Origin of the sequence: Prevotella bivia DSM 20514 (genome assembly GCF_000262545.1) — a bacterium.
Lineage (GTDB): Bacteria > Bacteroidota > Bacteroidia > Bacteroidales > Bacteroidaceae > Prevotella > Prevotella bivia.
The window spans coordinates 119,740-177,410 of sequence record NZ_JH660659.1 but is presented as its reverse complement, the minus strand read 5'-3'; the positions used below and the strand labels follow the sequence as shown (position 1 = coordinate 177,410).

Annotated in this window: 54 protein-coding genes and 1 pseudogene (2 of these 55 only partly in view); 24 read left to right on the top strand and 31 right to left on the bottom strand. The window is 35.5% G+C overall.

The annotated features are described in order from the left end of the window. From smpB to purD, 13 genes are all read left to right on the top strand, one after another. Nucleotides 1-67, top strand: the 3' portion of a protein-coding gene (gene smpB, locus PREBIDRAFT_RS01415) for an SsrA-binding protein SmpB (RefSeq protein WP_004337821.1). 413 nt of this gene lie to the left of the window's left edge; 67 of the gene's 480 nt are visible here — the last part of the coding sequence; the start codon falls outside the window, past its left edge; its stop codon occupies nt 65-67. Nucleotides 68-164: 97 nt separating this feature from the next. Then, a complete protein-coding gene (map, locus tag PREBIDRAFT_RS01410; protein WP_036861927.1) occupies nt 165-1,028 on the top strand; it encodes a type I methionyl aminopeptidase in 864 nt (287 codons plus the stop codon). 52 nt (nt 1,029-1,080) lie between these two features. Next, complete coding sequence (gene tsaD, locus PREBIDRAFT_RS01405) at nt 1,081-2,112, top strand: tRNA (adenosine(37)-N6)-threonylcarbamoyltransferase complex transferase subunit TsaD (RefSeq protein ID WP_004337825.1); 1,032 nt, start codon at nt 1,081-1,083, stop codon at nt 2,110-2,112. A gap of 24 nt (nt 2,113-2,136) precedes the next feature. Next, entirely contained in the window at nt 2,137-2,640 is a 504-nt protein-coding gene (locus tag PREBIDRAFT_RS01400) for a CinA family protein (RefSeq protein ID WP_004337827.1), read from the top strand. Nucleotides 2,641-2,766: 126 nt separating this feature from the next. After that, a complete protein-coding gene (rpmB, locus tag PREBIDRAFT_RS01395) occupies nt 2,767-3,030 on the top strand; it encodes a 50S ribosomal protein L28 (protein ID WP_004337829.1) in 264 nt (87 codons plus the stop codon). Between the two features lie 4 nt (nt 3,031-3,034). Continuing rightward, nucleotides 3,035-3,223 (top strand): 50S ribosomal protein L33, encoded by a 189-nt coding sequence (rpmG, locus tag PREBIDRAFT_RS01390; protein WP_004337830.1) that lies wholly within the window; start codon nt 3,035-3,037, stop codon nt 3,221-3,223. 44 nt (nt 3,224-3,267) lie between these two features. After that, nucleotides 3,268-3,426, top strand: a complete 159-nt coding sequence (locus tag PREBIDRAFT_RS10885; RefSeq protein ID WP_004337832.1) for a DUF4295 domain-containing protein — start codon at nt 3,268-3,270, stop codon at nt 3,424-3,426. 133 nt (nt 3,427-3,559) lie between these two features. Beyond that, the gene (locus tag PREBIDRAFT_RS01385) at nt 3,560-4,057 is read left to right on the top strand and encodes a low molecular weight protein-tyrosine-phosphatase (protein ID WP_004337834.1); all 498 of its coding nucleotides are present in this window, start codon (nt 3,560-3,562) and stop codon (nt 4,055-4,057) included. Nucleotides 4,058-4,062: 5 nt separating this feature from the next. Continuing rightward, nucleotides 4,063-4,347 carry a hypothetical protein gene (locus PREBIDRAFT_RS01380; RefSeq protein WP_004337837.1) on the top strand — a complete coding sequence of 95 codons (285 nt, stop codon included), beginning with the start codon at nt 4,063-4,065 and terminating at the stop codon, nt 4,345-4,347. Between the two features lie 97 nt (nt 4,348-4,444). Next, nucleotides 4,445-5,389 (top strand): serine O-acetyltransferase, encoded by a 945-nt coding sequence (locus PREBIDRAFT_RS01375; protein ID WP_004337839.1) that lies wholly within the window; start codon nt 4,445-4,447, stop codon nt 5,387-5,389. Further along, complete coding sequence (locus PREBIDRAFT_RS01370) at nt 5,373-6,887, top strand: THUMP domain-containing class I SAM-dependent RNA methyltransferase (RefSeq protein ID WP_004337840.1); 1,515 nt, start codon at nt 5,373-5,375, stop codon at nt 6,885-6,887. Before PREBIDRAFT_RS01375 ends, PREBIDRAFT_RS01370 begins: the two co-directional genes overlap by 17 nt. Then, nucleotides 6,877-9,117 carry a S9 family peptidase gene (locus tag PREBIDRAFT_RS01365; RefSeq protein WP_004338993.1) on the top strand — a complete coding sequence of 747 codons (2,241 nt, stop codon included), beginning with the start codon at nt 6,877-6,879 and terminating at the stop codon, nt 9,115-9,117. Before PREBIDRAFT_RS01370 ends, PREBIDRAFT_RS01365 begins: the two co-directional genes overlap by 11 nt. A gap of 42 nt (nt 9,118-9,159) precedes the next feature. After that, nucleotides 9,160-10,428, top strand: coding sequence for a phosphoribosylamine--glycine ligase (purD, locus tag PREBIDRAFT_RS01360; RefSeq protein WP_004338991.1), 1,269 nt, complete (start codon nt 9,160-9,162; stop codon nt 10,426-10,428). 168 nt (nt 10,429-10,596) lie between these two features. Here the strand turns inward: purD and PREBIDRAFT_RS01355 are convergent. Continuing rightward, nucleotides 10,597-11,897: pseudogene (locus PREBIDRAFT_RS01355) on the bottom strand (IS1380 family transposase). A 219-nt stretch (nt 11,898-12,116) separates the two neighbouring features. On the opposite strand from PREBIDRAFT_RS01355, the gene PREBIDRAFT_RS01350 reads away from it, so the two are divergent. Both PREBIDRAFT_RS01350 and PREBIDRAFT_RS01345 read left to right on the top strand, forming a co-directional pair. Beyond that, a complete protein-coding gene (locus PREBIDRAFT_RS01350) occupies nt 12,117-13,046 on the top strand; it encodes a hypothetical protein (protein WP_004336647.1) in 930 nt (309 codons plus the stop codon). Further along, nucleotides 13,034-13,489: a YqaA family protein gene (locus PREBIDRAFT_RS01345; protein WP_004336643.1), complete on the top strand. Its 456-nt coding sequence runs from the start codon at nt 13,034-13,036 to the stop codon at nt 13,487-13,489. Before PREBIDRAFT_RS01350 ends, PREBIDRAFT_RS01345 begins: the two co-directional genes overlap by 13 nt. A 93-nt stretch (nt 13,490-13,582) precedes the next feature. On the opposite strand, the gene PREBIDRAFT_RS01340 is transcribed toward PREBIDRAFT_RS01345, so the two are convergent. Beyond that, nucleotides 13,583-14,521, bottom strand: coding sequence for a ribose-phosphate pyrophosphokinase (locus PREBIDRAFT_RS01340; RefSeq protein ID WP_004336640.1), 939 nt, complete (start codon nt 14,519-14,521; stop codon nt 13,583-13,585). Nucleotides 14,522-14,984: 463 nt separating this feature from the next. On the opposite strand from PREBIDRAFT_RS01340, the gene nspC reads away from it, so the two are divergent. The 4 genes from nspC to PREBIDRAFT_RS01315 all read left to right on the top strand — a co-directional run bounded on the left by nspC (nt 14,985) and on the right by PREBIDRAFT_RS01315 (nt 18,402). Further along, nucleotides 14,985-16,151, top strand: coding sequence for a carboxynorspermidine decarboxylase (gene nspC, locus PREBIDRAFT_RS01330; protein ID WP_004336638.1), 1,167 nt, complete (start codon nt 14,985-14,987; stop codon nt 16,149-16,151). Between the two features lie 55 nt (nt 16,152-16,206). After that, complete coding sequence (locus PREBIDRAFT_RS01325) at nt 16,207-16,911, top strand: DnaJ domain-containing protein (RefSeq protein WP_004336636.1); 705 nt, start codon at nt 16,207-16,209, stop codon at nt 16,909-16,911. Between the two features lie 131 nt (nt 16,912-17,042). Next, nucleotides 17,043-17,714, top strand: coding sequence for a DUF4230 domain-containing protein (locus PREBIDRAFT_RS01320; protein ID WP_004336633.1), 672 nt, complete (start codon nt 17,043-17,045; stop codon nt 17,712-17,714). A 7-nt stretch (nt 17,715-17,721) separates the two neighbouring features. Continuing rightward, complete coding sequence (locus PREBIDRAFT_RS01315; RefSeq protein WP_004336630.1) at nt 17,722-18,402, top strand: DUF4230 domain-containing protein; 681 nt, start codon at nt 17,722-17,724, stop codon at nt 18,400-18,402. A 690-nt stretch (nt 18,403-19,092) separates the two neighbouring features. Here PREBIDRAFT_RS01315 and PREBIDRAFT_RS01310 read toward each other — a convergent pair. The 8 genes from PREBIDRAFT_RS01310 to PREBIDRAFT_RS01275 form a co-directional block, all read right to left on the bottom strand. Further along, complete coding sequence (locus tag PREBIDRAFT_RS01310) at nt 19,093-19,290, bottom strand: hypothetical protein (protein WP_004336627.1); 198 nt, start codon at nt 19,288-19,290, stop codon at nt 19,093-19,095. A gap of 13 nt (nt 19,291-19,303) precedes the next feature. Then, the gene (locus PREBIDRAFT_RS01305; RefSeq protein WP_004336625.1) at nt 19,304-20,068 is read right to left on the bottom strand and encodes a YaaA family protein; all 765 of its coding nucleotides are present in this window, start codon (nt 20,066-20,068) and stop codon (nt 19,304-19,306) included. Nucleotides 20,069-20,077: 9 nt separating this feature from the next. Continuing rightward, nucleotides 20,078-22,195 carry a prolyl oligopeptidase family serine peptidase gene (locus tag PREBIDRAFT_RS01300; protein WP_004336623.1) on the bottom strand — a complete coding sequence of 706 codons (2,118 nt, stop codon included), beginning with the start codon at nt 22,193-22,195 and terminating at the stop codon, nt 20,078-20,080. 124 nt (nt 22,196-22,319) lie between these two features. Next, nucleotides 22,320-23,531: a GDP-L-fucose synthase family protein gene (locus PREBIDRAFT_RS01295; protein WP_004336621.1), complete on the bottom strand. Its 1,212-nt coding sequence runs from the start codon at nt 23,529-23,531 to the stop codon at nt 22,320-22,322. 17 nt (nt 23,532-23,548) lie between these two features. Continuing rightward, nucleotides 23,549-24,640, bottom strand: a complete 1,092-nt coding sequence (gene gmd / locus PREBIDRAFT_RS01290) for a GDP-mannose 4,6-dehydratase (protein ID WP_004336618.1) — start codon at nt 24,638-24,640, stop codon at nt 23,549-23,551. Between the two features lie 222 nt (nt 24,641-24,862). Continuing rightward, nucleotides 24,863-25,486, bottom strand: a complete 624-nt coding sequence (locus PREBIDRAFT_RS01285) for an AbgT family transporter (RefSeq protein WP_004336615.1) — start codon at nt 25,484-25,486, stop codon at nt 24,863-24,865. Then, nucleotides 25,476-26,204, bottom strand: coding sequence for a DUF5932 domain-containing protein (locus PREBIDRAFT_RS01280; RefSeq protein WP_004336612.1), 729 nt, complete (start codon nt 26,202-26,204; stop codon nt 25,476-25,478). Before PREBIDRAFT_RS01280 ends, PREBIDRAFT_RS01285 begins: the two co-directional genes overlap by 11 nt. 23 nt (nt 26,205-26,227) lie before the next feature. Then, nucleotides 26,228-29,800, bottom strand: coding sequence for an ATP-binding protein (locus PREBIDRAFT_RS01275; RefSeq protein ID WP_004336609.1), 3,573 nt, complete (start codon nt 29,798-29,800; stop codon nt 26,228-26,230). 160 nt (nt 29,801-29,960) lie between these two features. Here PREBIDRAFT_RS01275 and PREBIDRAFT_RS01270 point away from each other — a divergent pair, with 160 nt between their 5' ends. From PREBIDRAFT_RS01270 to PREBIDRAFT_RS01255, 4 genes are all read left to right on the top strand, one after another. Then, complete coding sequence (locus PREBIDRAFT_RS01270) at nt 29,961-31,025, top strand: LacI family DNA-binding transcriptional regulator (RefSeq protein ID WP_004336606.1); 1,065 nt, start codon at nt 29,961-29,963, stop codon at nt 31,023-31,025. 57 nt (nt 31,026-31,082) lie between these two features. Continuing rightward, a complete protein-coding gene (locus tag PREBIDRAFT_RS01265) occupies nt 31,083-31,931 on the top strand; it encodes a hypothetical protein (RefSeq protein ID WP_004336603.1) in 849 nt (282 codons plus the stop codon). 108 nt (nt 31,932-32,039) lie between these two features. After that, nucleotides 32,040-32,747: a glycoside hydrolase family 25 protein gene (locus PREBIDRAFT_RS01260; RefSeq protein WP_004336600.1), complete on the top strand. Its 708-nt coding sequence runs from the start codon at nt 32,040-32,042 to the stop codon at nt 32,745-32,747. Between the two features lie 63 nt (nt 32,748-32,810). Continuing rightward, nucleotides 32,811-34,124 carry a zinc ribbon domain-containing protein gene (locus PREBIDRAFT_RS01255; protein ID WP_004338988.1) on the top strand — a complete coding sequence of 438 codons (1,314 nt, stop codon included), beginning with the start codon at nt 32,811-32,813 and terminating at the stop codon, nt 34,122-34,124. A gap of 261 nt (nt 34,125-34,385) precedes the next feature. Here the strand turns inward: PREBIDRAFT_RS01255 and PREBIDRAFT_RS01250 are convergent, their stop codons facing one another. The 21 genes from PREBIDRAFT_RS01250 to PREBIDRAFT_RS01150 form a co-directional block, all read right to left on the bottom strand. Beyond that, nucleotides 34,386-36,353, bottom strand: coding sequence for an NAD(+) synthase (locus tag PREBIDRAFT_RS01250; protein WP_004336595.1), 1,968 nt, complete (start codon nt 36,351-36,353; stop codon nt 34,386-34,388). Nucleotides 36,354-36,388: 35 nt separating this feature from the next. After that, nucleotides 36,389-37,615 (bottom strand): DUF2027 domain-containing protein, encoded by a 1,227-nt coding sequence (locus PREBIDRAFT_RS01245; RefSeq protein ID WP_004336592.1) that lies wholly within the window; start codon nt 37,613-37,615, stop codon nt 36,389-36,391. 33 nt (nt 37,616-37,648) lie between these two features. Beyond that, nucleotides 37,649-38,920: an S-adenosylmethionine:tRNA ribosyltransferase-isomerase gene (locus tag PREBIDRAFT_RS01240; RefSeq protein ID WP_004336589.1), complete on the bottom strand. Its 1,272-nt coding sequence runs from the start codon at nt 38,918-38,920 to the stop codon at nt 37,649-37,651. Between the two features lie 12 nt (nt 38,921-38,932). After that, a complete protein-coding gene (locus PREBIDRAFT_RS01235) occupies nt 38,933-39,628 on the bottom strand; it encodes a phosphatase PAP2 family protein (RefSeq protein WP_004336586.1) in 696 nt (231 codons plus the stop codon). A 31-nt stretch (nt 39,629-39,659) separates the two neighbouring features. Next, nucleotides 39,660-42,245, bottom strand: a complete 2,586-nt coding sequence (locus PREBIDRAFT_RS01230) for a BatD family protein (protein WP_004336584.1) — start codon at nt 42,243-42,245, stop codon at nt 39,660-39,662. 6 nt (nt 42,246-42,251) lie between these two features. After that, on the bottom strand, nt 42,252-42,935 hold the full coding sequence (locus PREBIDRAFT_RS01225; protein ID WP_004336581.1) for a tetratricopeptide repeat protein: 684 nt from the start codon (nt 42,933-42,935) through the stop codon (nt 42,252-42,254). Continuing rightward, on the bottom strand, nt 42,925-43,947 hold the full coding sequence (locus PREBIDRAFT_RS01220) for a VWA domain-containing protein (protein ID WP_004336579.1): 1,023 nt from the start codon (nt 43,945-43,947) through the stop codon (nt 42,925-42,927). Before PREBIDRAFT_RS01220 ends, PREBIDRAFT_RS01225 begins: the two co-directional genes overlap by 11 nt. 30 nt (nt 43,948-43,977) lie before the next feature. Then, a complete protein-coding gene (locus tag PREBIDRAFT_RS01215) occupies nt 43,978-44,934 on the bottom strand; it encodes a vWA domain-containing protein (protein ID WP_004336576.1) in 957 nt (318 codons plus the stop codon). Between the two features lie 13 nt (nt 44,935-44,947). After that, on the bottom strand, nt 44,948-46,012 hold the full coding sequence (locus PREBIDRAFT_RS01210) for a BatD family protein (RefSeq protein ID WP_004336574.1): 1,065 nt from the start codon (nt 46,010-46,012) through the stop codon (nt 44,948-44,950). Continuing rightward, on the bottom strand, nt 46,009-46,881 hold the full coding sequence (locus tag PREBIDRAFT_RS01205; RefSeq protein ID WP_004336572.1) for a DUF58 domain-containing protein: 873 nt from the start codon (nt 46,879-46,881) through the stop codon (nt 46,009-46,011). The genes PREBIDRAFT_RS01210 and PREBIDRAFT_RS01205 overlap by 4 nt, the downstream gene beginning before the upstream one ends. Nucleotides 46,882-46,907: 26 nt before the next feature. Beyond that, on the bottom strand, nt 46,908-47,903 hold the full coding sequence (locus PREBIDRAFT_RS01200; protein WP_004338987.1) for an AAA family ATPase: 996 nt from the start codon (nt 47,901-47,903) through the stop codon (nt 46,908-46,910). A 164-nt stretch (nt 47,904-48,067) separates the two neighbouring features. Next, nucleotides 48,068-49,399, bottom strand: coding sequence for an HU family DNA-binding protein (locus PREBIDRAFT_RS01195; RefSeq protein WP_004336568.1), 1,332 nt, complete (start codon nt 49,397-49,399; stop codon nt 48,068-48,070). After that, a complete protein-coding gene (locus tag PREBIDRAFT_RS01190) occupies nt 49,400-49,687 on the bottom strand; it encodes an HU family DNA-binding protein (protein ID WP_004336566.1) in 288 nt (95 codons plus the stop codon). A gap of 11 nt (nt 49,688-49,698) precedes the next feature. Beyond that, nucleotides 49,699-50,997 (bottom strand): 30S ribosomal protein S12 methylthiotransferase RimO, encoded by a 1,299-nt coding sequence (gene rimO, locus PREBIDRAFT_RS01185; protein WP_004338986.1) that lies wholly within the window; start codon nt 50,995-50,997, stop codon nt 49,699-49,701. A gap of 28 nt (nt 50,998-51,025) precedes the next feature. Next, nucleotides 51,026-51,979: a signal recognition particle-docking protein FtsY gene (gene ftsY / locus PREBIDRAFT_RS01180; RefSeq protein WP_004336562.1), complete on the bottom strand. Its 954-nt coding sequence runs from the start codon at nt 51,977-51,979 to the stop codon at nt 51,026-51,028. A gap of 233 nt (nt 51,980-52,212) precedes the next feature. Then, complete coding sequence (gene nrdG, locus PREBIDRAFT_RS01175; protein WP_004336560.1) at nt 52,213-52,677, bottom strand: anaerobic ribonucleoside-triphosphate reductase activating protein; 465 nt, start codon at nt 52,675-52,677, stop codon at nt 52,213-52,215. Nucleotides 52,678-52,688: 11 nt separating this feature from the next. Next, the gene (nrdD, locus tag PREBIDRAFT_RS01170) at nt 52,689-54,797 is read right to left on the bottom strand and encodes an anaerobic ribonucleoside-triphosphate reductase (RefSeq protein ID WP_004336558.1); all 2,109 of its coding nucleotides are present in this window, start codon (nt 54,795-54,797) and stop codon (nt 52,689-52,691) included. Between the two features lie 277 nt (nt 54,798-55,074). Continuing rightward, nucleotides 55,075-55,689 carry a tetratricopeptide repeat protein gene (locus PREBIDRAFT_RS01165; RefSeq protein ID WP_004336556.1) on the bottom strand — a complete coding sequence of 205 codons (615 nt, stop codon included), beginning with the start codon at nt 55,687-55,689 and terminating at the stop codon, nt 55,075-55,077. A 20-nt stretch (nt 55,690-55,709) separates the two neighbouring features. After that, nucleotides 55,710-56,270: a peptide deformylase gene (gene def / locus PREBIDRAFT_RS01160; RefSeq protein ID WP_004336554.1), complete on the bottom strand. Its 561-nt coding sequence runs from the start codon at nt 56,268-56,270 to the stop codon at nt 55,710-55,712. 63 nt (nt 56,271-56,333) lie between these two features. Then, on the bottom strand, nt 56,334-56,753 hold the full coding sequence (ruvX, locus tag PREBIDRAFT_RS01155) for a Holliday junction resolvase RuvX (RefSeq protein WP_004336552.1): 420 nt from the start codon (nt 56,751-56,753) through the stop codon (nt 56,334-56,336). Between the two features lie 3 nt (nt 56,754-56,756). Further along, entirely contained in the window at nt 56,757-57,251 is a 495-nt protein-coding gene (locus tag PREBIDRAFT_RS01150) for an SPOR domain-containing protein (protein ID WP_004336550.1), read from the bottom strand. Nucleotides 57,252-57,483: 232 nt separating this feature from the next. Between PREBIDRAFT_RS01150 and PREBIDRAFT_RS01145 the strand changes: the two genes are divergently transcribed. Continuing rightward, nucleotides 57,484-57,671, top strand: the 5' portion of a protein-coding gene (locus PREBIDRAFT_RS01145) for a YtxH domain-containing protein (protein WP_004336548.1). The gene runs 31 nt beyond the window's last position; the window shows 188 of its 219 coding nt (coding positions 1-188); it begins with the start codon at nt 57,484-57,486; the stop codon falls past the right edge of the window.

Sequence of the window (57,671 nt, the reverse complement as noted above, 5' to 3'; positions counted from 1 at the left end):
TAAGCGTCAGACACTAAAAGCGAAGGAAGATAAGAGAGAAATGGATAGAGTGCGAAAGCACTATTAGGCAAATTGGAAAAAGGGAGTTAAGAACAGAAAAACAACTTTCTGAAGGTCTTATGGACAAAAATATAATTCTTAATTCTCAATATAATATAAATATTATGCAATTTAAAAAGAAAAGATGGCATTGCCTACCAGGTCAAACGCCTACTGAAATGGACTTAAAAATAATGGAGTTAGAGAAGAAAGGTAAGTTAGTGCCTACTCGTAACTTAATCAGAACTCCTGAAGAAATAGAAGGTATTCGTCGTGCTGGTGTAATCAATACGGGGTGTTTAGATGCGTGTGAAGCTGCTATTAAACCAGGAATAACAACCCAAGATATTGACGATATCTGTGCTAAATACTGCAAAGATCACAATGCTATTTCGGCTACACTTGGCTATGAAGGCTTCCCTAAGAGCGTTTGTACGAGTATTAACGAGGTAGTTTGTCATGGTATTCCAAAAGATGATGAAGTCTTAGAAGAAGGCGATATTGTGAATGTTGATATGACAGTGATCGTAGATGGATATTATGCTGATGCAAGTCGTATGTTCATCGTAGGGGGTAAAACCACTCCTGAAAAAGAACAATTGGTGCGTGTTACCAAGGAATGCTTAGAGATTGGTGCTGCAGCTGCTAAGCCATACGGCTTTGTTGGTGATATTGGTGCTGCTATTCAGAAGCATGCAGAAAAATATGGATATGGTGTTGTACGCGATTTATGTGGGCATGGAGTAGGTTTGGAGTTCCATACAGAACCAGAAATAATGCACTTTGGATATCGTGGCACAGGTATGGTACTTGTTCCTGGTATGGTTTTCACCATTGAGCCTATGATCAATATGGGAACATGGAAAGTATATCTTGATGCTGATGATCCATACGGGTGGGAAATTATTACAGGTGATGAAAAGCCTTCAGCGCAATGGGAACATACTTTTGTGATGACCGAAACAGGTTTGGAAATCCTTACACATTAAAGGATATAGGGATTAATAGATGTCTAAAAGAAGAGAAAGGACTTCGACAAAAATGGATAACAAAGATATTTATATATTAGCGATAGAAAGTAGCTGCGATGATACGAGTGCAGCCGTACTGCGGAATGGAATTATTTGCAGTAACGTAACAGCTTCTCAGCAGGTACATAAAGATTATGGAGGTGTAGTGCCTGAATTGGCATCAAGAGCGCACCAACAGAATGTAGTGCCTGTTGTAGATCAAGCGATTAAGCGTGCTGGCATAGTTAAAGAGCAATTGTCGGCTATTGCTTTCACACGCGGCCCTGGTTTGATGGGTAGTTTATTAGTCGGTGTTAGCTTTGCAAAAGGCATGGCACGTGCTTTGGGTATCCCTTTGATAGATGTAAACCACTTACAAGGACATGTTATGGCTCACTTTATTAAAGAAGAGGAGAATGACAATCATCAACCTCCATTTCCTTTCATTTGCTTATTAGTGTCAGGTGGTAACTCACAGATAGTCAAGGTAAATGCTTACAATGATATGGAAGTAATGGGGCAGACCATTGATGATGCTGCTGGTGAGGCCATTGATAAGTGTTCAAAAGTAATGGGATTAGGTTACCCTGGCGGTCCTATTATTGATAAATTGGCTCGTCAAGGCAATCCATTGGCGTATAAGTTTGCAGAACCTAATGTGCCTGGATATGACTATTCTTTTTCTGGTTTAAAGACTTCGTTCTTATACAATATGCGCAAGTGGGTACAAGAAGATCCTGACTTTATAGAACATCACAAAGAGGATATTGCTGCAAGCTTAGAGCATGCTATTGTTGATATTTTAATGAAGAAACTTAGAAAGGCTGTCAAGGATACTGGCATTACACACGTGGCAGTTGCGGGTGGTGTATCGGCTAATAATGGCTTACGCAATGCTTTCGGAGAGCATGCAAAAAAGTATGGTTGGACAACCTATATCCCTAAATTTAGCTATACCACTGACAATGCGGCAATGATAGCAATGGTTGGTGTGTTTAAATATCGTGATAAGCAGTTTACCTCAATAGATATACCTGCATTCAGCAAGGTTACATTTGAATAAACTTTCACTTCTTAACTTATAAAAATGGAATTCGAAAGCAAAATTATTTCTCGCCAAATAGGCGATATTCTCTATTCTTCGGGCTTAACTTTAGGTACAGCAGAAAGTTGTACAGGTGGCAGAATTAGTGAAGCTATTATAGCAATACCTGGTGCTTCAGACTATTTTAAAGGATCAATTGTAGCTTATACCAATGAAGTTAAGGAACAACTTCTACATGTATCGCATAGCGTGCTAGAGAAGCAAACGGCTGTTTGTGAAGAGGTTGCTAAGCAAATGGCTTTGGGTATTATAGAAACTTTAGGTGTTAATTTCGCTATTGCATCAACAGGCATTGCAGGGCCTGGAGGTGGAACTCCTGCTATTCCTATAGGCACTATTTGGATAGCTTATGGTAGTAAGGATGATATTCGAACATTTAAACTCCAAGAAAACTTTGGGCGTGATATAAACCTTGCAATTGCAACTAATAAGTCAATGCGATTATTCTTAGATTTTCTGCAAGAAAAAGAGATTAAGAGCGAATAATTACACAAAAAGTCTTAATTAGCGCAATAAATTTGCTTATATTTTTGTGTATATCAATCTTTTTTGTAATTTTGCACCCTGTTTGGAATAGGTATCAATTAACGAATTACAAAACTAAAGATAGAAATGTCTAAGATTTGTCAAATTACAGGTAAGAAGGCACAGCTAGGTAATAATGTGTCTCACTCAAAGCACCGTACAAAGCGTAGCTTTGATGTCAACCTCTTCAGCAAGAAATTCTATTATGTAGAAGAAGAATGCTGGATTTCTTTGAAGATTAGTGCTGCTGGTCTTCGTTTAATTAACAAGGTAGGTCTTGATGCAGCCCTAAAGAAAGCAGTAGCTAAGGGTTTTGTTGACTGGAAAGACATTAAGGTTATAGGAGACTAATATTATGGCAAAGAAAGCTAAAGGAAATAGAGTCCAAGTAATCTTGGAATGTACAGAGATGAAGGAAAGCGGAATGGCTGGAACAAGTCGTTACGTTACTACAAAAAATCGTAAGAATACTCCAGAGCGTCTAGAGCTTAAAAAGTATAATCCTATCTTGAAGAAGATGACTCTTCACAAGGAGATTAAGTAAGCAGTTCTGCAAAGTATTAAGTTAATAGTTAAAAGAATAAGACTATGGCAAAGAAAGCGGTCGCTACCCTCCATGAAGGATCTACGGATGGTCGCGCATATACAAAAGTAATTAAGATGGTTAAAAGCCCTAAGACTGGTGCTTATATTTTTGATGAGCAGATGGTTCCTAATGAGGCTGTAAAAGATTTCTTTAAGAAGTAATTTCTTATTGTAAAAGATAAAAGAGTGTACTACATTTTAGTGGTACACTCTTTTTTATTCTATATACAACAAAATTCAAAAGCTTAAAAAGAATATTGTATCTTTGCAGCATAATATAAATATTAAAAGTATAATGGACATAAAGAGCAATAAGATAGCAAAGAAAAAACTTCTATTTATTTGTCTAGGAAATATTTGTCGCTCGCCAGCAGCTCATGCTGTAATGCAAAAATTAGTAGACGATAAAGGTTTGACTTCGTTCTTTGAAATTGATTCTGCTGGTATTGGAAATTGGCATATAGGGGAGTTGCCCGATAAACGTATGCGAATTCAAGGAGCTAAACGCAATTATAACATAGATCATCATGCTAGGCAGTTTGATGCAAAAAACGATTTTGCATATTTTGATGCTATTATTGTTATGGATGATGAAAACTATAAAAACATAATTGCTCAAACCATCACTAATAGTGATAAGATGAAAGTAATGCGGATGGCTGATTATTTTATAAAATATAAAGGAACGTCATCTGTTCCTGATCCGTATTATGGAGGAGTTACCGATTTCGATTATGCACTTGACTTAATTGAAGATGGTTGTGAAGGGCTTTTACAACAACTTAACAAATAAAATATATGTCAGATACAGATGCTATTGATAGAGCTTTAGAATTTTTAGATAAGCTAGAAAGGCTAGGGGAACAACTAAAAAAAGCAGAAAAACAAGAAAAGATTTTTCTTGCCAAAATGCTTGAAATGAAAGACGAAAATAAAACTGATACTAAAGAATATGCTAGGTTACAGCAGCAAAGTATTGATTTACAAAATATGATAGACAAGTGGCGTCCTATATATCAAGAACGTTTAGAGATGGTGAAAGAAGTAAAGAAAGCTAAAGAAAATTGCCATAAAAGCCAATAAAGAAGAAAGATAAAAGCAGGCTGGTAGTATAATAATGTCGATATTTATGCTTATCTTTGCAGTGTAATTATATTTTGGTATACCAATCACTCTATTAATGGATAATATTGATTTTACAAAACAACTCAAGCAAACAGTAGATGAGTTGTCTTCAGAAAAGTCATTGAAAGGTCTTTTTCACGAACATAGAGACGGCGATCCTTTGCCTTCAGCTCGAGATCTTGAAGAGATCGTACAACTTATAAGATCGATTTTATTCCCTGGATTTTTCGGAAATTCTATAGTTCATTTACATACTGTACAATATCAGATAGGCGTGGATATTGAGCGACTGCACAAACTACTTAGCAGACAAGTTTTAGCAGGATTATGCTTTATAGCCGACTGTAAATGTGAAAATGCAGATTATATGCGTCTGTGTATGCAAGAGGAAGCTGAAATGATATCTGCCCGTATAATAGAGAAGTTACCAATGCTTCGCAAGATCCTTTCTACAGACATTCAAGCAGCTTATAATGGAGATCCTGCAGCTATGAGTTGGGGAGAGATTATTTCATGTTACCCTGTTATTAAAGCATTGAGCAATTATCGCTTTGCTCATGAGTTACAATTAGAAAATGTACCGCTCATACCTCGCTTGATCACAGAAATGGCACATTCAGAAACAGGTATTGATATTCATCCTGCAGCTACAATAGGCACGCACTTTACAATTGATCATGGCACAGGTGTTGTTATAGGATCAACATGTATCATTGGTAATCACGTAAAACTCTATCAAGGTGTTACTCTTGGAGCCAAGAGCTTTCCTTTAGATAAGGAGGGTAATCCTATAAAAGGCATTCCCCGCCACCCAATCTTGAAAGATAGAGTAATAGTATACGCTAATGCAACTATATTAGGACGTATTACTATTGGACACGATAGCATTATAGGTGCTAACGTTTGGGTTACTCGTGATATGAGACCTCGTTCAAAGAAGTATAAACAAAACAAAACAGATATTTTAGACATCGATTTCTATAATGGAGAAGGAATTTGAGTTAATCGCCAAGACTTTTATGGGTCTTGAACAAGTACTTGCGCAAGAACTTACACAATTAGGTGCTAATAATGTGCAGATAGGTCGTCGAGTGGTAACTTTCACTGGTAACAAGGAGATAATGTATAGAGCAAACTTTCAGTTACATACAGCCATTCGTATCCTTAAACCTATTGCTCACTTTAAGGCAAAAAGTGCCGATGATATGTATAATGAAGTAAGCAAGATAGATTGGAGCCTATATATAGAGAAAGGAAAAACTTTTTCTGTAGATTCAGTGGTTTATTCTGATGAATTTACAAACTCTCGCTTTGTTACATATAAAGTAAAAGATGCTATTGTAGATCAGTTCCGTGAACGTACAGGAACACGCCCAAATATATCTGTTACCAATCCAGACATTCGTCTGAATATCCATGTGGCAGAGTTTGATGCTACATTATCTCTTGATTCAAGTGGAGAATCGCTACATCGCCGTGGTTATCGACAAGAGAGTGTAGAAGCTCCTTTGAATGAAGTTTTGGCAGCTGGTATGATTTTAATGACAGGCTGGAAAGGTGAAACTGACTTTATTGATCCTATGTGTGGATCAGGAACATTACCTATAGAGGCTGCTTTAATAGCGCGCAACATCTCCCCTGGAGTATTCCGCAAAGAGTTTGCGTTTGAGAAATGGCCCGACTTTGATAAAGATCTTTTTGACGAGATTTACAATGATGAATCACAGGAGCGCGAGTTTGAACATCACATCTATGGATATGATGTAGATATGAAGTGTGTCAATACTGCTAAACTAAATGTTACAGCAGCAGGCTTATCGAAAGATATTACCATTGCACACCAAGACTTTAAGGATTTTAAGCAACCAGAGGAAAAGAGTATAATTATTATGAACCCTCCTTATGGTGAACGCATTTCTACCCCGAATCTTCTCGGAACATATAAAATGATAGGTGAACGCCTAAAGCATAACTTTATGGATAATGAGGCTTGGATACTATCTTACCGTGAGGAATGTTTCCGCCAAATAGGTTTGAAACCAAGTATTAAAATTCCTCTTTATAATGGTTCTTTGGAATGTGAATACCGTCGCTACCAAATGTTTGATGGCAAGATGAAATCTTTCCGTGAAGAAGGTGGTATCATAAAGACAGAAGAAGAGAAACGCGAAATGGCGCAAAAGCATCGTTTTAAGAAAGAGCGTGAATTTAAGAAACGTCTTGATGAAAATGAAGTAAATGCTGAAGGCGATATTCGGTCATTTACTTTTCACAGTTTAGAAGCTAGATATGACGACCGTAAACGCAACTATAAAGGTTCCCGAGGTGCCAATGAGAGAAGAGCTAAGTTTGGCGATGAAGACGAATACGGAAAACGTTTCTCACGCAGTGGAGATAAAAAAACTTTTGAGAGCGATCGTAAATTCTCTAGTAAACGATTTGATAAAAATAAGAAACATAGTTTTCGAAGTAAAAATTCTTACAATGATGAAGATTAAAACATTTGTTAGTCTCGTTGGGGTTATGGCTCTAACGGGGCTTTTTTGTCCTAAAACAGCTATGGCACAGAAGTCTTTTACATTAGAAGACCTAAATTTTGGTGGTAAAAACTATTATAAAATGACCCCAGAAAGGCGTTATCTTACATTTTGGGGTGATAAAGTTGTACGCCAAGAACAAAATGTATGTAAAATAATAGATTTGAACACAGGCGCAGAGATTTCTCTTTTTACGCTTGATAATATAAATACATGGGCAGGATTACCTATTCATGATCAGCCTAAGGTTAGGAGTTTGTATTATGCTTCTTTCCCTTTTGCAAACAAATCTATTGTAGCTGTATCAAATGGTAAGAGTGTTTATATGGTCGACTTTAAGGCACACAAAGTTGTTGATACGATTGAATTGCAACTAGATGTTCAAGCTAGAGATTATCAATACCAAACCCATGCAACAGCTTATGTGCAAGATAACCAACTATACGTTGTCGACCCTTTAGGCGCAGAGCATAAACTAACAGAAGATGGCTCTGCTGATATTGTTTATGGTCAAAGTGTACATCGAGACGAGTTTGGTATTAATGGAGGGTTATTCTGGAGTCCTAAAGGTAATCACTTAGCTTTCTATCGTATGGATCAGAGTATGGTGGCAGACTATCCCCTAGTAGATATTCCTGAACTTAACTTTACTCCAGAAGAATACGAAACAAAGGCAGCCATTGCAGCTCCTATCAAGTACCCAATGGCTGGTGAAGCATCACATAAGGTAACAGTAGGAGTTTATGATTTGAATGAAAGAAAGACTATTTATTTACAAACTGGTGATCCTACCGATCGTTACTTCACAAATATAACATGGAGTCCAGATGAGAATGTCATCTATATGTTTGAGCTTAATCGTGATCAAAACGATTGTTACCTCACAGCATACAATGCACATACGGGAAAAAAAATAGGTAATATTTATCATGAGACAGATACAAAATTTGTAGAGCCTACCCATCCTATAACTTTCCTACCTTGGAACACTAATCAGTTTGTTATGTATAGTCAAAAAGATGGATACAATCATCTATACCTTTTTGAAAAAGATGGCAAGCAACTGAAACAACTCACTAAGGGAGAATGGGTTGTAATGGATATTCTAGGATTTAATAAAACTTTTAAAGGAATTATTTACACCTCCAACGAATGTAGTCCTATTCAGGTTAATACATGGATGGTAAATGTAGAAACAGGAAAACGCACGCTACTTGATAATGGAAAAGGATACCATAATGCACGCCTAAGTGAAGATGGAAATACGCTCGTAGATGCTTTTAGCGAACCTACCTTACCTTTGGAATACACCATTACTAAAATTGCAGCTCACCCCAAAGTAATAAAATATTTCACATCGCCTAATCCTTGGCAAGGTTATAATGTGCCAGAATATTCTTGTGGCACAGTGAAAGCTGCTGATGGCAAGACCAATCTATATTACAGAATGGTGAAACCCATAGGTTTTGATCCTACTAAAAAATACCCAACTGTAGTTTATGTCTATGGTGGACCACATGCACATAATGTAGATGCGCGTTGGAATTATGGATCACGTGGCTGGGAAACTTATATGGCACAAAAGGGATACTTACTATTTATCCTTGACAATCGTGGTAGTGAGCATAGAGGCAAGGCTTTTGAACAAGCTACTTTCCGCCATCTTGGTCAAGAGGAGATGAAAGATCAGATGGAAGGCGTTAAGTTTCTCTTATCATTGCCATACGTTGATAAAGATCGTATTGGAGTACATGGTTGGTCGTTTGGTGGCTTTATGACAACCTCCTTAATGACCAATTATCCAGATGTATTCAAAGTGGGGGTCGCAGGAGGTCCTGTAATCGATTGGAAGTGGTATGAAGTAATGTATGGTGAACGCTACATGGATACTCCACAATCTAACCCAGAAGGCTATGCCCAAACATCATTATTGCAAAAAGCTAAAGACTTAAAAGGCAAATTACAAATTATCATAGGATTAAACGATCCTGTTGTAGTACCTCAGCACGCATACTCTTTCTTAAAAGCATGTATTGCTACAGGAACTCAACCAGACTTTTATGTTTATCCTGGCGAACCTCATAATATGCGCGGACATCAAAGTGTTCACCTTCATGAACGTATTACACAATACTTTGAGGACTATCTCAAACCCTTGAAGAGTAATAATGAAAAGTCTACTCAAGAATAAAATAAAATCTATTCAATAATAATTGAAAATCTATTAAGGAATATGAGAATTCTATTATTAGGTAACGGTGGCAGAGAACATGCTTTAGCATGGAAGATAGCACAAAGCATTAAGTGCGATAAACTATTTATCGCTCCAGGTAATGCTGGTACCCAAGAAGTTGGCGAGAATATAGCTATCGGGGTAAATGAGTTTGACCGATTAAAAGATTTTGTGGTAGATCAGCAAGTAAATATGGTAGTTGTTGGTCCAGAAGATCCGCTTGTTAATGGTATCTACGATAACTTTAAAGAAGATCCCCGTACTACTCATATTCCTATAATAGGTCCCTCAAAGGCTGGTGCAGTACTCGAAGGTTCTAAGGATTTTGCCAAAGCTTTTATGCAACGTTACAATATTCCAACAGCAGCTTATGCCACTTTCGATAGCACTACTATTCAAGAAGGTATGCGCTTCCTTGAAACATTGAAAGCTCCTTATGTCCTTAAAGCAGATGGATTAGCTGCTGGTAAAGGCGTTTTAATTCTAGACACATTGGAAGAAGCAAAAAGAGAACTAAAGGAAATGTTAGGGGGGATGTTTGGCAATGCCTCTGCCAAGGTTGTTATTGAAGAGTTTCTCAGTGGTATAGAGTGTTCAGTCTTTGTTTTGACCGATGGTGAACACTATCAAATTTTGCCAGAAGCTAAAGATTATAAGCGGATAGGTGAGGGGAATACTGGTTTGAATACTGGTGGAATGGGTAGTGTTTCTCCAGTACCTTTTGCCACAAATGAGTGGGTGAAGAAGGTAGAAAATCGTATTATTCGTCCTACTGTAGAAGGATTGAAAGCTGAGCATATAGATTATAAAGGCTTCATCTTCTTTGGCTTAATTGATGTAGATGGAGAACCTATGGTGATAGAATATAATTGTCGTATGGGAGATCCAGAAACAGAGAGTGTAATGCTACGTTTAAAAAGTGATATAGTTGAGCTTTTTGAAAGTGTTGTTAATGGCGATCTCGATAAGCAAACTGTAGAATTCGATGATAGAGCAGCAGTATGTGTTATGCTTGTTAGTGGCGGTTACCCTGAAGCATACACAAAGGGATACCCTATAGCTGGACTCAACACCATCGATGGCTCTGTAGTTTTCCATAGCGGAACAACTGTTAAAGATGGCTCAATCGTAACTAATGGAGGACGTGTTATCGCAGTATCTTCGTATGGAAAAACTAAAGAAGAAGCACTTGCTAAATGCTTTGCCGAAGCAAGTAAAATAGAATTTAAGGATAAATATTTCAGAAGAGATATTGGGTTTGATTTATAACCTTAATTCCGCAGTATTTTTTCTTGTGAGAAAATTTTATATGTTGAGGTGTCTTTTTGGGACTCTATATGTTGATATGAGGTGCTTCGGTGTTTCTTGTTTTTTTTCTAAGCATAAAATCCCCCACCCAAACCAATGGGGAATATTAAAACCACAAAGAAATACTGTTTATTCAAGGAAGACTTCTGAGTAGTAGGTTTTATTTGTATACAGGTTCAGAACGTTCTGCCTTCCCGTTCTCACCCATTTTGCTGGCACGCTGACAAAATGGAGGATAAAGGCTTTCAGCCTGCTTGTCTTTTTCAATGGCTTGACCTTTTCGCTGATATGACGGACGAGATAGAGATAGAAGTTCTTCAGCATGGCGGTAACCATCATGAAACCATGTTCTCAGCCATAAAGGAAAATGGAAGATGTGACCAGCCGAAGTCATTGTTCTGTATGTCGAAGTTCTTTTCACCCGCTCCACGTTCATTATAAAACGTAATGATGTCCTTCTCGGTAGACACCCAGTCGTTGGTGAGGATACAGCGGTATGTGTATATTACTCCGAACATATCCGTCTGCTCACTGCCATCCTTGCCTTTCAAAGGACTACGCTGTACGACGAGCCTGTATGACTTTCCTTCTATCAAGCTGTCTATGCTGATGGATGTGACATCGCATTTCTCATAGCCAACCTCAACGTCTTTCCATTCCTTCAACTGTTGGAAATTCTCGTAGCGACTGCCGCAGTTGGCAGCACGAATGTAGAACGTGTTGCAGCGCTGCTCTACGGTTTGGATGATTTCCTTTGAGAACGACCCGCAGTCAGCACGGAAACGCTCTATTACCACACCAAGTTCTGAGGTTACACGGTCCATAATGCGACGGAGCGTGTCCTCCTGATGGAATTTCACATTGGTGTTTCCGTCACGGTTCTCACCTCCGACTATGATTCCCCCAATGGAAGCCCAACCAGGAAAATAGCCAAGGTCCTGCTTATAAGAATACTTAGCATCGAACTTGTGGGCTGGAACGAACTGGTGGTCAAAGTCCAGGTCAACATGGCTGCCCACCTTTATAAGCCCCATTCTCCGTATCATCCGTAATAGTAAGGTGTTCAGCTTCTCTGCCGTGTTGAAACTGTAAGACTTGCCGGAGATTTCGCTCTTGTAAATAATGTTCTCTTCAGCAAGCTCCTTCAGTCCGCGCCCAACTGTGTCGGCACCGGGTAACAGCGTATCAGGTCTCTGCTTGAACTGCCCTATAAGTGCATTGATGTCCTCAAGGCATTCTCCACCACAAAGGTAGCTGAAGAAGAGAGAGCCGAAAATACTTCCATGGCTGAATGCCTTGCCGCTACTTCCACGTTTGCCCAATACGGATTCGGTAAGTTTTTCAAAGCCCAACTTTGAGAAAACGTCCATAATGTGATAAATTCCACCGAAAGAAGTGATATTCTCGTTTTTAATTGCTACCTTTGTCATGTCAGATATTTGCTTACTTGTTATGTTTACAGCACCAAGATAGGTGAAATTTCTGACATATCCAAGTGTTTTGAGAACTTTGTTTCTCAGGCACTTGGAGTTCTTACAAGAATTTATGCTGCGGAATTAAGGTATAAATAAAATATCTTTATAAGAGTAGATAAAAGAAGCTAAAGCTGGAAGAAGTATGCTATGTTCTTTTAACTCTTGAAAATTGAAATGCAGAAGAAACGTATTCAGAATAAAATATCAGAAAGTAGATGGACCACATCGTTTGTGTTGCCCATCTCATTTCTCGTGTGGACACTAGCTGCGTATCGTAACATAACTGTAATTTTACCAACAGTATGTATGCTACTATCTACCTTTTTAATGATGCGTTTGAATCATAATAATGGGCTTATTCGTATTTATAGTCGTATGGTGTCATGCTCGTTCCTTGTACTTGCAACGCTTGATGCCACACGCTTTACCTCTCTTTCACAAGCCATTGTGATGCTAGGTGGAGTAGGTTTCTTCACCTCTGCTTTTATGGCTTATCAAAAATCGGTATCTCCAGGTTATATCTTCTATGCCTTTCTTTGTGTTGGTATTTCTAGCATAATATGGACACAAGTTATTTTTTTCTTACCCATTTTATGGATAATAATGTCTGCAAACCTCTTAGCAATGAGTGGACGTAACTTCGTGGCTTCAATCCTCGGGTTGCTTGCTCCTTATTGGTTCTTATTGATATATTTAGGGATAACAAATAATCTAAAGTGGTTTGTAGCTCATTTTAACAAATTACTTGAATTCACTCAGCCTTTCAACTTTTCTGCTATCCCTATACATCAAGCCCTATCTCTTGGTTTCATCATCCTTTGCAGCATTATAGGCATTGTGCATTATCTTCGCCAACGTCGCAATGACAGCATCCGAACACGTCTTTTCTGTCAAGCCTTTATAAATGGAGATATTGCTGCTATTGTCTTTCTATTGCTACAGCCACAGCACGCCAACTATATTCAAAGCATCCTTATTGTATGTACAGCTCCACTCCTAGGACATTTCTGTGCGCTCACTAAAACACGTTTTACAAATTGGATTTTCTGTACACTTGGGATTAGTTGTATCATTATTACCTTATACAATATATGGATTTTCTAATACCTATTCTCCTCCAATATGGTTATTGGGGGATGCTTATCTCTGCTTTTCTCGCCGCTAGTATTTTCCCTTTCAGTAGCGAAATTGTTATGTTAGGATTATTTGCAGCTGGTCTCGATCCTATTGTTTTAATCATTTATGGTAGCATTGGCAATGTTGGTGGAAGTATGTTTAACTATGGCATAGGTCGGCTAGGAAAACTAGAATGGATAGAGAAATACCTTCATGTAAAACCAGAAAACATTCAGAAAACAGAAAAATTTATGGAAGGTAAAGGTGCTTGGATAGGAGGTCTGCTTTCTTGTGTTCCTATTATTGGCGATGGTTTTACGATTGTGCTAGGCTATACTCGTGCTAATCTTCTTGTATCTTTTGTGAGCATCACTATCAGTAAAGTTGTGCGATACGCAATATTAGTATATAGTGCGGGAATGTTTAAATAAAAAAAACAACTGCTTAAATCTATCATTAAGCAGCCGTTTTTTTATTTTTTATGCTAAGCACAACGCTTATAAAAATACCTTACAGTTTCCTATTTACACAAGGTATTGATTAGAAATACTCTCATTATTAACCACGCGTCTGATAGTCTCAGCAAACATATCAGCAACAGATATCTGCTTTACTTTCGAACTACGGTTGGTATATGGAATAGAATCGGTAAATACCATTTCTTCTAGGGAAGAAGCTTCTACACGCTCGGTAGCAGGGCCAGACATTACACAGTGTGATGCAATAGCACGAACACTCTTAGCACCAGCTTCTTTCATAATATCAGCAGCTTTGGTAATTGTGCCAGCTGTATCTACCATATCATCAACGATAATTACATGCTTATCCTTTACATCACCAATGATCTGCATAGTAGCAATAACATTCGCACGAGCACGAGTCTTATTACATAATACCAATGGACAACCTAAATACTTAGCGTATGTATTAGCACGCTTTGAACCACCTACATCAGGACTAGCTATAACTAACTCGTCAAGCTTTAATCCTTGAACATAAGGAAGCAAAACACCACTAGCATAAAGGTGATCAACAGGAACATTAAAGAAGCCTTGGATCTGATCGGCATGAAGATCCATAGTGATCAAACGGTCGATACCAGCTACACTTAACAAGTCGGCTACCAGCTTTGCACCAATGCTTACACGTGGTTTGTCCTTTCTGTCTTGACGAGCCCAACCAAAATAAGGCACAACTGCAATAATATGACGAGCTGAAGCACGCTTAGCTGCATCAATCATTAGCAAAAGTTCCATTAAGTTATCAGAATTAGGGAAAGTACTCTGCACCAAAAACACATCCTTACCACGAATACTTTGCTCGTATGAAACTACAAACTCACCATCTGAGAAGCGAGTCATTACCAAATTACCCAATGGGCAACCTAAGCTAGCACAAATTTTCTCTGCAAGGTATCTCGTTTTTGTACCAGAGAATACCAAAAAAGAGTTGTTCTCACTCATTTTTTATCTGTATTAATAATATGTAAAAAGATTTGTTTCTGAATTATTTTCTCACCATAACACAAGCTGAAAACAAATTCATTCTCATTGCACAAACGTGGGAGAGAAAAGACTTTTATCCCAGCTTTGACAAGATTTCGATAATAAGATTCTGCTATAATATATTGGTAAGAAAGCTTAGACAATATTGTGTTTAAAAACTCATATAAAGAGGGAAGAAGAGCCAGCTTTGAGAAAAGGATATGTTTGCGACCTTTCTCAAAGAAAAACCTAATGATCCGATCTTCTTCCACATTGCTTGTGGGTTTAGTCTTTACGACTAGCTTCATGCTTAAATGATTTATTTTGCAAAAACACAAATCAAGGCAATATTTTTTACTTTAATATTGCCAGGTATCGTCTTTCTTTATGCAAAGGTAGCTATATTTTCCTAAATCTACAAATAAATGATTATTTTTGCAGTATGAAGACAGATCCAAAAAACTATAAGGAACTTACACAACCCGTGTACGTACTTGAAGAAGACAGATTGCGTAAGAATTTATCACTAATTGCTAATGTTGCTAAAAAAGCCAATGTTGAAATAATATTAGCCTTTAAAGCTTACGCACTGTGGAAGACCTTTCCTATTTTTAAAGAATATATCAGCGCAACTACAGCCTCATCATTGAGTGAAGCACATTTAGGATACGAAGAGTTTGGTACACCGTGTCATACTTTTTCTCCAGCTTATACAGATTATGAATTTGAAGAGATTGCAAAATATTCTTCGCATCTTACCTTTAATTCTCTAACACAATACGATCGTTATCACTTAAAGGCTAGACAATATAATAAAGCACTTAGTTTGGGGCTTCGTGTCAATCCTGAATATTCTGAAGTTGGCACATTATTATATAATCCATGTTCGCCAGGTACACGTTTCGGCATCTTAGCAGAAAAACTACCAGAAATATTACCTGAAGATGTTGATGGATTTCACGTTCATTGCCATTGCGAGAGTGGTAGTGATGTATTTGAGCGCACTTTAGTTCATATTGAAGAGAAATTTGCAAAATGGTTTCCACAGCTAAAATGGATTAACTTTGGCGGTGGGCATCTTATGACACGTGCCGATTATGACATCGACAAGCTAATCCAAATACTACAGCATTTCCACAGTCGCTATCCTTGGCTTAAAGTTATCCTAGAACCAGGTAGTGCTTTTGGTTGGCAGACAGGGTCTCTTGTTTCACAAGTAGTAGATATTGTAGAATACAGAGGTTATCGCACAGCAATCTTAAATGTTAGCTTTACGGCACACATGCCCGATTGTTTAGAAATGCCATACCACCCAACAGTGCGTGGTGCAGAAACATTAGAAAATGGTGGTGAAACAACCGAACCCACCACCTACCGTTTAGGCGGAAATAGCTGTCTTAGTGGTGACTGGATGGGGAATTGGAGGTTTGACCATAAACTTCAAATAGGGGAGAATATCATTTTTGAAGATATGCTCCATTATACTACGGTTAAAACCAATACTTTTAATGGTATTTCACATCCTGCCATAGCATTACTTCATAGCAATAACGAGTTAGAAATGCTTCGCGAATATAGTTATGAAGATTATCGAGTAAGAATGGACTAAATGGCACATCTTTTGCTAACTCCTCTTATAGGTTAAGACTTATAAGAAGATTATTATGGCATTTATAGACTATTATAAAATACTAGGTGTAGATAAAAATATACCGCAAAAAGATGTTAGAGCTGCTTATCGCAAACGTGCTAAGCAGTTCCACCCAGACCTTCATCCTAACGATGCTAAGGCAAAGGCTAAATTTCAGGCATTGAATGAGGCTTACGAAGTTATCAGTGATCCTCAAAAACGTGCACAATACGACCAGTATGGACAACAGTGGAAAGAAGCAGGAGGATTTGCTAATGGTGCAGGGGAGAATAGTGGTTTCAATGGTGCAGGGGGATTTGGTAATCCTTTCGCTAATTTTGATTTTAGCTCATTTGGTAGTGGCAATGGTGGCTTTAGTAGCTTCTTCCAAGATCTTTTTGGACGAGGCGGAGGCAGACAATGCTATAACGCATCTAGCTTTAATGGTTCAAATGGGAATACAGATAATGGCAATGTAGAACAGCAAGTAAACATAGATATGTTTACAGCTCTCTTAGGCGGTGAAGTTATTATCCGTCTTCCTAACGGAAAGAAGGCTAAACTCAAGATAAAAGAATCCACACAAAACGGTACTAAGGTACGACTACGTGGAAAAGGTAGAGATATGGGTAATGGTGTTCTAGGTGATTTTATTATCACTTATCATGTAAAACTACCCGAAAACCTCACTGCCCATCAAAAGGATTTGATATTAAGGGTAAAAACAGAAAAAGTATAATAAAATTATAATGAAGAGTATGGTTACCTAATTAAAGGAAAGCATACTCTTTTTTATTTATCTTATCTAAAAGAATAAAGCATTATCTTAGTTTTCTTTGTATCTTTGCTTCACAAATAAAATATTGATATATGCAAAAAGTTATATTATACATTTTTCTGATTGCGTTTGCATTTTCCGCTTGTACTAATAACAAAGATACTGTTCCTAAAGCGGCACTAGAAAAAATAGATACTATCCCTATGCTAATAACCCAAGTGCAGCAATGTTCCAAGCTCTATACTTCAGAATATCATATTCATAAGATCGTAACCCACGATGATAAAATGAAGCTTACAGGTTCGTTTTTAAAGCAAGATATTGATATAAATCTCCCTCTAGGTGAGCGGAGAATAGCTATTCCGCTTGATGCAATCATAAAGGTATATGTTGATATGAGTGAGTTTAGCCAAAAGAACATCAGAAAAGAAGGCGATAAAATAACTATCATCTTGCCTGATCCCAAAATCGTATTATCATCAACAAAGATCAACCATTCAGAGATAAAAGAATATGTAGCCTTTACGCGTCGAAATTTTAGTGATGCCGAACTTACAAATTACGAAGTACAAGGCAGAAAACAAGTGCTAGATGCTATTCCGCAAATGAATATTATTCCCAATGCCCAGCGCAGTACGGCACGGCAACTTGTCCCTATGCTTACAGCTCTAGGTTATAAGGAAGAGAATATTACGATAACTTTCCGAAAACCTTTTACTCTGCACGACTTTCCACATTTGATTGAAAAAATAGCTAAAGGATAAACATATAATGGAAGAAATACATAGCAACAGCACAAAGCCCATAGGGAAAAATAAGCAAACAGACAGCTACACACAAAGGCTAAAGACTAGTGGCTGCCTAAAAAGCATTATAGTGATAGTCATAGTTTTTGTACTGATATATTTTGGTAGTGCCTACCTTATATCAACAGTTCTTGGCGACCGTAAAATGGTAATAAGTGTTGATAATCGTATTGATATTACTCCTGCTCAAATACAAAAGATACAAGACATAGGGCAATGGGAATTTCTATCTATAAACGATGAAGAAATAGTAGACACGGTGAGTAAAGGTTTTTTCTCTGATAGCGAATTAGTGAGAATATACTATGGTACGCTTCGCCTTGGCATTGACCTTCATAAAGCTGTTCCTAGATGGCTTCATGTGGAAGATGATACTGTAGTTGTAGCAACGTTACCTGCTATCCAACTTCTTGATAAAAACTTTATCGACGAGGCACGCTCACGCTCATTCTTTGAGTCGGGTACATGGAAGGCAGCCGATAGAGATCACCTATATAATAAGGCATATAAAAAGATGCTGAAACGATGTTATACCCTAGAGAACATAAAGATAGCTGAAGAAAATGCTAAACAACAGTTTGGACAGTTTATCAGATCGATGGGCTATAAACATGTTAGAATAGAATTTCAATCGAAGCCGAAATAAAAGTGTTTTAGTGTTTTTGGAAATTAAGTAAAGTAAACTATTTTTACCTACATAAATATGGTATATCAGTAAAAGTATATATAGGATATACCGCTGATTAACAACGACTTAAAGACACAAACCTAAAAGGTTATCTTTTACATCATAAAAGGTCATCTTTTACATGGCAACAGATGACCTTTTTCTCCTCAATACATCACCTTTTACAATTAAAAAGATGATGTATAGGGGTGTTGTTAAATATTTTCTAGGAACCAACAAAATATTATTAATCTTGGAAACGAGTTTTTTAGTTATTGCACCCTAATCTAATCTACACTCTATATACTTATTATGTGATAATTCAAAGATAACGAAAAGGGCTAATATCTCGTGAGAAGTATCAGCCCTAATTTTATATAACAAGCAAACGGATTTGATATAAATCAATTTGAATAATTTGATTATTTTAACACAAAATAATTGGAATGAAAATTTAAGTTGTATATCTTTGCAATGTGTTTTTCATGGTATTAGATTATTAAGGTTAGGAATTTTACTTGTCGGGAGACAAGAAATTCCAGGCTCCAATCGATGGATTGGAGCTTTTATTTTTATAACACGTTATAATGAAATTTTAAATTATACTGACTACTGTACTAAGCTCAACAATTTATACAAATGTATTCATTATTTTGAGTCGTTCACTACTTATAATTTACCTATTTCTATAAGAAGCTCTGCTACATCTTCAGGCTCGTTAAACATCATTCCTTCTTCAAGTTCTTCATCAGATAACTCAGCTAAAAGCTCTTTTGCTTCTAGCTCTGTCATAAATGTTTCGCCTTTTGCATTCTTTCTTTTTAAAAGAATTGCTATAATCTGTTGTCTATAATCTTGTAAAGTCATATTAATCTTTCTATTACTGATTTAAAATAAAATGTGGATGATCGGCATCACCATAACGATCTTTATATTCAAAGCCATCATACCTAAATGATAATAGCTCGGAGGGATTAGTTATCTTATTCTTTATGATATAACTAGTCATTGCTCCTCGGCAACTCTTAGCATACATACTCACAGCCTTTAGTTTAGTACCTTGATCCACCATAAATAAAGGTTGAATAACATGAACTTCTTTTAGTATTCGCTTCCAATCGAAAAGATGCTGAAATTCTGCTGTTGCTAGATGCACCAAAATACCATCGTCGTTCTTAACTGCATGTATCAAAATATCTGTAAGAAAAGGCTTCCAATAGGCAAATATATTTTGCTCATTGGTTGCATTCAAAACTATTTTACCTTCTAAACGATAAGGGTGAATATCGTCTAATGGGCGCAGTAGCCCATAAAGGAAACTTGAGATGAAGAGATGATCGTTTGCATACCGAAAATCCTCATCTGTAAAATTCTGTGCTTTCAAACATTTGTAAGCCTGACCATAATATGCTAAGATAGCAGGGAGATAAGCATTTGTATTTAGAAAATCTTGATAACGAAGTTTATTCTCAAGTGCTATTTTAGTACTACAACCTAACTTCTGAGCCAATTCTTCTACAGAATAATTGCTAAGTTCAAGTGCAAAGGATTGAGCTTGGTCAAAGAATTTAGGATGGGTATGCGTAGGAACAGCGAGACTTGTCTCGCTGTTCATAATTTTAGCAGACGCTAAGAGTATTTGCATTTTTATATTTTAATACTTTAATCCCATGTTATAAAGGATGAAACTATAAATATCAGCTTGTTCTTCTAGTTGCTTTGACAATGGTTTTCCGCCTCCATGTCCAGCTTTAGTATCAATACGAATGAGAGTAGGAGATTTGCCTGCATTGTATGCTTGCAAAGTAGCAGCAAACTTAAATGAATGAGCAGGAACAACACGGTCGTCATGATCGGCAGTAGTTACCAACGTAGCTGGATATTGGATACCTTTCTTCAAGTTATGAAGCGGTGAATAACTCTTTAGATAGGAGAACATATCCTTAGAGTCGGCACTTGTACCATAGTCAGAAGCCCAGTTCCAACCTATAGTAAACTTATGGTATCTTAGCATATCCATTACACCAACTTGTGGGATACATACTTTGTAAAGATCAGGACGCTGGGTCATACAAGCTCCGATGAGCAAACCACCATTCGATCCTCCTTGAATAGCAAGGAAATCTTTACTAGTATATTTTTCTTTTATAAGATATTCAGCGGCAGAAATGAAATCATCAAAAACATTCTGCTTGTTCATTTTCGTACCTGCTAAGTGCCAAGCTTCACCAAACTCATTGCCACCACGTAAACATGCCATAGCATAAATACCCCCATTCTCAATAAATGGTAAACGAACAGAAGAGAAAGAAGGGGTAAGAGATATACCGAAACCACCATAAGCATAAAGCAAAAGAGGATTTTTACCATTACGCTTCAACCCTTTCTTATAGGTTAAAAATACAGGAACTTTTGTGCCATCTTTACTTGTAATATATACTTGCTCGCTTACAAATTTATTCTTGTCAAACTTTACTTTTGGAGAAGTATATGTTGTACTAGTATTCGTGTTTACATTATATTGATAAACGCTTGTTGGCTCTGTGAAAGAGGTAAACGAATAAAATACTTCTGGACGTTCGTAATTACCTGTAAAGCTAGCACTACCAACAGTAGGGAGCTTAATTTCCTTCAGTTGCTTTCCATCAATTGAATATAGATAAGAATGACTATAGGCATCTTGCATATAGGTTAGGATTAGCTTTCCATCAACAAAAGCTACGTCCTCGAGTACATTACTATTTGCAGGAATAACTGTTTTCCAATCAGCTTTGCTTGGGTGATGAATATCAGTAACAACGAGCTTGTTAGTTGGTGCTTTTTCGTTTGTCAAGATATAAATTTTATCACCAATGGTTTTTATAGGATTACACTGCGCTTCCAAGTTAGCATTCAGCTGAATAAATTGGCTACCTTCTTGCTTTAAATCTCTAACATAGAGTCCATTACCTTGCCCAGCTCCACTCTCTATCAAAAACATCATTGTTTCGTCTTCATTCACACCTAATGTATAAAAACGCATTGGCTGTTCTGGGTTTTGATAGAAAAGAATATCTTCCGACTGTGGTGTTCCTATCTTGTGATAGTATATCTTCTGAACAGAATTTACGTTGCTTAGCTCGTTGCCTGGTGAAGGAGCATCGTAAGCAGAATAATAAAAACCATCTCCTAACCATGCTGCATTAGAAAACTTAGCCCACTTAATATGATCGTTAAGGAGCTTACCAGAGTTTGTGTCAATTACATAAAATTCTTGCCAATCACTTCCACTTCGAGAGATAGCATAAGCAGCATATTTTCCATTGTTAGAGAAACTTATACTCTTCAGCGCGACAGTACCATCAGTAGACAATTTGTTGGGATCAAGGAATATTTGTGCTTTCTTTTCGTCGCCTAACCTATTCATAACATAGAGTACACTTTGATTTTGCAAGCCATTGTTACGATAGAAATACCACTTTTGTGTATGCTTGTTATACCATGGTGCTGAATACTTCTCATAGTTAGCTAACTCCTTCATACGATTAAGTAGCTTAGCACGAAAAGGTATTTTAGAAAGATAATCAGTGGTGATTTTGTTCTCTGCTTTCACCCATGCAAGAGTAGCTTGAGCAGTATCGCTTTCTAATGGTCGATAAGGATCACTGACTTCTATGCCAAAGTACTTGTCTACCGTATTATCAGAGGGTGGGGTAGGATAAATAATGTTCTGTGCCATAGTGATAGTTGGAGAAGCTAATAGCATCATACCAATAAGAGTTTTCTTTTTCATAATCTAATGTTTTACAATTGTGCAGTAAAAATAAAAAAAATATGCTTAACATCAAAATATCATGGGAGATATTTGTAGTGTTAAGCATAAGTTTTTATGAAGTTATTTAGTATATTTTCTATTTTTACTGAAGACTTTTTTGATACCATTTAAAAAGTCGTTGCACACCTTGTTCTATTTCTACTTGATGAGTCCAGCCTAAACTATGAAGTTTCTCAACGTCAATCAGTTTTCGTAGTGTTCCATTAGGTTTCTCTGCGTCCCAAATAATCTCACCTTCAAAACCAACTGTTTGTTTAACAAGATCTGCTAATTCTCTTATTGTAAGTTCTTTGCCTGTACCAATATTAATGTGACAGTTTCTTATTTCGCCAAGTGAAGGGATAGCACCACCACGCCCATCGCTATTATTTCTATCAACAGCACCATCTGTCTTTGTTCCTAAAAATGCGCTAGAATAGTTTTCTATGCCAATTATATCTTTAAAATCAACATTCAACAGAATATGTACACTAGCATCTGCCATATCTTCACTCCATAGAAATTCACGCAACGGACTGCCGTCTCCCCAAAGTGTAACCTTATTATTCTCAATTCCATAAAAAGCCAAAGCTTTTTCTATTCGTTCTTGAGAGTTATTGCCATCTACATTCCCTTCGCCAATAATAGATTGAAGTTTAGCAATAGGATTGATAGGGCGCTTTTTCATATCTACACGGATAGCATTCCAATTGTTATCGTGGAGCAGTTTTGCTAAATATACCTTACGCATTATTGCTGGCATCACGTGTGAGTTTTCTAAATGAAAATTGTCGTTAGGTCCATATAGGTTGGTAGGCATTACTGATATATAGTTAGTGCCATACTGCAAGTTATAGCTTTCGCACATTTTCAGTCCTGCTATTTTGGCGATAGCATATTCTTCATTTGTATATTCGAGCGGGGAAGTTAGCAAAGTATCTTCTTTCATCGGTTGTGGCGCATTCTTTGGATATATACAAGTGCTACCTAGAAAGAGTAATTTCTTTACCTTATTTATATAAGCATTTTCAATGACATTACATTGTATTTTCATGTTCTGCATAATGAAATCAGCACGATACAATGAATTTGCCATAATACCACCAACAAAAGCAGCTGCAAGGACTACAGCATCAGGCTTTTCGTCTTTAAAGAATTGTGCAACATCTGCTTGATTAGTTAAATCAAGTTCTTTATGTGTGCGACCTATTAGGTTATTGTAACCACGCGCTTTAAGATTATTCCATATAGCAGAACCTACTAATCCTTTGTGTCCTGCAATATAAATCTTAGAGCCTTTATCTAGTTTTGCCATTTTTCTCTTTTATCTCCTTACTTTACAATACCTTTTTCAAGATATTCTTCGAGGTTTGTACGAACCTTTTCAGCAGCTCCTTCTGAAGCAACTTTTGCCATATCGCTATCAACCATAAGATTGACAAGTTCTTCAAATGAAGTACTACTTGGATCCCAACCTAATTTTGCTTTAGCCTTTGTTGGGTCTCCCCAAAGGTTTACAACATCAGTTGGACGATAAAAATCAGGGCTGACTTCTATTAGTACCTTACCTGTAGCCTTATCAATACCTTTTTCTTCTAACCCTTCGCCTTTAAATTCAAGCTCAATACCAACATGTTTAAAAGCATAATAACAGAAATCGCGTACACTATGCTGAACACCTGTTGCTATAACAAAGTCTTCTGGATGATCTTGCTGTAAGATTAACCACATACATTCTACATAGTCTTTCGCATATCCCCAATCACGGAGAGAGCTAAGGTTACCTAAATATAGCTTGTCTTGTTTACCTTGTTTAATACGAGCTGCTGCGAGAGTAATCTTTCTAGTAACAAAAGTTTCACCTCGACGTTCACTCTCATGATTAAACAAGATACCTGAACAACAATACATGTTATAAGCTTCACGGTATTCTTTCACTATCCAAAAACCATAAAGCTTTGCAACAGCATAAGGGCTATAAGGATGGAAGGGGGTATTTTCATTTTGAGGAACTTCTTCTACTTTTCCATAAAGCTCAGAAGTTGATGCTTGATAAATCTTGCATTGCTGAGTAAGTCCTAATTGACGAACAGCTTCTAATATTCGTAAAACCCCAACGGCATCAACATCTGCTGTAAACTCAGGAGAATCGAAACTTACTTGTACATGGCTTTGAGCTGCTAGATTATATATTTCAGTAGGTTTAACTTTACCTATAACCCCTAGAATACTCATTGAGTCGCTAAGATCAGCATAATGTAAATGAAAATTAGGTTTGCCTTCTAAATGAGCTATTCGTTCACGGAAATCTACTGATGATCTACGAATTGTGCCATGAACATCATAACCTTTGGACAATAACAACTCTGCTAGATAAGATCCATCTTGTCCAGTTATACCTGTTATGAGTGCCACTTTCTCCATAATATTCTCTTCTTATAAGTTTTAAAATTATTTCTTTCTATTATGCAAAAATACAAAAGCTCTATGAATTATACAAATAACAAGCTTGAATATATAGCCTTTGGACAATAACAACATAACAGATAGGAGTATAGTTTATTGAGTATTTATTCTTATCTATTTATCATAACTGTCATTAGGTTTGTATTTTATACATAGTAATAATAAACATTTTTCCTAGTTTTATTTAAAAATAAATATGATAGATGCAATCAGCTGATTTACCATAAAGCAAAGAGGAAAAAAGTAAGCAAGTACTTTAATACCACTAACTAGAAACTCATACATAGTCTCAAAAGAACGAATACTTTGTGTAATATATCCGTATGAAATAGATGCTATTATAATAAAGAATGAAATAGACGGAATTATACTTAACGCAAAACTACTTGGAAACAGTTCACCTATAACACTTAAAAGTATTGCATGAGGGATTAGCGACAAAGAAGCCATAATAATAAAAAAGGCAATCATCTCTGCCATTACAACTATTAAGCCTACTTTTTGCTGATAATGAAAATTTAGTATTTCTCTCGTAAATACTACTCGTAATAATTGTTTCAATGCAGCATATAATCCAGACTTATATAAAATGCCTAATGCCATAGCTATAAGAATATTCCAAATAAGCACATTAGCATATTGATTACGAGCAAATGAGCCAAAGAACCATCTAATACCTTCACTACTTAATAATGAGTGCATAGATAGTTCTGGCATAGCTGCAGTAATAATCCAAGAAAAGAATATTATAAGTAGCTGAACTAAAAATAAAACAACAGTTATTATTCCTAGTTTATTCTTCATCTGGTCGTAAGTTATCTATATCTATAATATGGAGTTCTAAAGCACGAACAGCAAGACGTGTTGCATTTACACTCATACCGTTATTACCATCAGGGAAAAGCTTTTGCACTAATTCGTTTTGGCGTTTCTCTAAGCTTTTTACACCAAACGGCATACCACGAAGTTGAGTGATTTGGTCCTTAGTATAACCTAGAGCAAGATGCCTAAGAAAACGTTCATCATATTCATCGATTTCATAATTTACTAAAGCTTCTTGGTGCATCAATATACCATTAATTGTTTGCTTAAAGCGTGCTACAATTTTCTCAAGAATAGGTTGATTAAAAACCATTCTTTTTCCTGAAATAACACTAGCAACATCACCTCGTGTCAATAGCTCTCCGCTCTTTAAGCAGATACCATCTGCACCTGCATCAAGCACATCAACCCAAAGTTTTTCATTAAGAATTTCACCTGTAAATATCAAAACCTTAACATTACTAGCATATAATTCTTTTGTTTGACGACATATCTCAACCCCTACTGTAGTCGATCCTCCTAAGCCAAGATCCAACAAAACTAGATCAGGCTTATTTTCTTTTATCAACTTCCAATATGAAGCTTCATTTTCAGCAGTACCAATAATCTCGGCTTCAGGAATTTCATTCTTGAAGATGCCTTCTGTTCCTTTAAGTTCTAAAGCAACATCCTCTACAATTATTACTTTAAATTTATCCATATTATATTTTTTCTTTTTACGAACTACGCAATACTTTTTCTTGTCTCTTGTCTTGAAAGCGTGATATGTATCACTACCCTATCATTTTCACTCGTTGCACTAATTCCACATCCACGTTTATTATTTACTTCTCCATTTTCTCTTACAATCTGGCGACAAATAAAATAATCTAACCCTTTGGTATTTGGGGAAAACAATTCTTTACATTCATCCTTGCTTAAAGAGAGCTGATCCATTATAACGTGCATGATTATATATTGTTTGGAGTTTTGATCTATCTTTATAGTTAAAACTGATGAGTTATTCTTCTTGTATAAGATTTCAAACATTAGCTTTAAAAGATCTAAATCCCCCATTACGTTTGGCTGATTATTCGTATCTATAAGTTTACCAAATCTTCCTACTATTTCTTTTACATTAAGAGTATTTGCTTTCATCTTAACATCATTTACTTGCACCATAGCTTGAACACTTAAAATAGAGTATAACTCCTTATAATACTGTGCCAATTCACTAACTGTCTGAAGTTCTGGTTTATCTTCAGATACAAGTTGTTGAATGCGAGAGGGGTAATACATAGTTTCATGCTTTAATGTTGATAAGCAATTATCCAAGATACTATTACTAATGTGAAGTTTTTCGCTTTCTAACTCTTCACAACGAACATCATCTTTCAATATTTCTAGATCTATATTTCTTTTATTTGTCTTACTTATAGAATTTTCTAAAGCTCCTTTAATTTGTCCAACAATTGCTTTAAGCTGGTATGGAAATTTATCGGTTCGTATCTCACATATCTTTTGTAACTTACTTTCTGAACTATCTAGGCTTAATAAAATTTCATTGATACTATTCACCTTATCTATACAATAGCGATAAAATAACCTATGTCGATAATACAAGAAGTAGTAAGCTGGAAATATTAATAATAAACCCAAAATCAATAATATAACAGCTACATTTTTATTCGACTCACTTTTTAGCATCATCTTACAATAAGTGCTTAAAGTACTATCGGCATATTTTTCTTTAAATAATCTCGTATAAATAGCGTTATTATACCTATATAACCCCCATTGGTGCAAAGCTAATGCAGCCACAGCACTTTCATTTCTAATATCTAAAATAACATTATAGCTTGTGGGTACTTTATGCTGAAACCATATTATTTCTGCAACCTCTGTAGAAGAAGTACTATTCCGCTGCATAAACAATCTACCATTAGGATATAATTTCTTATAGTGTTTATTTAAATAATACCTACAAGTATCTGCAAATAATAGAGTTTTATTATATAACCCATTTACATTACAATAGTAAGCCGAATCAGCATACACAATGGCTAAAGCTATATAATCTTTCTTCTGCAAAGCAATTGTTTTATCTGGTGTTGCATCACGTTGAGCATGTGTTGGAAGAGAATAAAATAGCGTTCCTATCAATATACATAGAGGTAATAATATTCTCGAAATGCCTTTAGGTAAGCGGAAATAGAAAATACTACCCTTTCCTACTTCGCTTTCGACTCCTAAATCACAAACAGAAAAGATCTGACTAACTTTTTTGTATTTATTTATTATACCCTTACAATTCATCAATCCAAACCCATGCGATTCCTTTATCTTTTTATTGGCTTGGAGGTTTCTATCAAAGATATGAGCTTGCTCTTCTTTAGGTATGCCTACTCCTGTGTCGGAAACCGATATTTCAACAAAATTTTCAAATTCTTTTGCAGCTATAGTAATCTTACCTCCCACTTCCGTAAACTTTCTCGCATTATCAGCTAAAGTATTAATCATAAATAAGGTAAGTACACGATCAGCTTTAACCACACTAGTAGTAGGATTAACCAATAGTTCAAGCCCTTTAATTTTGAAACCAGTTTTACCTTTGCGTACAATATCAAACACAGTGGCAAGAGGAAAACTTTCTATATGTAAAGAGAGCTTGCCCTGTCTTAGTTGGATCCACTCTGTTAACACATTATTATATTCGTTGATTTTTTCAGTCAACTCATTAATATATGTAAAGCGCTCTTGCTGAATGACTCTATCCTCATTTTTATTTTTTAGTACATCTATCTCATGTAACATTCTATCAATAAACGGAGTTATGCTATTTACAAGAGAAATCTTTGTACGTTGTTCTAGATTTTTACGCTTATTATCTGCAACATGCAGTTTATTTATATTTAACTGTTCAATAGCTTCCTCATAATCTTCTTCCAATTGTTCCATTTTACGCAAATCTTGCTCTTGCCACTTTTTTAGAGGCAATAATAAAGCATCAAGTGAACTGTATTTATCATTACTCCTTTTTAATTTATGAAAGAATATAATCAAAGACAGTATCACTATGATTAGCAATACAATAGATATTATTAAGATGTTAAGTTCATGAGACGTTTTTTCTAACTGTCCCGCTCTTGCTTCATAATATCTATCTTGACGTGTTTGCTCTTGCAAATCAAGATAAATATTTCTATTAAAATCACTTAATTGTTTCGCATTTACAGCAGAGTATGATACGCTTAATTGCTCACGAATAGATGCGATCAAGTCTGGTGCTTGATAAATAGCCTTATTGGTTTTCAGCGCATTTTGTAAGCAATTGATAGCTGCATTATAATCATGTATCTGCCAATAACACGTTGCTAAAGTTCGGTATGAGCCAGCTATCTGATAGACATCTCCAAACTTGGTAAATAATTCTAGTGATCGTTGTGCCAAATTTCCTGCTAACAAGCTATCGGGCATATTCTCTGAATTAATGTATTTTATAGCAGGAAGATTTTGCTTCATTAAATAGATTCGAATACTTTTCTGTTGAAGATGATTACTTAAACCTTGCAAAGCATTGGCTTGCCAATAAGGAACCCCTATCTTCGTAGCTATCATATAACACTGTATTAGATTATCAAACTCTGCTTCATTTATCTCTTCCTTTGAGCCATTTGTATAGAAACCACCTGCACCTATATTATATAAATAAGCTAAATACTGCCCTTTGTCCGACTGAATATCGCCTTCAGGATCAATATTTTTCATTGCTTTGATAGAAGGCTTATCAAGTCCTATATAGAAATAATATGTTGAAGTAATAAGATAAAACTCAGTCTCTGCGTAAATAAGTCGTTTCTTTAATCGTGTGGAAAGCGTGTTCTTTTCTTCTTGAATACGCTTTAACCTTCCTTGTGCTTGATATTGAAAATCATAGAAATCTTTATTCTTAGATTGTCTTTGGCATAAACGCATCATTTGAACATCAGCAACAAGAAGTTCCAACTGATTATCTGTTAAGGTATAAACGGTATCAAGTGTATTGTATGCCTTTTCATACTCCATCTTCATCAACTCTACAAAAGCTCTATTATTATATGATTCAGCTTTCCCTGCAGAATAGTTTGCAGCAGCAGATAAAGCTTTTTGGGAGTAGTATAAAGTAGAGTCAATATCCTTATAATGAAAAGTATAAGAAAGATCGTTATAGTGATCCACGAGTTCTGAATTTGCCTTCTTGCATGAAAACAAACACAAAACCAATAGTCCACAAAATAGGGATAAAAGTTTTCTTATGTTATTACTCTGTTTATACATATAGAGAAGTTAGATCGATACAAATATACAAATAAATTACCAATCATACCCAAGCTGTCAAAGTTTATCAACGCTTTTATCTATTTATTATCAGTGTGTGTTCGCACAGTTCTATTTTTTTTTTTACTTTTGCAGATATAATTAAAGGAGGAAAAACATTATGACTGAGAAAATTAGAATAAAAGATATTGCAGAAAGAGCAGGAGTAAGTGTAGGTACTGTTGATAGGGTTATTCACAAGCGTCCTAATGTATCTGTTGATGCACTTCAAAAGGTTGAAAAAGCATTGAAAGAAATGAATTATCAGCCTAATGTTTATGCTAGTGCGTTAGCATACAATAAGAGTTATACTTTTTATATTCTTTTGCCAAAACATGCTAGCGAAGCTTATTGGGATGAGATAGAAGAAGGAGCTTTAAAAGCAGTGGAACAACGAAGAGACTTTAATATTAGCCTAAAAATTATGTATTATAGCCGCCTTAATTCCGAATCTTTTGTTGAGACTTTCCAAAAATGTCTTTCCAAAGAACCTGATGGAGTTATCGTAGTTCCCTATACATTAGCGCTAACTCGACAGTTTACCGATGTCCTTCACGAGAAGAAAATACCTTTCGTGTTACTTGATTCCTATATACCCGATCTCAAACCATTATCTTTCTATGGTCAAGATTCTTTCCAAAGTGGCTCCTTTGCAGCTCACATGCTTATGCTTTTTACACAGTCTGAGACATCTATAGCTATTGTAAAGCAGACGATAGATGGCAAAATGGCATCGCGTCAGCAAGAGTATCGTGAGAAGGGGTTGCGTGCTTATATGGAAAGTAATTATCCTGATATTAATATTTACGAAGTAAATCTTCCCCTTGATGAAGAAAGAAAGCAATACGAATATATTTTAGACGATTTCTTCACCAATCATCCTGAAATCCATCATTGCATTGCATTGAATTCAAAAGCCCATCTTGTAGGAGAATATTTGCTAAAGAAAAATAAGAAAGACATCCAAATAGTGGGCTATGACGTGGTTTTAAAGAACGTAGAATGTTTAAAGAAAGGAAGTGTATCTTTCTTGATAGCACAGCACGCCTATCAACAAGGCTTCGCAAGCATCGAAACTCTCTTTAGACACATAGTGCTTAAAAAGGAAGTTAAACCTGTAAATTATATGCCAATAGAATTTCTCACAAAAGAAAATATCGATTTTTATCATAGAACACAGATATAAAATATTACCGTATAAGATTTTATCTAAGTATATTTCTTCTCAAATCAATTCAAAATTATGAAAGCGGTAGATTTTAAAGACATGGCAATCATTGAACGCAATTTTTTTAAAATATTGCAATATGGTGCCTTTGACACTCATTTTCCTATAGAGCCGATGTCCTCTTTTAAATGGAAACGGCTCATTCAGATGGTTGAGGCACAAGGTGTGGTATCTACCTTTATTGATGGTATCAATAAATATGCTAGTGGAGATAATTTACAATTACCAGAAGATATTGTAGCACTTATAAAAGAAAAGGCAAAACACATACCTGCTTCACCTTTTGATAAGCTACCCAAAGAAATAAAGTTGAGTAATAGTATTCTTAATCACCGCTTGCAGAATATTATCAAAAACGAAATACACGCTATAGATACTTCGGTTGAAACGATTGATCTCCTTAAAATCATCATTATCAACTCAAAAGCAATGCTCAATCATGGCATGAGCCTAGAAGGCATTATTAGTTTAGGAAAGTATCTTAGAGCTTCAGGTAAAGGCGACCGAATTGATGTTTTAAAATTAGAAAAGTGGATTTCCTATCTTTTTTTTCAATCCATTGCACAGCTACAAGGTAATATTCTTATTTCTGTTTTTGGATTCGACCAAGATGAAATTCCTTTTGTGGAGGAATATGAAAACAGAGCTTATAAGTTAACCATGAAAAGTATCTCTGACCTTGCAAAAGATACAGCGCAAGAATGGCATTTTAGACAAAACTCTCTAGGTTTTGTGCGGAATAATAATGCTGTATTACGCAGAAACTTACGACGTAGTTTTAGATATATCAATTATTTCCCAATAGAAACAGTTAGCAATTTCATTAACAATTTCACTAAAAGTTTGAAAGAAATAGAAGAATAGGATTTTACTATTTCCTTTAAAATTTCTAAAGATTAATGCCCCTAAAAACTTCTTAATATATAGCCTTTTATCCAAATTTTATCGGCAGAATATTGTATCTTTGCAATTATGAAATTTAAATTATTCTTCTTAACTATCATATCAATATGCGCTTTCAGTCATTTGAAAGCACAATCATATATACAATGCGAAGATACTTGTCGGCATATTCATGGCATTGATATGAGTCATTATCAGGGAAGTGTATGGTGGGAAACCATTTCTCAAAACAGTAACCATAAACTCAATTACGTGTATCTTAAGGCTTCAGAAGGAGCTTCCCATATTGACAAAACTTATTTAGAGAATATAGAATCGGCACAACGCTATGGAATGAATGTAGGATCCTACCATTTTTATCGCCCTAAAGTTCCACAAGAAGTGCAACTTCAAAACTTCCTTACCCAATGTCGTCCACAAGATCAAGACTTAATTCCGATGGTTGATGTAGAAACTACTGGTGGGCTGTCTGCTTATGCACTACAAGACAGCTTACAAAAGTTTCTTGTGCTGATGACTAAGGCTTACGGAGTACGTCCTTTAGTTTATACATATACTAATTTTTATAATCGCTACCTTTCTGGATCTATTGATGAATATAAGCTTTTCATTGCTCAATACAATGGACGTGAGCCTGTGCTAAAAGATGGTAGAGATATTTTTGCTTGGCAATATACAGGAAAAGGGCATATTAATGGGGTTAACGGATATATAGATAAAAGCAGACTTCTTGGTAGGCATAGCATACGTGAAATTCGGTTTCCACGTCGACGGTAGTTTTACGGTCATTAACATACACTCATTAATCCTTTCTATAAACAAATCAGACATTAAAACCTCATGATAATTAAATGTCCTGAATGCGGTCATCAAGTTAGCGATAAGGCACCTATATGCCCAAGTTGCGGTGTTGAGATTGCTGGTCACATTATTAAATGTTCTAATTGTGGAGAGCTTTACCTTAAAGAAGATGGTATGTGTCCTAACTGCCATTATGTAGCACCACAAACGATCTCCCACCCTAACATAACCATAAGTAAGGAAGAGGTTATAAGCGAAGCTAATATAACAATAGACACAAAAGATAATCAAGATGTCATAATAAGGGATACAGAGAATAGTATCAATGAAAGACAAGCCACATCGGAAGTCATCGCAACAACTCTTTTAAACATCTCTGAAGCAGAAGGACAAGAAGAACGATTAGCCCTTTCCACAGCCCCTACCCCTGCACAAACAATAGAGAGCGACTACTCTAAAGTAGAAGATTCTTTTTCTACTGAAGATGTAAAAGGTATTCCAAATAGACGCAGCCACAAGTCCCTAATTATAGCTATAGCAATAGCAATTCTTGCTGGTATTATTTTTCTTTTCATTTATAAAAAGACAAAACCAAACACTGAAGCTCAAGAATATGAACTAGCCCTAAAGAGTAATGACCTTACGCTTTTAAATCAGTATCTTGAAAACTTTCCTGAAGCACCTATCAATCATAGAAAAATGATTTCTACCCTATTGAGCAAGAATAGTTCTTCTATTGACACAGATAATTGGAATAATATTATCAAGATAAATACACGCGAAACCTATCAGCAATATTTAGCTGCACACCCAAACACTCCTCATAAGAAAGAGATAATGGTAAAGCTTGATGAACTAGATTGGCAAAAAACAATAGTTTCAAATACAGAAAAAGCCTATTTAGATTATCTTACCAATCATCCAAATGGTATCCACAAACATGAAGCCGAAGAGAAACTAAAAACGATACTTGTAAAACCTGCATCAAAAGACGAACAAGCAAAAGCTATTGCATGTGTACGACAATTACTTGTAGGCATGAATACGCGTAGCAAGGACAAAATTACAGGAGCAGTAGCTAGCCAACTTAATTTCCTTGGGGCATCGGGAGCTACCGCTCAAGATATTATAAGGTATATGAACGATAAGCTTTATCAAGCAGATGTAAAAACTATCAATTGGCATTTGGGAAGTTCAGACGAAATAGTTTCCACTGTAGGTACTGATAGTACTATACAGATAAAAATGCCTGCTAAACTTATTATTAACCGCAAAGGTGGTAAAGTGGCAAAAAACTATATAGTAAAGGCAACTATTAAATTAGGTAGGATAAATAAAGTAACTTGGAACTAAACAAAAAAAGAGCAGCATTTAAGGACTAAAACACTGTCTTTTTGCTGTTAAAGCTTATATTTGTTCTAACAAAAGCTCATTATTCAAAAACATTTTTAATTTATTTTTGTTTTAAAAATAAATTAAATGCACTAGAAAAATAAATTATTTTTCACTGCAAAAGAATACCTTTTCATAGATAAAAGCTTACCTTTTTACTGTAAGGAGGTAAGCTTTTATCGTTTAATAGTTAATACCTAGATTTACTCAAAGATAGTTTTATTAGCATTGTATATCTTCAAGATCTTTTATCCAATCAGTTGTCATCGCATCAGAAGGCATACGCCAATCTCCACGAGGCGAGAGACTTACACTACCAACCTTTGGACCATCAGGCAAACAAGAGCGTTTAAACTGCTGTGAGAAGAAACGCTTATAGAAGATGCGAAGCCAATGTAAAATAATACCATCGGCATATTCTTCCTTAAAGGCTTGCTGTGCAAGCCAGAATATTTTCTTTGGACGGAAACCAAAGCGTAGTACATAATAAAGAAAGAAATCATGCAATTCGTAAGGACCTACAAGGTCTTCTGTCTTTTGGACAATCTCTCCGTTTTCATCAGCAGGCGTAAGCTCTGGTGAAATAGGAGTATTAACAATATCTTCAAGTGTAAGTTTTATAGAATCCTCTACTCCATTTTCAGCTACATAAGAAACTAAGTGTTTTATTAAAGTCTTTGGAATACCCACATTAACAGCATACATACTCATGTGATCACCATTATAAGTACACCAGCCAAGAGCTAGCTCGCTCAAATCGCCTGTACCAATAACAATACCACCAACTTGATTACTTATATCCATCAATATCTGCGTACGCTCACGGGCTTGTGAATTTTCATAAGTTATATCATGCACGTCTATATTATGTTCTATATCTGTAAAGTGTTGCTTTACTGAGGCTGCAATGCTAATTTCACGTATAGTGATACCTAGGTTTTGCATTAATGTAATCGCATTATTATAAGTACGGTCAGTAGTACCAAAGCCTGGCATTGTAATGCCAATAATTCCTCTACGATCGTATCCTAACTTGTCGAATGTTTGTGTTGCAACGAGAAGTGCTAAAGTAGAATCTAGCCCACCACTCACACCTATAACAACTGTTTTGCAATTGATGTGTGATAAACGCTTTGCTAAACCACAAACCTGAATGTTCAATATTTCTTCGCAATGTTCACGCAGTTTGTCTCCCTTTGGAATAAAAGGATATTTATCCACCAGTCGTGTAAGCACAAAATCACGTTGGATAGATGCAGGTATGCACGCTGTAATATTTTGTAGAGGCAACTGATTATTGGCTCTAAGTCGTTGCATAACCGATGGACGTTGCGCATTGACGAAAGTAGTATTTGAACGACGTTCTGTACGCAGTTTCTCTATATCAACTTCAGATATAATTAATTGACTTTCTATTTCAAAACGTTTAGCCTCTGCTAGCAATTGACCATTCTCATAGATAAATCCATTGCCTCCATAAACGACATCTTGAGTACTTTCACCAAATCCGCACCCACTATAAATATATCCAGAAATGGTTCTAGCACTCTGCTGTGCTACCAACGATTTTAGATAATTATGCTTTCCTATGAGATCATCGCTTGCCGAAAGATTAAAAATGAGTTCAGCCCCTGCCAATGTTAATTGGTTGCTAGGAGGAATTGGAGCCCATAGATCTTCACATATTTCAATACCAAACTTTACACCTTGTGAGGTTGTAAACAGCTGTATATCTGAAGAAATTGTTATCTTTTCGCCTACATAATAAATACTTTGAAATTGAAGATCTTGCGAAGAAGCAAACCAGCGTTTTTCGTAAAATTCACCATAGTTAGGCAAATAAGTTTTAGGAACTATTCCGATCAACTTACCATGCTGAATAACCAAAGCGCAATTAAGCAAAACAGAATCGGCACAAATAGGTGCACCTACTATAACTGTAATATCTAGCTGTCGGGTAAAATCGAGCAATTGTATAACAGAGGTTTCTATATTATCTAATAAAATTTGTTGATGAAACAAGTCTTGACACGAATAGCCTGTTAGCGACAATTCAGGAAACACAATGATTTCCACTCCTTCACCCTCAGCTATGATTACCTGTTTCTCTATTTCCGCAAGATTGTACTGTGTGTCAGCTACCTTTACAGAAGGTATTGCTGCTGCTACTTTTATAAATCCGTATTTCATCAAATTTTCAGTTATTAAGATAAAAATCAGTGTTATTACTTTATTGTTACCTGCGTGGCTCCATAGCCATACTCACGAAAAGATGCATCTTGGTAAGAGTAGTGTTTATAGCGATAGTTTAGTTCATGAAGTAAAGCCTGACGCAATACACCCTCACCCTTTCCATGTATAAAAATAACCTTTTGCCCCTTTGTACCCTTATATTCGTCTAACGTTTTTCGGAAAACCTCTAGCTGGTATTCTAAAATATTGGCAGAAGACATACCTTGCGTTGTTTCTAAAAGAGTATTAGCATGCAGATCTATGATAATCTTATCCTCACGCATTACTTTCTTTGACATTTTTGTTGTTGGTGCTATAGGTGTAGCTTCTGTAAAATGTTTCTGAAGAGTTGCTAATTTTTCTTTTGCTATTGTTTCTTGTACACGAGCAGGTTGCTGCTTCTGAGTTTTCTCTATTTCCACTTCCAAGCTCATTTTTTTTGGCTCCACATTAGAAGTATGCCCTTGCTTATCATCTAATACAAGCGTATAGAGAATTGCTGGTTTTTCAAAAAACATATTATCTCGAAAAGCATTTTGCTTATAAAATTTTACCGCATCAAGCTTTACCTGAACATCATATACTGACTTTATTGAAAATGGCTTATCTATCTTATATGCAAAGAATTGCACATCTCCTTTCAATAAGTTGTTCAAATCATCTCTTCCAAATTCCTCCAATTTAAGTTTCATATTAGGCTCCACCTCTCCATGAGTGCGCAAAGTCCATTGATCGTCCTCATCTGCTGTTTGATAAGCAAAGCTAATATAGTAATTGGAATCATTAACAAGATAAGCTTCAAAACGGGTTGTGGATAGTTGGTTTTCATCTATTGGTACATAAGCAATATATACAGAAAGCTTATTACCCCCTATACGTTCTTGCGCAGGAAGTTCGAAGCCTATTGAGGGATCTTCGTATGGTTTCACCTCAACATCTATATCACGCCAGTTTTCTAACTCATCGTCTTCATTATCTGCAAGGCGTTGCTTAACACTTTTCTTTAACTCGTCGGTTTCTATTTCACGAGCTTTTTCCTCTATCTTACTCAACGCCTTTGCATCAGCATTAGCATCTTCAATAATAACAACTTCTGTTGCAGGGGTTGGAATTTGAAAGCCATCTTCGTCCTCTACCAATACTATATTTTTTCCTTGGAAGCCAGCTATAATACCACCTCCATTTTCATTGAGAAATCTTACTTTATCACCTTTTTTCATCTTTCAATTTGTTTAAAATGTTTACTTCCTAATCTAAGGAATCAATAAAGAAGAATCGCCATAACTTAAAAAACGGAAATCATGGCTAAGAGCGTAATCATATATCTTTCGCCAATCGCCTTTCACAAAAGCACTAACCAACAAAAGGAGTGTAGACTGTGGTTGGTGGAAGTTGGTTACAAGAGCTTTTACTATTTTATAGGTAAACCCAGGAGCAATGATGATTTGTGTGCTTGAATGGAGTGCTTGCAGATTATCCTTCTTTAAATAATTAAGGATATTCTCAATAGCACTTGCAACAGTTATAACCTTACCATTTATTATTACCAATCCTGCTTCATTATGTTCTAAGTCGTAAGGTTCCCACTGATTAACATGCAACTCTGCTTCTGTAGCATCAGGATTTATTGCAAGATGAACCCCCATATAATATAAACTCTCTAATGTTCGAACACTAGTAGTACCCACAGCAATGGCTGAACAATCATGCGCAAGCAAATTCTCTAAAGTATGACGATGTACCACAACATACTCTGTGTGCATATTATGTCCTTCTATCTCTTCGCTCTTAACGGGCTTAAAAGTACCTGCACCTACATGGAGTGTAAGCTCATCGCGTACAATTCCGCTAGCGTCAAGAGCTTGTAACACCTCTGGGGTAAAATGAAGTCCTGCCGTTGGAGCAGCAACCGATCCTTTTATTTTTGAATATACGGTTTGGTAAGTTTCTTTATCACTTTCTTCAGTTTCACGATTAAGATATGGTGGTATTGGGAGTTCTCCAACCATTTCAAGTATTTCAGCAAACGATACATTAGCATTATCCCATGAAAAGTCTATCCAATGATTCGTTCCACCGGGAGTATTAGCTGTTTTATCACGATTGAGAGAAGCTATAAGTGTGAGTTTATGTCCTTTAATCTCAAACTCACGCTTTAATACTCCGTCTTTCCATTTCTTTAAATTGCCCACCATACAAAGCCAAGAACAAGTATGAGTAGTCTGAAACATCAACTCATAATCCGTTGGAGCTGTAGGCTCAAGCAAAAAGACCTCTATTAGCGCACCTGTCTCTTTACGAAAATGGATACGTGCCTGAATAACCTTCGTGTTATTAAAAACCATTAATCCACCTTTAGGTAAATATTTAGGCAAATTGTAGAAAATATCTTCTACAACGTCTCCATGTTTATATAGTAACAATTTGCTATTATCACGCTTTGCCAAAGGGAACTTAGCGATACGTTCATCAGGCAGCAGATAATTATAATCGGAAATACTAATATGTTTTGTTTCTTCTGACATAATAAAATATATTTATAATTGTAATACAGCATGAAATACTGCATAAATAAGCGTTAAAATAAAAATATTCAGCACTATATCAATATCTGCTAAACGATAACCCGTTGTGGTGTATTGTGCTGAAATAAAATGCAAGTGCTCATTTGTTATCTTATATGTTTTATAATAGAGGATATATCCTATTATAGCTAAAAGAGTACCCAACAATATGCCTATAAGTATATCTGTGGGATAATGAACACCAACATATAACCTAGTCCATGCAATCATTAAAGACCACAAAAGGAGAAAAAAAGATAACGTTTTATTTCGTACAAGTAATGTTATAAATGTAAGAATAAGAAAACAATTACTTGTATGTGAGGAATAAAAGCTAAACCCCTTAGCTGTATAGCCATTGACTAAAGGTAACAAATGATGTAAGGCAGGATTGTTAAAAGGACGAATACGCCCAAAGACGGGTTTAATAATTAAATTATTAAGAATATTACTTAATATTATAGTACCCATCAAAACACCAATAATAAGAAAAATCTTTTTCCAATTTTCATTATTCTTGATGACCAAGAATAATAGAGCTATATAAAGAGGTATCCAAGTATAAGCAGAGGTAAGGACAATTACAAAATTGTCCAAAAACAAATTATTACCACCATGTAAGGCAACAACTAAGGCTTCATCAAAATACTTGAGTAACTCTAAACTCATTTAATGTTTGGTATAATTGATATTTAAATGATTAAATAACTTCAGTAAGTCCTTTTTCTATCCAACCTCTTCTACCATCTTCAAGCGTAACCTCCCACCATTGATCCATTGACTTATCTAAGATCTCTACTTTTGTTCCTTCATGAATAATAAAAGCCTTACTTGCCGCTGCATCTGGAGCTGTTTTTACAACTACTGACGGAGAAGTAACGATTGCAAAATTATGAGATGAGACTATTATCTTTTGCTGGAAAGCAAAGAAAAGAGAAAATATAAACGTAAATATTGGAACAACTAATAATTTGGTTAAAGTTTTTCTAAAATTCAACTTTTTAACCCACAGGAATACACCCATTCCGCAAATGATAATGAGGAGCGAGAGAATTGAAATCCATGCCCAGCCATCAATACTTAGTAAGTTGACTAAAGACTTATACCAAGTAACAAAGAACATTTCTGAAGCAGGAGCAATATTATCAATAGTCTTCGACTGTGCTAATTGCAAATTAAACTTAATATCTTCATCACTAGGTGAAAGGCGAAGGGCACGCTCGTAAGCAATTACAGCCTTAGTAATACTATCTTGCTTGTAATAAGAATTACCTAAATTATAGTAAAGATTGGCTGATGCTCCCTTTTGTAAAAGGAATTCATAAGCCTGCACTGCTGCTGCATAATGCCCTTTCTTATATAGTACGTCTGCATCATGCTTAGTTTGATTTATGCCAAACGAAGGCAATACAGATAACATAAAGAAGCTTAGCATAAACAAAATAGACTTCATATTTCCTGCTTTTTTCTTTTTCTTAGTAGCATTCTCTATAGAGCTAATAGCTGCTATGGCTGTATCATAAGTACGACGCATATTGCCACGTTCATCACCTGGTGCATAACGCTGAAATTCGCATTCATCTAACGCCGAGATAAATTTATTTGTAACATCACCAGGCATATTCATTGCGGCAAGTTTCTCACTAATATTTTCTCTTGATAATTCACCTATTGCAATATGAAGTTTGTCGCTAACATATCCCCATAATGTATGAGATATTTCTTCATAAAACTCAATATTCTCCCCCTTTAACATCATAGCATAAGCCGCATCTAATCGACACGTTGCTGTCTTATTCGCATTTTTTTCACGCTTTAGAGAAAAATCAACTGAACTATTTTTAAATCCTTCTCTAAAGAAGTAAGCTATTCCTGCAATAGCTACAAACAATATAAAGATTAAGAACCAGTAAGTTATCGAATTAAAGAAGTTATAATTAAAGATATCAAAAGGACTATCATTCATCTTCAAAGGATGAATATCACTGCCTAAAGAAGCTAGGTCATCTGTTGATGATTTGCCATCTGTGCCTTTCCCTTTTAATACTTTTAAGAGTAGCTTTTCTGTTTGCACAGTAACATACTTCTGCTGTGCAACATCAAAATAAGTAAAATTAATAGGATTTATTATAAACTTACCTTCTTTACAAGGGACAACAGTTTGGTCATAAATCATATTACCTTCAGTTCCTTTTACCGTTAAACGAGTTTTATCTGTAATTTTAACATCATATATCTCAAATGAAGTAGGGTATAAAACCTTAGGTTGTTGGATTAGTTTTAGATTACCACAACCACTAACAACAATACGAACAGAAATAGGATCGCCAGCTTTCACTTCTTTCTTATCAAGTTGAGCGGAAATGTTAAAATGTCCAACACCACCAGAGAAATTAATAGGCTTACTAGGTAATGGTTTTACTCTAATAGATAATCCTGGGGCAATGATATTTTTTTGAATATCATGACTATTATCGATCCCAAACGCCTCGAAAGGGTTAAAGTCGGGATCGCCTACTTGAATAAGTCCTTTAAAAGTAAGAGCAGGAATTTTCAAGACACCTGTCATCTGTGGATACATAACATATTCACTCCACGTAACAGTGCTATATACTCTTCCATTTAAACGCTCTTTATGGAAAGTCTTTTGCTGAGGCAAACTTACTTCTTGCACATGAAAGCCTGCAAGATCAGGCATTTTACCCGCTAATTGTTTAAGATTTTTGGTAGTATATACTTTATATGTAAGCAAAACTGGTTCTTGCTCATACACAGTAGTCTTATTTGCACTAACTTTGATAAATAAATCTTTAGAAGTAATAGCCGAAGAAGAGCGGCTATCCTCATCATCGTTAGTACCACAATAGGCTCCACCTGTAGATGAGGATCTTGATACATTCGCATTACCAGTAGCAGTGATACGAATAGGCGTTGAGGCTAACATCTGACCACCAACATCAACACGAGCAGGAGCAATCCTAAAAGTTCCTTTCTTATTAGCTACAAAAACATAGGTAAAAGAAATAGACGAAGAACTACTAGTATGCCCATCAACAAAGCCAATACTTTGCTGCATAGAAGTGGCTGGACCATATACTTTCTCTAAGCCAGAAGAAATTGCTCCTAGTTGAAAACGACGCACATCCTGCGTGTAAACAGTATATTCTATTTGAAATTCCTCTCCTACAGCTACTCGTTTTGGAGCAATTACACGCACATGTTGTGCTATCATTACTTGAAAACACAGTACTGTTAGAAGCGAAAGAAAATAACGCTGAATATTCATATTATATTACCAGTTTTTTTCTAGTTGTCGATCAGAAGGTTGTCGCATTGCCTTTGATAATCTATCTTGAGTAGCCTTTTCTTGTTGCATAGCGGCATCTAAAAGTCGTTCTGCATTATCTTTACTCATTTGATCATCTTGCTTTTGATCGTTTTTATTTTGGTTGTTTTTATTATTTTTATTCTTGTTCTGCTGCTTGTTCTTATCTTTATTATTTTTAGATTTTTTCTGCTGCTTATTTTGTTGTTGCTTTTGTTGCTGCTTACAAAGTTCTAAATTATATCGCGCATTATTATGATTTGGATTAGAACGTAGTGCATTTTTATATGCTTTTATAGCTTCTTCATACTTTTTTTGCTGTTGAAAGATAGTACCAGTGTTATAGTAAGCTTTCGATCTGCGCACAGAATTATTATCAATAGAAGCTGCAGCCTTATACTGCTTTAAAGCTTCCTTTACTTTCTTTTGGGCTTGTAACGCACAACCTAAGTTGTAAGTGGCAATAGCATTCCTACTATTCTTCCCTAAAGCTTTACGAAAAGCTATCTCTGCTTGGACATATTTTTTAGCCCGATAAAGTTTGTTACCTTGCCGAATAAGTTGCGTTTCAGACTGTGCAAAACTTATAATAGCGCAACTGAAAAAGAAGATAAATAAACAAAGTCTATACCCTAAAAGTTTATTTTTCATTTTTAACCTCCTTTTTCTGCTTTACATTTTTACGCTCAAGAATACACACTTCTACCATCATTAAGATAATAACTATAATGGCAAGTGCCTGAAATTGCTCATCAAAATCGCTGTAAATAACATTATCAATCTCGCCTTTTTGCAATTTTGAAAGCTCACCCTTTAATATATTTTGTGCATCATTATTATTATCGACATGGATGTATACACCTTTACCAGCAGCTGCAATTTTCTTGCACATATTCTCGTTAAGATGTGTTCTTACAACATTGCCACTATTATCTTTAAGCATTTCACCATTTCCAAGAGGTATTTCTGCACCAGAAGTAGATCCAACGCCTAGAATATACACTTGGATACCAGCTTTTTGAGCTTTTGATGCCATTTCTTCAGCCCTACCTTCATTGTCCTCGCCATCTGTAATCACCACTATAGCTTTGCCCGATTTAGATGTAGGCGAGAAGCTATGCATAGCAAGGTTAATAGCTTGTCCTATATCAGTGCCTTGAGTTCCTATTAATGAAGGATTAATATTGTCAAGGAACATCTTAGCAGAAATAAAATCAGAGGTAATAGGTAATTGGACAAAAGCATCACCTGCAAAAACTATTAACCCCACTTTATCATTATCAAAAATGCGAAAAAGGTCCTCTATCAAGAGTTTGCTTTTATCCAAACGCGATGGTACAACGTCCTGTGCTAGCATAGAATTACTAATATCAAGAGCAATAACAGTTTCGATACCAAAGCTATGCTTAGTCGTAGAGATACGATTTCCTATTTGTGGACGCGCTAATATCAATATAATTAAAGTTAGAATGCATTGCATTAAAATAAACTTTATCAAACGCTTTTTATTTGATAAAGTTGGTGCTAATTGTTTTACTAATTCTATATCTCCAAACCTCTTTAGTCGCTTTTTTGCCTGTAGGAAAGAAGCATAGTAAAACATTGCTAATAGAGGTATTAGCAATAATAACCAAAGATATATAGGACTTTCAAATCTGAACATACTCATTCGTTTTTACTTTCGATAGAATAACTAAGGGATGCGTCTAAAGACTGTCAGACGTAAAAATATTTCTAGCAAGAAACAAAGTAATGCAGCAAGAGCAAAAGGCATATAAACCTCGTATTTTGTTCCACCTACTTTTGCTTTTAGTTTAGTTTTCTCAAGCTTATTAATATCGTTATATATCTGCAATAATTCCGTTTGACTCTGCGCCCTATAGAACTCACCGTTAGTGGTCAAGGCTATCTGCTTCAATGTGGTATAGTCAATATCGTTATAATTTCCACTCTGTTCTGTTCCAAGCCCAATTGTATAAACGCGAATATTAAATTTCTTAGCAATGGTTGCAGCGGTCATTGGAGAAATTGAACCAACATTATTGCTACCATCCGTCAATAAGATTACTATTTTACTTTTGGCATTTGAAGCTTTTAATCTTCCTACAGCATTAGCTAATCCCATACCTATAGCAGTCCCATCTTGTATTAATCCTTTCACAACAAGATCTGCTCTTACATTATTGAGTAAATTAATCAAAGTAGCATGATCTATTGTAAGGGGACATTGCGTAAATGCTTCTCCCGCAAAGATAGTAAGCCCTATATTATCATTAGGGCGACCATTAATAAAGTCGGATGCTACATTTTTAGCTACAATCAAGCGATTAGGTGTAACGTCATTTGTAAGCATACTTGCAGATATATCCATTGCAAGCATAATGTCTATACCTTCTGTTTCTTTATTATTCCAAGCAGAATTGCTTTGTGGGCGCGCTAATATAATAATAACTAGCACATAAGTAACACAACGCAAGAACATAGGTAAATGAATGAAACGGACACGATTGCTCTTAGGAGCATTTCTATAAGCATAGGTATCACTCATCTGCATCGTAGGCTCGCTTCTTCTACCTTTAAATAGGTACCATATTATATATGGTATCAAAAGGAGTAATAAAAATAAGTATCCACTATTCGCAAAATTCATTTCTCGTTCTCTTTTATATCACAATAGTAAATGCCTCATAAAAGGTATATCCTAACAAAGCTATAGACAACATTAAAATAGCAATGATTATTACTTTTGTTATCGTTTTATTTCTTGCTTCTAGCCTAGCTTCTTCTTGTTCTGTTTCAATATTTGGCTCAAGATTTGTTTCGTTTATCGCTATTTTTGTATCCTCTATAAAACTAGCAACATTTGACAAATAATATTCCTTATCCGTTTCAGAGGTAGAGTATTTCGCAAATTTAACTAGGTCAGCAGTTAAAAACAAATTACTTAATTCATCAATCTTAGAGGTGGTAACTTGACAACTAAGAGCTTCTATTATTTCTCCAGAGGTCATCTCTAAAGCATTTATACCAAACTGTTTATATATATATAACCTTATTACAGTCGTTATCTTTGTATAATAGTTTTTTTGATCAATAACGTCTTTAGCTTCACCCTTTAAATCATTGATTGCTTTCAATGCTTCTTCGTAAGGCGACAGTTTAACAATCTTCTTCTTTGGCATATTGATACCCTTATTTTTCTTCATTCTCCGATACAAGAGATAAGAAATAACAAGCCCAAATATAGAAGCTATTAGATAGAGAAAAGTTGGAATAAGATCAAGCCAAGCAAAAGGTATCTCGACAATAGTATCGGCTGGTTTGGGCTGAGCGTGTTTTTTATTAATCGGTATTTCACTAACTGTTAGTAAAAAATCTTTTGTCTTTAATTTCTTTCCTGCAACAGTTATAGTTAGTGACGGGATCTTATAGGTATTTTTTTCCCACGCCGTGAGAATATAAGTGGTAATATAAAGCTTATTATCAATATTATTTATTGTATCACATTTTATACTTAATACTTCAACACCAGGGGTTAGCTCTTGTTGGAGTTTAAAACTAGGAAAAATGGGGTGTACATTCTCATGAACTTCTACCGAAACTTTCAGTGAAGTCCTACCACCAATCAAGATCTTTGTCGTATCTAATTCGGCTTTAATATTAGTTTGTGCAACACAAAATATTGTACTAACTAATAGAATATATAAAAGTACTAAACTACGCTTCATCTACTTCGTTTTGAGAATAATGCCATAAGCATCTTTACATAATCATCATTTGTAGCAATAGAAACTACATCCACCCTACTTTGGTTTAATACCTCATCTAATTGTTTATTACGATTTTCCCAATAATCGCGATGTGCCTTACGCAATCGTTTATCATGTGTATCAATGTACATTTGATGATTTGTTTCTGCATCTATAACTTTCATCAAACCAACATCTGGCAATTCTTTTGCACGCTCATCATATACTTGAATTGCTACAACATCATGCTTTTTATTAGCAATAGTAAGCGATTGTTCAAAGTTGATTTTTGTATAAAAATCACTGATAAGAAAAGCCGTACATCTACGCTTTAAAACTTTAGTTAGGTATTCTATTGCAATTTTTATATCTGTGCGTTTACTTTCTGGCTTAAAAGTAAGCATCTCTCTAATGCAATAGAGAATGTGTTTACGTCCTTTTGATGGCGCAATATATTTCTCTATCTGGTCAGAAAAGAAGATAACCCCTACTTTATCATTGTTTTGAATAGCGGAAAAGGCTAGTGTAGCTGCAATTTCGGTAACACGATCACGCTTCATTTGTTCACGTGTTCCAAAATCAAGAGATCCACTCACATCCACTAAAAGCATTACTGTTAGCTCACGCTCTTCTTCAAAGACCTTGACATAAGGATGATGAAAACGTCCAGTTACATTCCATTCGATATCACGCACATCATCACCATATTGATACTCACGCACTTCAGAAAAAGCCATACCTCTACCTTTAAAGGCAGAGTGATATTGACCAGCAAAGATATTTTTACTTAACCCTTGTGTCTTGATCTCTATTTTTCTAACTTTTCTGAGTAACTCTGTAGTATCCATGAGGTTATGATATATTAAAAAATATATTAAGGTACTTGAACCTTATTCAATACAGCTGTTATAATCTGTTCAGAAGTCATGTTAGATGCCTCTGCCTCATACGACAATCCTATACGATGTCTTAGCACATCATACGCCACAGCACGAACATCTTCAGGCACAACATAACCTCTATGCTTAATAAAGGCATAAGTTCTAGCAGCCTTAGCAAGGTTAATACTTGCACGAGGACTACCACCAAAAGTTATCATTTGCTTTAATTCGCCTAATTGATAACGCTCTGGATAACGTGTAGCAAAGACAATATCAGCAATGTATTGCATGATCTTATCATCCAAATAAACATCCTTAACTATTTTTCTAGCAGTAAGGATCTCATCAATACTCACAACAGAACGAACTACAGGCATAGCCTCCTGTAAATTCTCGCGTATTACAAGTTTTTCCTCTTCTAATGTTGGATAATCTATCATCACCTTTAACATAAAGCGGTCAACCTGAGCTTCTGGCAAAGTATAAGTACCTTCTTGTTCTACAGGGTTCTGAGTTGCCATAACAAGGAAAGGTTCTGGCAACTTAAAGGTTTGATCGCCAATCGTAACTTGATGTTCTTGCATAGCTTCTAGTAAAGCACTTTGTACCTTTGCTGGAGCACGATTAATCTCATCGGCTAAAACAAAGTTTGCAAATATAGGACCTTTCTTTACGTTAAAACTCTCATCTTTTTGTGAATAAATCTGTGTACCAATGACATCTGCTGGTAAAAGATCAGGAGTAAATTGTATTCTACTATACCTAGAATCTATAAGTTCTGATAAGGTTTTAATAGCCAAAGTTTTTGCTAAGCCTGGGACACCTTCTAGCAAAATATGTCCATCGCTCAACAAACCTATAAGAAGAGAATCAATTAAATGTTTTTGCCCAACAATTACTTGGTTCATCCCGATTGTTAAATTTGTTATAAATGAGCTTTGTTGCTCAATCCGCGCATTAAGCTCACGAATATCTATAGCTTCTGCCATTTGTAAGTATTTTAGTTTACGTCTATCATTTTTATTAATATACAAAAGTACAATAAATAAAGGGTATAGGGTATAACTAACTGTCTAAATATCCTTAAAAAAGGTTTCCTAAAATCGTTGCTTTTAGGAAACCTTTCTAACTATTCTACAAGTAGAATTTTAATTTACTTACGGTTCTGATATTGAGGTCGATACTCTACTTTAGGAACCTTCAAGGTATCTCCTTCTTTCATTTCGTCAACTCCATTTAGTACTTGGAAATAACCCACCATGTCAGGTCCTAGGGATTTACGGCTATAACTTGCCATTGTTTCACCCTTCTTTAAAACTACAACTTTTTCAACGCCAATGATATTATAAGCACCATAGCGTATTTTTGGATCACTGCTAAGGCTTACATACTTAGCTGCTTCGTCATTTTCAGAAGAAGTTGTGTCTGCTACAGAAGATTGTGGTGCAGGCGATGGAGTCTTTTTCTTAGAAACTAGTACTATCTTCTTTGAGGTTTTTATTATATTTTTTTTCACCACTTCTTTACTCTCTCTTTGATCATTGAAGGATTGCTTAATATAATATCCACCAAAAGCAAGCACTGTTATCACTAGCACACAGACCAATATACGCCACAATGTTCGCATTTCACGTTCATCATCGGTAGGTTCTCCATCATCGAAAACATCTACAGGCGTAGATGTTGTTTGCCGATTACGCTTTAGATCCTCAATTGGTGCAGTTTCTTTTTTCACATCAGGTTTAAGAGTACTTTTCCCTATTAACGGTGTAGATCCTGATGTTTTTTTTACTTCATCAATAACTATAGTAGACTCCGAAGAAGAAGTTGATTTTTCAATAGTATCACTATCGTCATCATCAACTTTAAATTCTTTATTTTCAACTATATTATCTTCATCACGTTCTATTTTTAGTCCTTCAGAACATGGTGCAGAAGTTTCAGAAGTATAAAGAACTTCTACAACCTCTTTTTGCTGTTCAGAACCTTCGCAAATTATTGGTTTAAGCTCTTTGTGCTTAACTACCGTAACATCGTCTAATAATGTTTTATCCGATTTTACTATAGGTATTTCTTCTGAATTTGACATAGAAATATCCTCTGAAGTGCTATCATCTTCGTCAGAAGTATCATCAATTGGAGTTTTCTCTTCCTCAAAATCAACTCCATCATTCAAAACAACAGTTTCAAATTGCGAGAAAGGCTTATTTACCAATTCTTTCATTGTGGCATCGGGAGTAAAAGAAATCTTATCATGTCCCTCTATAAGCACACGTTCCCCCGTATTAACATTAACACTTTCACGTGGCTTTACAGATTGCACCTTAAAAGTTCCTAAGCCCTTAATCTTAACTTGACCATTATTCTTAAGTTCTTCGGTTACAATATCAAAGATTGCTTCCACAAACTTTGTTGCATCAACGTTCGATAATTTATACTTCTTTGCGATTGCAATAGCAAGCGATTGAATAGAACCCTTAGCCATTTATTCACTTACTCCTTTCTTTATATGTGTTTTAATGGTACTTGTTGGTTTAAAGTTGAGTACCAATTTAGGAGGTACAAGCATTCTTAATCCTGTTGCAGGGTTTACCATTACACGCTCCATACGCTTCTTAATATCAAAAGTACCAAATCCAGTAATCTGAACAGGATCGCCCAGTTCAAACGATTTTCCTATTTCTTTGAGAACAGAAGTAACCATCTTCTGACTTTCTTCTTGAGTAAAACCAGTTTGACTTGCTAGTTTAGTTATGAATTCTTTATTATTCATTCTTTAGATATTTATCTTACTTCACCATAAAGGTCGAACTCATCGGAGTCGGTAATATACACATTATAGAATTCCCCTACACGCAAAGGTACTTCTCCTATACTTATTAAGACCTCAGGATCAACATCTGGCGAACAAAACTCTGTTCGTCCAATATAGTAATCTCCTTCCTCACGATCAATTATAACTTTAAAGGTTTGCCCAATTTTAGTCTCTTCAAGCTCAGTAGATATTTCTTGCTGAATAGCCATCAACTCATCTAAACGTTGTTGCTTAACTTCCTCTGGCACATCATCCTCATAATGTTCTGCACTATAAGTACCTTCCTCACGAGAATAAGCAAAGGCACCCATACGTTCAAAACGAACCTCACGAACAAAGTCCTTAAGCTCTTCAAAATCCTCATCTGTTTCTCCAGGAAAGCCTACTAACAAGGTGGTACGCAGATGAATACTAGGAACACGAGAACGTATTTCTTTAATCAAATTAATTGTTTCCTGCTTACTTACATGGCGATGCATTCTATCCAACATATGGTCAGAAATATGCTGAAAAGCAATATCCAAATACTTACATACATTAGGCTTTTGAGCTATAACATCTAGCAAATCAAATGGGAACTGATTAGGATAAGCATAGTGAAGACGAATCCATTCCACCCCCTTAATATCAGCCATTCGAGAGATCAACTCTGTAATATGGTGTTTTCCATCAAGATCTACACCATAATAGGTAAGCTCTTGTTCGATAACTTGGAACTCCTTTACGCCTTGTGCCACAAGCTGCTCCACTTCTTGCAGAATATCTTCCATCTTACGAGAGCGATGCTTTCCTGTAATCAATGGAATAGCACAATAAGCACAATGTCTATCACAACCTTCTGCAATCTTTATATAAGCATAATGGCGGGGAGTAGTAAGATGACGAACACCATTACATGAAGTTACATCAGCTTTACCAAGATCGGTTAATAGCTGTTTATAGTTGAATTTACCATAAAACTTATCTACTTCTGGAATTTCCTTCTCAAGTTCGTCTTTATAACGTTGAGAAAGACATCCCATAACAAACAGCTTATTTAGCTGCCCTTTTTCTTTCCTATTAACAAACTCTAATATGGTGTTAATACTTTCTTCTTTTGCTGTTTCAATAAAGCCACATGTATTGATAACTGCAATTTCACCCTCTGGCTGTTCTGTATCGTGAGTACATTCGAAACCATTCGCCTCAAACTGTTTCATAAGAAGTTCCGAGTCGACAAGGTTTTTCGAACACCCCATCGTTATTATGTCTATTTGATTTTTATTCATATCCCGAAATTGTAAAAATGGAAATCTATTAGCTCTTAAACAAACTATCAACAAATTCTTCTTTGTTAAATAGTTGTAGATCTTCCATTCCCTCGCCTAATCCAATATATTTTACAGGCACTTTCAATTGATCACTAATACCAATAACTACACCACCTTTGGCTGTGCCATCAAGTTTTGTAATCGCAAGTGAAGTAATCTGCGTAACGGCTGCAAACTGCTTGGCTTGTTCAAAAGCATTTTGCCCAGTGCTACCGTCAAGCACTAACATAACTTCATGTGGAGCGTCAGGCATCACCTTTTTCATTACTTCCTTTATCTTCTTTAGCTCATTCATAAGGTTTACTTTATTGTGCAAACGCCCTGCGGTATCAATGAGTACAACATCGGCTTCATTAGCTCTAGCACTTTGTAAGGTATCAAAAGCCACACTAGCAGGATCAGCTCCCATTTGTTGTTTTACAACAGGTACCCCTACTCGTTCTCCCCAAATGGATATTTGTTCAACAGCAGCTGCACGGAAAGTATCGGCAGCACCTAAATAAACCTTTTTCCCTGCCTGCTTAAACTGATATGCAAGTTTACCAATAGTCGTAGTTTTACCCACACCATTTACACCCACAACAAGGATAACGTATGGCTTCTTATCAGTAGGCAACTCCCAATTTCCAAGGCTTTCCGTATTGTTCTCTGTTAACAATTCTGCTATTTCGCTTTTCAAAATACCGTTCAACTCACTCGTTGAGACATATTTATCTCTAGCTACACGCTCTTCTATACGACGAATAATCTTGATAGTTGTATCTACTCCCACATCGGAAGTAACTAAAATTTCCTCCAAGTTATCAAGAACATCATCATCAACAACCGACTTACCTGCTACGGCACGTGCAAGTTTAGAAAAAACATTCTGTTTCGTTTTCTCCAAACCTTTATCAAGTGTCTCTTTTTTGCTTTTATTAAATAATCCGAATAAACCCATAATTAGCTAATTTGATGCAAAGATAGGTAATTCAAACGAAATAACAAAGCACGTTGTGTATTAAAAGGCAAAAGAGGTTTTGGTGAGATGAAAGAATAATTTACAGAGCCTTAACAAATTAACATTGAGACATAAAAAGTATTCATAGATGTATATTTTTCTATGAACACTTTTACGAAAAATCATTCATAAATAACTTCGCAATCAATTCTTATTCAAAAATATCAAAAGGATTACACTTGGAAACGATAAGTAATATCTATCATTTCTCCTGACGAATTAATATTAAACATCTTTTGATTGGTTCGTTTTGACTTTAATCCACCTAGATGTTTCAGATAAGGACCGATCTTTATATAATCAAAATTGGATAATTGTATATCAGAAGCTATCATAGTTCGCCCAGAATACCACCCCACTTTCAACTTTGGAAATTTTGTTCGGACATGACTTGCTAGCATATTAATACAAGCAGGATCAGCATCACCACCCATAAAGCCAATACAAGAGATAGAACTGTCTGCCTCCTCTATCAACTTTTCTACGATTTCGCAAGTAAGCATTTCCCCTTTATCTGCTGCTAAAAAACTGCTATGACATCCCGGACAATGACAAGGACACCCTGAAATATTGATTGCTAACGCTATCTCGTCAGGGTATTCTTGACACACGATATCTGTATTTACAAATTTAAGCATTAGAGAAAACCTTATTCTACTTTCAATTGTTCCGTTCCTGCATAATAACGTTTAGCAGCCTCTTGCTGGCGTGGTTGTGAAAAATTACTTACACGTTTCATATAGCCTATAACCCGAGTAAGATAATCAACATTCTTTGAATGGCAATGAGGACATTCATGCAAATAACGCTTATCTATATGTCCACACTCATTACAAATAGTGTTAGGAATATTGAATGTAAAATAATTACATCCTTCCTTAGCAGCTACACCCAATAATTGTTTATACTGTACTTGTGATAAGTGTTCGTCCAAGTTCATATGAAGAGCTGATCCCCCTGTTAAGTGTTCAATGTATGGAGAACCATGAAGCTTAAATTTATCCAATATTGTTAAAGAGCTGTCCTCCACACGGTAAAAGTAACTATTATAACAGTCTCTAGGAACAAAGTAGCCATCTTCACGATCCCACTTCGCATGCTTTACACCAACGTTTTCTGCAGGGATCATTTCACAATTAAACATAGCCTCTTTTGTCTTAAACTCCTTATTGTTTTTTTCTATCAAACCAAGAACTTCTTGAACAAAATTCTTATAGTCATCATTAGGTGTAATATCTAATCCCATAAATTCAGCAGCTTCAACTAAACCATTAATACCTATGGTTAGGTATTGACGATCGATGTTAATATATCCAGCATCAAACAAGGGTAACATCTTATTCTTTAAGAAGTGCTTCAAATTTTCATTGTATGCTAACTGTACCTTATGGCAAAGTTTAATAACATAGTCTAAATAAGCCTTATAATCTTCACCCTTATTTACTGCATACTGAATACAACGATTAAGATTTATAGTAAGCACACTCTTCGATCCAGTAGAAACACCACCAGCACCAAGAGTATAAGAGAAACCATTATCTTGAATTTCATTGCGAAGACGACAACAAGAACTCAAAGAATCGGCATTATCGCTCATATAAGTAAAGAAACTATGTCCTTTACTATACATTTCTGCAGCAAAATTACCCCATTCCTCATCTCTACATTCACCATTATTAGCTAATAAAGCCATTGTTTCTACAGGGAAAGTAAGTACTGTACGTGTACGCTCTTGATTAAACCAATTCATAAAACGCTTTTGCAACCAAGATAATGACTCCCAATCTGGTTGTGATCCATCAGGAAAGAAGAAATTACCAAATAATGATTCGAAGTAATACTTATCATAATAAGAGATATTCCAGAATACAGCTTGAAAGTTTCTAGCTCCTGTTGGTTGGTTTAAAGAATAGACTATCTGCTCAAAGTAATCAGTTAGCATCTTATCTATAGTACGCTTACGCAAACTTAGATCAATAACTTTATCAGCATGTTTCCAATAATCCTTACCATACTCTTTTTGTATAAAATAGTTCATATACATCAAGAACTCTGGTGTAGCACATGCCCCTGCAAGCATACTTGATACCATAAATACCATATTAATAAAACCTCCGCAAAAACTTTTCAAGTTGGTTGGTGCCGTAGAGTTTCCACCAATTGAGGTCGTACCACCAATTAACCAAGGATACATAGTGATAGAAGCGCAATAGTTAGCAAGGTTAGTTTCATCATTCTTATATATAAAATGATGTGTCAGCAGGTCAAGATATTCATTTGCTAATTGTTTGCCATACATTTGCTTTATTCTATCTGTTAGCAAACGTCTATTCATTCGAATAAAGCCTTGCTTTGGAAGTTCACCTATTAAGGTTGCTATGTTTTTATTTTCAACATTGGCATTAGCATCATACTTAGAGCCTGTTGCAGCATTACTAGCACCACAATATTCTGTCAAAAACTTTATCTTTTCTTGTGTTTCTCTATCTTCACTATGCTGATGACGATACACTATAAAGCTTTTAGCAACATGGTAAAAACCTTCTTTCATCAAAGACTCTTCTACTTGGTTCTGTATCTCCTCTACGGTAATATCATCATGTATCTTTATATTTGAAAGTATTTTTGATACTGTGGTAAGATCTGTAGGTTCGTTAACACTTTCAAAGCCCTTTAAGATAGCCCCCATAATCTTATCTAAAGAAAACAATTCCTTAGAGCCATCACGTTTTGTAATAGTAAAATTTTGCATTGCCATTGTAGCCTAAGTATTATAAAGTTATATTTTTTGTTATATCTATTTTTAAAAAGTTTTCTTTTTTGGAAAACTTTATATTAATATTTTCATTAAAAGTTTTCCATTTTGGATAACTTTATATCTGCAAAGATAGAAAAAGATTTCTTATAATACCAACAATAAAGATATTAAATCAAAGAATTAAAGCTATTTATACACCAACAAATATAATACTTATATTAAATATTATATTATATTTTACTAATAACCAATAAGTTATTCTTTAAAAAGTACAGAATTACTTTAACTCTATAGAGATTTTAGAATTTAAATTAGATGCGGATTTAATAAAAGGAAGAAATATTTTTTGATGATATTCTTTTTTCTTCTTAGGTACACGATTATTATTTATATCATCTAACAAATCTTTTGCTTCTGAGAAATTTTTCCAGCGCATAATAATTTTAGAAAGTTCTCTTTTAGCTTCAGCATTCTTTCCTATTTGATAATAGCAAAAAGCTCTATTAAACAAATAATCCCTATTAGTTTTATCAAGAACTAATGCTTTTGTATATGCCACAATAGCACTGTCATACTTTTCTTCTTTGATACAAGTCATAGCATAAAGGTCATAAATATCAGCAATATAAGGTTGAAGTTTTAAAGCTTGCTTACTATCTTCCTCAGCACCTTTAAAATCTTCCAAATGATATTTTGCTTTTGCCATCATGTACCAAGCCTCATAAAGTTGAGGCTTTAGGCTCACTATGCGCATACCTATTTGCATAGAAGTAACATAATAGCCTTGATCTAACTGTTGTTTTCCCTCCTCTAATAATTTTTTGATATTATATTGAGCAGAACTTGATAACGAAAATAAGAACATCAAAGCTATTATGCCACTTCTTAGCATTATTCCTCGTAAAATAAAAATTACCTCGTTGGAGTCTTTACACGATACCTACAGTTTACCTTTCCCTGTAACATCGCCTTCATCTTGTTTTTAATCATCTGTTTACGGAAAGGCGAAACTCTATCTGTAAAAACCTTACCTTCTAAATGATCAAATTCATGTTGGATAACACGAGCTAAGAAACCATCAACCCACTCATCATGATGTTGAAGATTTTCGTCAAGCCATTCTATATGTACACGCTTCGCACGTTCTACTTTTTCATGCAATCCTGGCAAAGAAAGACAGCCCTCTTCCATAATTTCGGTCTCGGTATCATCAAATTCTAAGATATGTCCATTAATAAAAGCATGCTTATAATCTTTATACTCAGGAAAGGCATCTGACATAACATCAAGATCTATAACCACGACCCGAATAGATTTACCTATTTGAGGGGCAGCTAACCCAACACCATCGCTAGCACTACAAGTCTCAAACATATTTTGAATTAGCTCTTGTAAGTCTGGATAATCTGTAGGAATATCTTGAGCTACTTTTCTTAATACAGGTTGCCCGTATGTATAAATTGGTAAAATCATTTATTATCCTTTATTCTTTATTTCTTATTATAATTGCATATACACACAAAAAAGGAATGACACCTACATTCCTTTTGATCTCATAAAATCTTGTAAGATAATGGTTGCAGATATTTCGTCTACCAATCCTTTATCTTCTCTTCTGGTTTTCTTTTTAACTCCTCCTACTATCATTGCTTGATGGGCTATTACGGAAGTAAAGCGTTCATCATAAAATTCTATTGGTATGGTGGGTTGCACTTTCTTCCACCTATTAGCAAACTGTTCCACACGAACAAAGTTCTCACTCGGCTGTCCATTAGCTTGTATAGGCTTTCCTATTACTATCTTATCAACAGCCTCACTCCTAATATAAGCCACGAGATAATCGTATAGTTCAGATGTAGGAACAGTCGCCAATCCATTTGCTATGATGCGTAATGGATCAGTGACTGCTATACCTGTACGTTTTTTTCCGTAATCTATTGCAAGGATTCTACCCATGCTTTACTTAGCAAGCAACCATGCGTCGGGGTATGTAGCACGTAGTTGGTTACGACTCTGCACAGCAGAAGCTTTAGAATCATAGCTAGAAGCAACTACACGATACATATTATTACCACTATTGTAGGCTACTTGTGCATCATAACCAGCACTCTTTAAGCGACCTTGCAAACCTTCAGCATTTGCTTTAACGCCAAAAGAACCTACAACGACACTATAGTTTTTCAATCCTGCACCATTTACAACTGCTACATTCTCACGACGAACTGGTTCGTTGTCATAATTATCTTGCACACGAGTTTCAGTAACAGGAGTAGTCTCTACAGGAGTTACAACAGGTGTTTCATTTTCTGTTGTTGTGGTGGTAGTAGTTACTGTTGTCTGATCTTGTGCCTTAGCCTTTTCGTAAGCCTTTTTGTAAGCACTCTCGCTTGATTTACAACCAGTAAATGAAACTGCAACTAATAGGGCACCGCCCAAAATCATTATTTTTTTCATAATCGTTGTTTTTATTGATAGATTATACCTTATTTCATATTTAAGTAATTGTTGCGAAATTACAAATTAAGTATCAAACATCGGAAAGTAAGCTACATAAAGATTGTTAAATAAAGAAATTGTTCCATTTTTAATAGAAATTACGCTTTTATCCTTTGCGATTATAAGAAAGAATGAGTATATTTGCCATTAACATCATAATATTATTATTCACTTATTAAAATTAGAGACAATGAAAACATTAGGTTATTTGTTCGCTTTTATTGGCGGCGCTATCGCTGGAGCAGCAGTAGGACTGCTAGCAGCTCCTGAAAAGGGTGAAGATACTCGTAATAAAATATCTAGTGCTGTAGATGATTTCTGTCAAAAACACGATATTAAGTTAAGTCGTAAAGAAACTGACGATTTTGTACAGGACAT

Coding starts and splice junctions, on each gene's coding strand:
- map (WP_036861927.1), top strand. CDS start 165: ATGCAATTTAAAAAGAAAAGATGGCATTGCCTACCAGGTCAAACGCCT.
- tsaD (WP_004337825.1), top strand. CDS start 1,081: ATGGATAACAAAGATATTTATATATTAGCGATAGAAAGTAGCTGCGAT.
- PREBIDRAFT_RS01400 (WP_004337827.1), top strand. CDS start 2,137: ATGGAATTCGAAAGCAAAATTATTTCTCGCCAAATAGGCGATATTCTC.
- rpmB (WP_004337829.1), top strand. CDS start 2,767: ATGTCTAAGATTTGTCAAATTACAGGTAAGAAGGCACAGCTAGGTAAT.
- rpmG (WP_004337830.1), top strand. CDS start 3,035: ATGGCAAAGAAAGCTAAAGGAAATAGAGTCCAAGTAATCTTGGAATGT.
- PREBIDRAFT_RS10885 (WP_004337832.1), top strand. CDS start 3,268: ATGGCAAAGAAAGCGGTCGCTACCCTCCATGAAGGATCTACGGATGGT.
- PREBIDRAFT_RS01385 (WP_004337834.1), top strand. CDS start 3,560: ATGGACATAAAGAGCAATAAGATAGCAAAGAAAAAACTTCTATTTATT.
- PREBIDRAFT_RS01380 (WP_004337837.1), top strand. CDS start 4,063: ATGTCAGATACAGATGCTATTGATAGAGCTTTAGAATTTTTAGATAAG.
- PREBIDRAFT_RS01375 (WP_004337839.1), top strand. CDS start 4,445: ATGGATAATATTGATTTTACAAAACAACTCAAGCAAACAGTAGATGAG.
- PREBIDRAFT_RS01370 (WP_004337840.1), top strand. CDS start 5,373: ATGGAGAAGGAATTTGAGTTAATCGCCAAGACTTTTATGGGTCTTGAA.
- PREBIDRAFT_RS01365 (WP_004338993.1), top strand. CDS start 6,877: ATGAAGATTAAAACATTTGTTAGTCTCGTTGGGGTTATGGCTCTAACG.
- purD (WP_004338991.1), top strand. CDS start 9,160: ATGAGAATTCTATTATTAGGTAACGGTGGCAGAGAACATGCTTTAGCA.
- PREBIDRAFT_RS01350 (WP_004336647.1), top strand. CDS start 12,117: ATGCAGAAGAAACGTATTCAGAATAAAATATCAGAAAGTAGATGGACC.
- PREBIDRAFT_RS01345 (WP_004336643.1), top strand. CDS start 13,034: ATGGATTTTCTAATACCTATTCTCCTCCAATATGGTTATTGGGGGATG.
- PREBIDRAFT_RS01340 (WP_004336640.1), bottom strand. CDS start 14,521: ATGAGTGAGAACAACTCTTTTTTGGTATTCTCTGGTACAAAAACGAGA.
- nspC (WP_004336638.1), top strand. CDS start 14,985: ATGAAGACAGATCCAAAAAACTATAAGGAACTTACACAACCCGTGTAC.
- PREBIDRAFT_RS01325 (WP_004336636.1), top strand. CDS start 16,207: ATGGCATTTATAGACTATTATAAAATACTAGGTGTAGATAAAAATATA.
- PREBIDRAFT_RS01320 (WP_004336633.1), top strand. CDS start 17,043: ATGCAAAAAGTTATATTATACATTTTTCTGATTGCGTTTGCATTTTCC.
- PREBIDRAFT_RS01315 (WP_004336630.1), top strand. CDS start 17,722: ATGGAAGAAATACATAGCAACAGCACAAAGCCCATAGGGAAAAATAAG.
- PREBIDRAFT_RS01310 (WP_004336627.1), bottom strand. CDS start 19,290: ATGACTTTACAAGATTATAGACAACAGATTATAGCAATTCTTTTAAAA.
- PREBIDRAFT_RS01305 (WP_004336625.1), bottom strand. CDS start 20,068: ATGCAAATACTCTTAGCGTCTGCTAAAATTATGAACAGCGAGACAAGT.
- PREBIDRAFT_RS01300 (WP_004336623.1), bottom strand. CDS start 22,195: ATGAAAAAGAAAACTCTTATTGGTATGATGCTATTAGCTTCTCCAACT.
- PREBIDRAFT_RS01295 (WP_004336621.1), bottom strand. CDS start 23,531: ATGGCAAAACTAGATAAAGGCTCTAAGATTTATATTGCAGGACACAAA.
- gmd (WP_004336618.1), bottom strand. CDS start 24,640: ATGGAGAAAGTGGCACTCATAACAGGTATAACTGGACAAGATGGATCT.
- PREBIDRAFT_RS01285 (WP_004336615.1), bottom strand. CDS start 25,486: ATGAAGAATAAACTAGGAATAATAACTGTTGTTTTATTTTTAGTTCAG.
- PREBIDRAFT_RS01280 (WP_004336612.1), bottom strand. CDS start 26,204: ATGGATAAATTTAAAGTAATAATTGTAGAGGATGTTGCTTTAGAACTT.
- PREBIDRAFT_RS01275 (WP_004336609.1), bottom strand. CDS start 29,800: ATGTATAAACAGAGTAATAACATAAGAAAACTTTTATCCCTATTTTGT.
- PREBIDRAFT_RS01270 (WP_004336606.1), top strand. CDS start 29,961: ATGACTGAGAAAATTAGAATAAAAGATATTGCAGAAAGAGCAGGAGTA.
- PREBIDRAFT_RS01265 (WP_004336603.1), top strand. CDS start 31,083: ATGAAAGCGGTAGATTTTAAAGACATGGCAATCATTGAACGCAATTTT.
- PREBIDRAFT_RS01260 (WP_004336600.1), top strand. CDS start 32,040: ATGAAATTTAAATTATTCTTCTTAACTATCATATCAATATGCGCTTTC.
- PREBIDRAFT_RS01255 (WP_004338988.1), top strand. CDS start 32,811: ATGATAATTAAATGTCCTGAATGCGGTCATCAAGTTAGCGATAAGGCA.
- PREBIDRAFT_RS01250 (WP_004336595.1), bottom strand. CDS start 36,353: ATGAAATACGGATTTATAAAAGTAGCAGCAGCAATACCTTCTGTAAAG.
- PREBIDRAFT_RS01245 (WP_004336592.1), bottom strand. CDS start 37,615: ATGAAAAAAGGTGATAAAGTAAGATTTCTCAATGAAAATGGAGGTGGT.
- PREBIDRAFT_RS01240 (WP_004336589.1), bottom strand. CDS start 38,920: ATGTCAGAAGAAACAAAACATATTAGTATTTCCGATTATAATTATCTG.
- PREBIDRAFT_RS01235 (WP_004336586.1), bottom strand. CDS start 39,628: ATGAGTTTAGAGTTACTCAAGTATTTTGATGAAGCCTTAGTTGTTGCC.
- PREBIDRAFT_RS01230 (WP_004336584.1), bottom strand. CDS start 42,245: ATGAATATTCAGCGTTATTTTCTTTCGCTTCTAACAGTACTGTGTTTT.
- PREBIDRAFT_RS01225 (WP_004336581.1), bottom strand. CDS start 42,935: ATGAAAAATAAACTTTTAGGGTATAGACTTTGTTTATTTATCTTCTTT.
- PREBIDRAFT_RS01220 (WP_004336579.1), bottom strand. CDS start 43,947: ATGTTCAGATTTGAAAGTCCTATATATCTTTGGTTATTATTGCTAATA.
- PREBIDRAFT_RS01215 (WP_004336576.1), bottom strand. CDS start 44,934: ATGAATTTTGCGAATAGTGGATACTTATTTTTATTACTCCTTTTGATA.
- PREBIDRAFT_RS01210 (WP_004336574.1), bottom strand. CDS start 46,012: ATGAAGCGTAGTTTAGTACTTTTATATATTCTATTAGTTAGTACAATA.
- PREBIDRAFT_RS01205 (WP_004336572.1), bottom strand. CDS start 46,881: ATGGATACTACAGAGTTACTCAGAAAAGTTAGAAAAATAGAGATCAAG.
- PREBIDRAFT_RS01200 (WP_004338987.1), bottom strand. CDS start 47,903: ATGGCAGAAGCTATAGATATTCGTGAGCTTAATGCGCGGATTGAGCAA.
- PREBIDRAFT_RS01195 (WP_004336568.1), bottom strand. CDS start 49,399: ATGGCTAAGGGTTCTATTCAATCGCTTGCTATTGCAATCGCAAAGAAG.
- PREBIDRAFT_RS01190 (WP_004336566.1), bottom strand. CDS start 49,687: ATGAATAATAAAGAATTCATAACTAAACTAGCAAGTCAAACTGGTTTT.
- rimO (WP_004338986.1), bottom strand. CDS start 50,997: ATGAATAAAAATCAAATAGACATAATAACGATGGGGTGTTCGAAAAAC.
- ftsY (WP_004336562.1), bottom strand. CDS start 51,979: ATGGGTTTATTCGGATTATTTAATAAAAGCAAAAAAGAGACACTTGAT.
- nrdG (WP_004336560.1), bottom strand. CDS start 52,677: ATGCTTAAATTTGTAAATACAGATATCGTGTGTCAAGAATACCCTGAC.
- nrdD (WP_004336558.1), bottom strand. CDS start 54,797: ATGGCAATGCAAAATTTTACTATTACAAAACGTGATGGCTCTAAGGAA.
- PREBIDRAFT_RS01165 (WP_004336556.1), bottom strand. CDS start 55,689: ATGCTAAGAAGTGGCATAATAGCTTTGATGTTCTTATTTTCGTTATCA.
- def (WP_004336554.1), bottom strand. CDS start 56,270: ATGATTTTACCAATTTATACATACGGGCAACCTGTATTAAGAAAAGTA.
- ruvX (WP_004336552.1), bottom strand. CDS start 56,753: ATGGGTAGAATCCTTGCAATAGATTACGGAAAAAAACGTACAGGTATA.
- PREBIDRAFT_RS01150 (WP_004336550.1), bottom strand. CDS start 57,251: ATGAAAAAAATAATGATTTTGGGCGGTGCCCTATTAGTTGCAGTTTCA.